The sequence below is a fragment of the Ruminococcus sp. genome (assembly GCF_017549005.1).
Taxonomy (GTDB): domain Bacteria; phylum Bacillota; class Clostridia; order Oscillospirales; family Ruminococcaceae; genus Ruminococcus.
Window position 1 is genome coordinate 1 of the sequence record NZ_JAFYYT010000021.1, and the last position, 44,837, is coordinate 44,837.

Sequence of the window (44,837 nt, forward strand, 5' to 3'; positions counted from 1 at the left end):
CATGACAGCAAATCGCTCATCGGAAATTTTCCCTGATACATTGTCCTCATAAAGCCTTGTAAACAGCCTGTCAAGCTCAATGATACGCTTTTCAGCCTGTTTCAGGGCTTTCTTTGCTTTTGTAAGTTCCGAGGACTGCTTCTGAACGGAATTGTCCATAGCCGCCTGCACAAACTCGTCCTCATGCTCTTTAACCCTGGCAAGCAGTTTGTTCAGCTCGTTCAGCACGATCTCATTCAATACAACAGTTCTGATGAAGTGCGCGGAACAAGCGTCCTTGTCTGAGGAATATGTGGAACACTTCAAATGCTCCTGATCGGCGGTCAGACTTGTCGCTCGGCACAGATACATTTTGTTTCCGCAGTCCGCACAGTAGACCATACCCGAAAATGGATTGACTTCCTCATGTTTAGTGGGACGGCGCTTGTTCTTGCGAAGCTCCTGCACCAATTCAAACTCCTGCTGAGTTACGATCGGCTCATGAGTGTTCTCAAAGATGAGCCATTCTTCCTGCGGATTTCTCACGGTTTTCTTGTTCTTGTAGGACTTCTTGTGTGTTTTGAAATTGACTGTATGCCCGATGTATTCGGGTCGATCAAGAATGTGGCTGATAGTTTTTCCGCTCCAGCGGTGCAGCTTAGCGTTCTTGTGACCGTTATCCCTACCCTGTGACAGAGCGTAGGCTGTAGGAGTCGGAATACCTTCCTGCGTGAGAATGCGGGCAATCTTGGAAGGACCGTACCCTTCAATACAAAGGCGGAAGATTTTCCGAACTACCTCTGCGGCATCTTCGTCGATCACCCACAGGTTCTTATCCGTTTCCGAGTGCTTATAGCCATAGATGGGATTGGAAAGATGCTTTCACGACTGTCCCTTAGCCTTGAAAACGGCTCTGATTTTCTTCGACGTATCCCTGGCGTACCAGTCATTAAAAATGTTCTTGAAAGCCATCAGCTCGTTCTCAGATTTAGCGGTATCCACATTATCGTTGATAGCAATATATCGCACATCATAGTCTGGAAACACCATCTCGATCAGCTCACCTGTTTTCAGGTAGTCACGACCTAAACGGCTCAAATCCTTAGTAATTACCACGGCGACCTTGCCTGCCTCCACATCTGCCATCATAGCCTTGAAGCCGTCACGCTCAAATGTCGTTCCCGAAACTCCGTCATCTACATAAAACACGGGATTGCTGAAACCGTTATCCTCCGCATACTTCTTGAGGATAGCCTTCTGGTTAGTGATGCTGTTGCTCTCACCCTGTAACATATCGTCCTGGCTCAGACGACAATATAATGCTGTTATCTTGTCTGTCATATTATACCTTCCTTTCCGACAGATACAGCAAGCTATGTTATCATTATAGCGCGCATTGGAAAATGATTCAATGCGCTGAAATTCCAAAGTTACACAGCCTGCTTCTCAGGTTCTTGTCCGGATTCACCGAGGAGTTTTTCGCTCTCCCGAATGATAAGCCTTTTCAAAATATCCGAAAGGCTTTCCTTTGAAGCAGGATTGAACACGGTAGTCACCGTGTAAAGGGTATGCCCGATCTTATACTCGGACATTGCACTGAAAGTAGTGTTTGTATTCATAGCGAACTTTCTCCTTTGCTTGTCTATCTCTACGCATATAGAGTGAGGGCTTCGCTTTCTCTTTCTTACCCTCGTTTTGTTGTTGCCTTATACTTTTATGATAGCTGTGCGGAACGGCAAGTGCCGTCCCATTGCATAGCTATTTTTATCGGATAGTATTAATCCTCATGGGGATTCGCTTTATCCGTAAAGCTCATTTGCTGTCCGAAGTCAGCGGCGAGAGCGGAGGTATTGCTTTTCTCATTCTCAGCATTTCCACTCCCGACCAGTTTCAGCAGCTCCTCATCGGACAGACCGCTGGCTCTCAGTTTCTCCAGAATCTGATGCTCCGAGGTGATGATCTCGTCAAGCTCTCTGGGCTTGCAGTTGTATTCCTCCGCCATAGCCAGACGTGAGACATCCTTCAGCTTGTCTTCCAGCGTTTTCTTCTTTGCCGTATCGCTTGCGATACGCTTTTCCAAACCTTTAATCTTCTCAATGAGATGATCTCTCTTTTCTGTATAGATGCCCATAGAAAAATCACAACCTTTCATATTTGTTCTCAGCAGGCAGAGCCGAGTGGCCATGGCTCACCTGCCATGATCCAATTATAGCGCGCTCTACATTTGAAATACAAGCCGCATTGCGCATAAACTTTTGTTCATACTTTGTCAACAAATGTCCGGGGAATTTTGAGACTCAAAAATCTGAAATTACGCTGTTACGCCATTTTTGCTATCCGGTCATTTTGACGAAGCCATTTTGAACAATCATAAGAAATCTGAAAATTCATATTGACGGGATTGGGAAAGTGCGCTATATTGATTATGGGGAGCTACGAAAAAGAGAAAGTCGCACAGCTCCAATTCTCGGAATCGAGAAAAAAGACTGAGCCGAAAGGCTCGGAAATGACATTCGCCCCACAGGGGCGATTCAAGAGTAGCAAGCACGGTATCATGTGGGCGCGCCGAGAGCGAACCCACATGATACAAAGCTTGGCAGAGGGACACCCCTACAACCCCGAATTGATAAAAACAAAAAAGGAGAACAAGAGAAATGAAAGACGAAAAGAAGCGTACACTGTACCTGAAAGTCCGTGTCAGCCCCGAAGAAATGACGGCTATCAAGAAGAAGTTTGAGAATAGCGGTATGAGCAATCTCAGCGAATTTGTGAGAGCTATGATCTTTGAGGGATATATCGTTCACATAGACGAAAACGAGCTGAAACGGCTCAACGTACTGGCAAATAATATTGCCAACAATATCAACCAAATCGCTCATCGTGCAAACGTCACGAACAAGGTTTACAAGGAAGACATCGAGGAGATCAAGGAACTTGGAGATAAGCTCTGGCGTCCATTGTTATTCCTGCAAACGAAGGTTGCACATTTGAAGCATTAAGCGGAATATGAAAATCGCCGTCAGGGGAATTCCCGACAGCGATGAAATAGTATATGTGCGCTATGAACTGGATAGGCTTTTGAAATTGCTGCGCCCTGCACAAGAATTATTACAATTATTCCGATATGCTGGACACCGAAATCATTGTCGGCTATAATATGGTTACTATGAAATTGGAGGTATCAGCTATGTTGAAAACACCTGAATTGGCAATGCCGAGAACAAACAAGGTCACTACCGTCTGCAATGGCAGGCGTGAGGTCTGGAACGACTATGAAGAAGCAAAAGCTTATTTCCTTGATCTTATGATATCCACGGACGGTGAGGAGCATGAACGAGCAGAGTGTATTTACATTCAGCTCACGCACGGACTTGACGAGTGCAGCGACGAGGAAGAATAATCACTACAAAGCAAGTTATCAGTGACGGTAACTTGCTTTTTTAATTTAACCTGAACTTTACATACTGATACTGTTCAAGTTTACATTGGTATGATATACTGGATACTTGAGGAGTGTGAAAAAATGCTGATATATATAGTTGAAGACGAAGAACGCATAAGGGAGCTTGAAAGCTATGCCCTCGAGAAGAATGATTTTGAAGTGAAGAGTTTTGAAAATTCAGTGGAGTTCTACAAGGCTCTGGAAATCAGACTACCCGACCTGATACTGTTGGATATCATGCTGCCCGGTGATGACGGGCTTACGATACTGAAAAAGCTTCGTAATAATACGGCGTATGACAATATCCCTGTTATCATCATTTCCGCAAAGGACACCGAACTTGACCGGGTAAAGGGTCTTGACCTCGGGGCTGACGATTATATGTGCAAGCCTTTCGGGGTAATGGAAATGGTCAGCCGTGTAAAGGCAAGACTTCGTGGATCATCAAAAAACACAGACGGTCAGATAACATTTGAAAAGCTGACGATCTCTGAAAAGACAAGAGATGTTACCTCAGACGGCAGGACGATAGAGCTTACCTACAAGGAATTTGAACTACTGAAAATGTTTATGGAAAATCCGAGGATCGTTCTCCGACGTGATGATATACTTGACAGGATATGGGGACGTGACAGCACGGGGCGCACCCTTGATGTGCATATCCGTACACTCAGAGCAAAGCTGGGCGAATACGGAAGATATATCGTTACTGTGCGGAATGTAGGCTACAAGCTGGACAAGGACGAGTGATATGGAAAGAAAAATAGAATTCAGTCTGTTCTATATGGGGATAGTCACAGCTATCACAGGTATCGTGATAACCACTTTCGTATGCTACGGATTTTTCCATAAGGAAGTCAAAGAAAACCTTGCACATGAATGTAACATCGTGGCTCAGTGCTATGATAAGATAAGCTCTCCCGACGAGCTTGAACGCTTCACACAGGAGGATTTCCGTATCACACTTATAAAAAAAGACGGTACTGTTTTATACGAAAGTGATGCTGATGCGGAAAACATGAAGAACCACCTTGACCGTCCTGAGATCATTGAAGCGATAGAAAACGGAACAGGCAGCGATACACGTTATTCGGACACGATCGGTACAGAGGATTACTACTACGCCGTAAAGCTCGATGACGGCAATATCTTGCGTGTGTCTATCCGTTCGGGTTCGATATTCAGGCTGTTTGAACGCTCTATACTTATCATACTCATCGTAACGGTCTGCATCATAGTGGTATCTATGTTCGTTTCTGTGAAGCTGACGGACAAGCTCATCGCACCGCTGAAACGCATACCTGAAATGCTCGAAAAGAACAAGTCGCCCGAAGAAATGGGGATATACAGCGAAATTATCCCTCTGGCAGAGGAGATAAAAACCGTGCGAAGCTCGCAGGAGCTTATGCGGCAGGAATTCACGGCAAATGTATCTCACGAACTGAAAACACCATTGACCTCCATTTCGGGCTATGCAGAACTGATCGAAACAGGTTTGGCTCAGGGAGAGGATTGCAAGAAGTTTGCAGGAAATATCAGAACAGAAACTGCAAGACTGCAAACACTGATCGGTGATATACTGCGCTTGTCAGAGCTCGATACGATTGCTTCGGCTTCCCTTGATGATGTTGTGGATATAGCCGCTGTTGCAAAGGAATGCAAAGAAAGGCTCACAGGGCAGGCTGAAAAGAAAGACGTTCGTATCTCTATACACGGGACTTCCAAACCAATAAAGGGCAATCACACAGAGCTGACCGAGCTGATATACAATCTCATTGACAATGCGATCAAGTACAATCGTGAAAACGGCAATATCGACATTACGATAGAAGACAATAGGTTTATCATAGTCGATACTGGAATCGGTATGCCGAAAGAAAGTATTCCCCGTATTTTCGAGCGTTTCTACCGTGTTGACAAGAGCCGCAGTCGAGCAAAAGGGGGGACAGGGCTCGGACTGTCGATCGTAAAGCACATCGCAGACCGACACGGAGCGCAGATAGATGTTGAAAGCACGATGGGTGTCGGAACAACAATAAGTGTATATTTCAGATAGGAGATCATTATGGATATTTTTTCAATATGTACTCTATGTGGAGGATTGGCATTCTTTCTCTTCGGAATGCACGTTATGTCGAAAAGTCTTGAAAAAGTCGCAGGCGGAAAATTGGAAAGCACACTGAAAAAGATGACTTCAAATCCTGTAAAGAGTCTGGCACTCGGTGCAGGTATAACGATCGCCGTACAGTCATCATCTGCTCTGACGGTAATGCTTGTCGGACTTGTCAATTCAGGCATTATGCAGCTTGAACAAACTGTCGGCGTTATCATGGGCTCCAATATCGGCACAACACTTACAGCATGGCTGCTCAGTACCGCAGGCATTAAAAGTGACAACATAGCCGTTTCAATGCTGAAGCCCGAAAACTTTGCGCCCATCATCGCTTTGATCGGTATCGCAATGCTGATGATGAGCAAGAAAAAGAAACGACAGGACATAGGCACGATCATGGTCGGATTTGCAGTGCTGATGTACGGAATGCAGCTTATGAAAGAAGCGGTTTCTCCGCTTGCAGAGACCGAAGGCTTCTCCGATATGCTGATCGCATTCAAAAACCCGATACTCAGTGTCCTGTTCGGAGCATTGTTCACAGGTATCATCCAGTCATCTGCGGCATCAGTCGGTATTTTACAGGCGCTCGCTATGACGGGGACGATATCCTACCGTATGGCTATCCCGATCATTATGGGACAGAACATCGGAACCTGTGTGACCGCACTGCTTTCCTCGATCGGAGTAAATAAGAGCGCCAAAAGAGTAACCGCAGTGCATATGTCCTTCAATATTATCGGTACCATCGTTTGCCTGTCATTATTTTATGGGGCGAATGGACTGTTCCATTTCAGCTTTGTGGATAAGCCCATAGGCGCTGTGGAGATCGCAGCGGTACACTCCATATTCAATATACTGACGACCGTGATGCTCCTGCCGTTCTCAAATCAGCTTGTAAAGCTCGCCCAAAAGCTGATACCCGACTCCAAAGAAAAAGAAGCAGAAGTGCTTCTCGACAAACGTCTGCTTGCCAACCCGCCGCTTGCGGCTTCACAGTGCAGAGAACGAACCAAGGAAATGGCAGTTATCGCAAAGGAAGCACTGCATGAAGCATTGTCAGCGATGTTCACTTATACGCAGAAGGGCGTTCTGAGCGTAGAGGAGAAGGAGCAGAAACTCGATATCATGGAAGATCAGCTTTCCGACTTTCTGCTGGAACTTTCTTCGCACAGCCTGACTGATGAAGACAGCCGGACTGTTACCGAACTGCTTCATAGCATCAGCGATTTTGAGCGTATCAGCGACCATGCTATCAATATGATAGAGATCGGTGCTGAGATGAATCAGAACGATCAGAGCTTCTCAGACAGCGCGAGAGCCGATTTCGCTACGCTCTTTGCAGCTCTTACAGAAATATCCGAGATCACCGTCAAGGCTTTTTCCGAGCAGGATACCGGTATCGCTATGACCGTTGAACCGTTGGAGGAAGTCATCGACGACCTGACAGCCACGATACGTGACAAGCATATCTCCAGACTTCGTACAGGCGAATGCAGTCCGGAACTTGGTGTATACCTTTCCGATCTGCTCATCAACTGCGAGAGAGTGTCGGATCACTGCTCCAATGTTGCTGTATCCATTATTGAGATCGGACAGGCAAAGCTGCTTAGTCATGAGTATATGACAGCGCTGAAAGCCGAGAGAACACCACAGTTTATTGAAAGCTATACGGCTTATGGGCAGAAGTACAGGCTGGCTGAAAATTGAACATTTATTCAAACAACAAGGAAAGACAGATACCTCTTGCGAAGTATCTGTCTTTCCTTGTTATAGCCTGCTGTAAAGGACTTTCGTATAGTTTTTGTAATAAAACTTCTATATGAGCGCAGTCCTTTTGGAGCGGTTATTGCTTTTTACTGTCTTTTCTTCCTTCCCGGCTTTGCCATTTTCTGCTCATACATACTTGCGTCGCTTATCTTGAGGAAGTCCTCGATACTTCCGTCCTTATCGGTCTCGCAGAGGTATGAACCGTAGCTCATTTCTATCCTGTATGGCTTGTCATGGTTTTCGTTGTATTCCTCACATAAACGCACAAGTTCGCAATTGAACTCATCAAGCTTCTGCTGCGAATAGTCAGAGGCATAGATATAGAACTCATCGCCGCCGGCACGGCCTGCTATTTCGCCTGATCTGCAGCATTCCGTGATGATATGGGCAGCTGTTTTTATTGCAAAATCGCCCTCATTATGGCCGTAAATATCATTGATATGCTTGAGTCCGTCCATATCTATAACCATTGTGCATATCTTGCTTTTTCCCTCAAGGCTCCTGATAGCTTTCTGTGAGAACTCATTGAAGCCTCTGCGGTTGAATATGCCTGTCAGCTCGTCATGTATACTGAGCTCCATCTGCTTTTCGTACAGTGCTTTCTGCTGCCTGTAGAGCTTCTTGATATTGTCGTTCTTCCAAAGGCGTTCAAGAGTCACGGAAAGATTAAGGAGAAAAATATTATAGAAATCGCTGAAAATATCGTCCTCTTTCATCTCAATAAGCGCATATCCGAACATCTTTTCAGCACAGTAGGAACTCATTATGTAATAAAAATGCGGGATCTCGGAATTGACCGTATGTGGGATAATACATGAGAAACCAGCAGAATCATCAGGCTTTACGTACTCATTTTTCTCGTCTATCCATATAACAGGTCTGAAATTGTCCGTAGGCTTGTCAAATTCGCTGGAACACGATAATCTGCCCTCCTGATCCGTCTGCAAAAACAGGAAAAAAGCTGAATAATCGCCGAAATTTGTTGCACACTTTCTGAATGAGTCCTCAAGTTTGTCGAGCTGCTCGACCTTATTGAGCTTTAGCATGGCAGCTTCAGCGTCGTTGAGACAATAGCCGAAAAGTCTCACATCATTGTAGACATCATCGAGATTTTTCGCTTCCTTCTCATAATCAACAGTCTTGCAGCCGCAGGACTGGTCAAATATAGTCCTCGGAGAGACAAAAAGCTCGGCAGTGGGTTCTTCACCGTTTTGCAGGCTCACAAGCAGCGACATGGCTTTCTCGGCGATGTCCTCCCTTTCACGGGTCGCGGTAGTGATGTGAGGTATGAACTGCTTTCCCTCGGTCGTACCGTCAAAGCCCGACACTGCTATCTCATCGGGAACTCTGATGCCTCTCTGTTTCAGCGCAGAAATGAGAGCTATTGCCATATAGTCATTGGCGCAGACTATGGACTGCGGCCTTTCGGGGCGTGAAAGGAAGAAATCTGCGGCTTCTTCGCCCTTATGGAACCAGAAATCCCCCTCAAAAACGCCTGCACCGTCCTCGGGAAGTCCCTTTTCACGCATGACAGACCTGAACACCTTGAGTCTCAGCTGTGCGTCGGGATGAGTAAGGAATCCCGACATAAAGCCGATCCTTGTGTGCCTGTGAACGTCCGTGAAGTGCTCGACCAGCCTCCGCATACCCGAAGCGTCCTCGAAATCTATATTGTAAAAGCCGTCAACGTGACCGCTGATAGATATTACAGGGCATTTTGCGCCGCGGAGCTTGTTTATGACCTTTTCAGCCATGATATTCTCGTTGTAGCCCTCGCCGTCAAAAATTATGCCGTCAAATTCGTCGAGATCGACATGATCTATGATATCGAGCTCGCATTCGCCGAATTCTGTATTCTTTTCTCCTATCCTGCCGAGAGAATTGAAATAAACTATGTTCATTTCCCTTTTCTTTGCAGCTATATTGAAGCACTTGCAAAGTCCCTCTCTGTATCTGCTTGTTAACGAACAGCCGAAAAATGCGATCGTTTTAAGAGAATTTATCATAATTCTCCCCACCTCCCATTTGTCTGATCATGTATAGTCATAGATGATAGGTCTTTCAATTTCTTCACCGTTAATCATTATCCTTCTTCTGCCGTTTATGATGCGTATCTTTTCATCGGGAGCAAGGGTATCCTTCCCTATGGCGGAATGGACTACCGCCTGAGTGTCGGAGTTAAGCAGCTCCACCTCTGTATCGGGACCGTTTCCGCCGAAAAGAAGCGCCTGTTTTCCAGTACTCTCCAGCTTCAAAGCAGAATCCGATATATTCAGCACGGAAGCTCCGTCAAGAGTTCCGAAAAGCGTGGAATCATCTGACGTAACATTGAATACCGCACCTATCATGTTGGTGTCTATTTCCGCTTTTTTTCCTTTTATGGAACCAATTACGGAAATACTCCTGCCAAATCCGTAAAAGTATATGGAAGTTTTCTTCATTTTTACAGATACATCATTATAAAGCGAGCCTATCAGAACTCCTGATGTAACGATGAAATCCGCTTCTATCTGGCACAGGCTCACGGACAGATCAACCTTTCCCGTCAGAGCGCCTATCCCCACGCACTCCTCGTTATTCGACCTGATATTGTATTCTCCGCGGTTAATGCATACAGCTCCGCCGAGTCCCGAGCCTATGGCTATTCCCCTCTGACCGTGGCAGTTGATGTTAACAGAGCCGTCCTGATCGAATATGAGCTCGCCGTGACGCGAATAATGATCGTTTCCGATTCCGTAGAACTCCGCAGCATTCAGCTCTATTTCAAGGTCTCCTCTGCCCTCCAGGGTGAGTCTCGACGACTCGGGCACCTTTATTCCCGAACCGAACATGGTATTGGTTCCGAGGAGGACAACTGCTGTATCCGTATTCTCTCCAAGCTCGATACAAGGGCGCTTCTTGATATTGGTGAAATACACCTCCTCAAGAGTTATACGGCCGCTGTAACCCGATTCCACGCGGAGGTGGATATTAGTCTTCATGTGGGGTATTCCGATTATTAATATATCCTTGTATACCATTTCGTCAGCGCCCACTACTATCTCGCTGTAACCGTCCCTGACGAGCTGAGCAAGAGGCACACGGCTGGTCTTGCCGGCGTAGTAGACCTTTTTCATCTCGCCGTCAATGCGCTCCTGATAATACCGCTGTATCTCGCTTCGGCGCTTGTCGTCGATACCATGTATTATCTCAGGCGATGGAACTGCCATGTAGAAGCCCTGTATCAGGTCTGCTCCGAGATTTATGGCGATACGCATTTCTTCTGTGGTCTCAACGCCCTCCGCAAGAGCCTTAATGTTGTTGTCGTGGCAGAAATCGATTATCTCACGGACAAAATGCTGCTTTCTCGGCTGATTGTTTATATCGCTTATGAGAGAATGGTCTATTTTCACATAATTCGGCATATACCTCAGCAGATTGCTGACGTTTGAATAGCCTGTTCCGTAATCGTCTACCGCGATGTCGATATTGAGCTTCTCGTAGAACTGCTTGAGCTTCATAAGATCATCATCGTTGAGTTCCGCTTCTTCTGTCAGTTCGATAACTATCCTGTCCGCTATCTTTTCAAGGTGAGAGCTTATGTCGGAAAGGTCTCCGTCCCCCACCATTACTCCGGGGATACTGTTTATGAATACCTTTGCGCTGCCTAAAGCCTCCTTGTTTTCGCTGACGATACGCAGCACGTTCAGGAACGTGGAGCGCTCAACATCGAAGAGTCTTTCCTGCATTGTGGCATATTTTATAATGGAAAGCGGAGATACGTTCGTTTCCGTCCTTGCCCGCATAAGGGCTTCATATGCGTAAATATCGCCGCTTTTTGCGTCGATAATGGGCTGGAAGTGATAATCGAAAAGGTTTTCGTCGAGTATCTTCGCAACGAGGCTGTAATCCTCCTTTTCCTTTTCGTCAAGGCTGTCATACGCATAGGAATATATGGTAAACTTGCTGTTTCTTATCCTTTCGAGACGTTTCTGTGCGTTTTTAAGGCAGATATTCCGTTTCAGCACCTCAAAGCCCCTGTTTACGGAATCTATCCAGCGTCTGTAGACCTCGTCATAGGAATTCATCTCGTTCTTGTAGCGCACCGCCGCATATCCGAAGCAGTCCTCGCCGAAAAATAAGGGAGTGAATATATATACGGCAGGCGAATCCCGTTCGCCCCCGAGATCGGGAAGCATATCCGCTGAAAGGAACCTGCTTTCAATTCCCGTCATATTGTTTTTATGGTCGCTGTAATACCTTACAGCATGGATCATGCTCTCATTGTAGCCGTTGTTTTTCACACTGACATTATTCCCGATATTTTCCCATTTGCTGTCGAGACACAGGTGAAATTCCCTTATATCCCCCAGCTGATAGATATAGGAATAGACTGAATTAAGGTACTCGGTCAGTGAAACCTGGGATATAAGCTCCGACTCCATTGTATTGAAAACGGAATTAAATCCCTCCTCCGAGATCTCGGTCTCCCATTTTCTGCGCTTTATCTGATACGTTGGCATATTTTCGTTATGACAGCCGCAGCTTTCGCCCAGTACCACTTCGGGACTCAGCGCAAAATCGTCGGGTATCTCGCCTTTCATTCTCTTCATAAGGAAATCATAGGCGTATTCTCCGAAATCCTTTGCGGGGATAAGTGCGGAAGTCACCGTACACGGGCTCGTCTGTCCCTCATAGGTGGAGTCATAGCCAACAACGGCGATATCCTCGGGTATACGTATACCACGGGCAGTAAGAGCCTTGCACAGACCTATAGCCATCTGGTCGTTGGCACAGGCTACTGCGTCCGGCAGAGAGCCGCCCTGAGAAAGGAGCTGCTCCGCATAGACCTCGCCGCTCTGATACCAGTAATCGCCGTAGATTATGCGCTTTTCCGATACGGGCAGTCCCGCCTTCTCCATTGCGTCAAGGTATGCCTGCAAACGCTCCTTTGAATGCTTATGGTTCTTTTTACCCGAAACAAAGGCTATATCACGGCAGCCGTGTACCTCTATCAGGTGGGTTATTATATCAAATACAGCCGAATAGCCGTCTATGTAAATGCTCGGGAACAGGTCGCTTTCCTTTTCTATTACAACTATCGGCTTGTCAAAGGTCTCCTTCAGTCTTTTTTCGAGCTCTGATCCTGCATTTTCGGTCTGAATGCTGTCCTTTAGTATAACAGCGCCGTCAAAACTGTCAGGATTCATCAGCGAGAAAATATTTGACTCGCCCTTTTCGTTTTCGGGCGTATCCTGGTATTTACGGTACATTGAAAAAATACATACGTCATTATCGTCAGCAAGTGCCTTTTTATTGAAACCGCTGATAAAACGGCTCTGATAAGCTTCATCAGCCTGTCCGACAAACAATGCAAGTCTGTTTCTTGATCTTACCATAAGACCATTCCTTTCCTCAGCAAATTATACTGCGAAACTGTATTGACATCATTTTTGTATTGCTGAAACAGTGATTTCACCATCTGTAAAAGCAAGCCCATTGAACTTTTACTATATTCCGTTCATATTCACTCATATTATATCTTATATATTTTTATAAAGCAATAGACAAAATGTTAAATATCCTGTTTTTACGAGAAACCGTCAATAAATAAAAAAGTCCGCGACAGTACGTTGCTGTCTGCGGACTTTCCGATACGTATTTTTATGCTTTTACGGCTCATTCGTTAACACTGATGACCTCGTTGGTCTCAAGCCAGTTCAGGAGCTCGTACCTCGCCTCGTCCCTGTATTCGGGCTTTGCCATGTAGTAAAGATAATGCTCGATAAGGCTGAAAACGTCTTTCGTTCTGCCCTCTATCTTGAACTGCTCAAAGCCCATAGGGATATAGGTGTTCCATATCTCGTCGGGACTTATATGATTTTTGAGCTTCTTTATCTCAAACAGCGACCTTCCTATGCACGGACATTCGTCAAAGCGCATGATACCGGGATTTTCACGCTCGATCTTCTCCATATTCAGCGGAGCATCGCGGTACTTTCTCACATGATTGGCATAGATTATCTGCTGCTGACCGATAGCCCGGTAATGTTCGGAACGGTTCGGGCAGCCCGGATTGCAGCAAGCATTCACAAGGAGCTCGCACTTTTTCTTGTCTGGTATCTTTTCGAGGGTCTCCATATCGTGATTCAGGTCATAGTCGATAACGACGATGTGATAATCCTTTTCCACCTCGCTGTAAAGCTGCTCCGCGTCCGTGATACGCTTGCAGGTAGAGCTCGTCAGCTTGTAATTCGGATAGTATTTACGGATATATTCCTCGAGCAGAGGCGAAAAAACTATTGCCTCATTCAGCCCGTTATCCGCAAGGTGCATGACCATATTGCAGAATTCATCGCTTAAATGCTTCTTTTCAAGCATCGGGTTCGTAAATGTAAAGCGAAGCGGTATACCGCGCTCATTGAACGCATTTATCACGCCTTTCACGAAGCTTTTGTCGCAGTATCCGCTCTGAGTACGTCCGCCGTTCCATAATGACGGAGGGAAAACTCCGTAAAACGAGGCTATTTCAACACCTTCACGAAAGAATTCAGGTCTTTGGGCAAGCAATTCGCAGAATACAAGATTGAATTTAAAATGTCCTGCGAAATCAGGAAGATGAAAACGAGCTTTCATTCAGATATACGTCCTTTCTCATGTTTTCCCGACCTGCTGCGGCAGTTTCGGGAAGATACATTAATAGTATAGCATACCCCTGCCTTTCAAGATGTTAACAAACTGTAAACAAAGACTTGTGCAGTTTTCCACCGAAAAGATGCATAAAATACCTTTTATATTGAAAAATCACCTCAAAAGTGCTAAAATAAAAAAGTGCCCAAGATCCCGTCGGCTGTGTAACACTTGTCGGAGCAGCTCCGATTGTTGTTTATGAAAGGCCGGCCTTATTAAATAAATCGCAGGGAGGAATGAAAATGACAAGCAGAGAACTGGCAGCTATGATGAAAAAATCACCTACCGCCTGTCATAAAGCACTTGTCAAGGAATACGGCAGATATGTTTATGCCATAGTCTACAATAAGCTGAGAGGCTGCGGCACGAACGAGGACATAGAAGAATGTGTCAGTGATGTTTTTGCCGATATTTTTATGAAATGCGAGTTTGATCTGTCATCGGACAACGATATAAAATACCTTATCGCAACTGTCGCAAAGAGAAAAGCGATAGACAGTTTCCGCAGCCTGACAGCCAAAGCAAATCATATTACCGATACTGATGAGGACGATATGAGAGAGCTTGTCTCGGACTTCAGTGTTGACGAACACGTTGACCGTTCTGAACTCCGCCGCGTGCTCCTCGACAAGATAGACGAGCTCGGCGAGCCCGATTCGACTATTCTTATCCAGAAATTCTATTATAACCGAAATTCCAAGGAAATAGCCCAGAGCGTCTCAATGACGGCTGTTGCCGTAAGACAGAGATGTGCGCGAGCTATGGACAAGCTTCGCGCAAAGCTTTTGGAAATCGGTATGACTGTGTAAAGGGGGAGCAGCTATGAAGAATAAAAACATCTTCGATATACTTGAAAATGCGGAGTATGATTCAATGGAAAGACTAATAGATAAATGCCCCGAAATATCGGATGAACAGCTCGACAGGATATTTGTCATGAGCGAAAAGAAATTCAAGAAGAACAAGAAAAATGCAGAAAGGACAAAGAAAGATAACAATATAAAAATGACCGAAAACGACACTGTTGAGGGCGTTGAGCGCAGCAGAAGGCCCGTATGGCTCACGACTCTGAGCACAGCCGCTTCAATAGTTCTCATTGCAGGCGTTGCCATCGGAAGCACCCTTATGATCAGAGGCAACAAACATAACATCACCCCTGACAATCCGCTTCCGCCCGCCGTTACAGCTTCTACCATGAATGCTTCGGGAACCACGGCTTCAGCCACTTACGGGAAAGGCTCAGGCATTTCCACCACATTTACAACTGCTTCGGGAGCTAAGACTTCAACAGACGCAAACGTTACGGAAACAGCTGTGGAAGTCGTTACAAAGGACGCTTCGGGCAGCGAGTTCATCAAGCCGTTCGTAGGGAAGTGGACTTATCAGATATCAGACATCAATAACCTTGATGTCGAAAGCTCGATTGAGAACAAGGCCATTGTGGATATCCGCGGCGACGCTTCCTACACATTTACCGACGCAAACGGAAATGTCTCATCAGGAACGATCAAGAGATCAAGCGAAGAGATCGGCGGCACGGAGATACTCATGCTGGTATTCTCTGGAGATACATTCGTATCATCAGACTCAAGCGTATTCCACAGCGCTTATTACACTGATACCAAGCCTGACGAGCTCCACTTCGGAAACGGCTATGCAGCACGTATAGTCCGCGGCGAACTCAGCCTGGGCGCTCAGAAGAGCTGGAAAAAAGCATACCGTGACTGGCTGACTGCAACAAAGAGCAGCTCAGACTCTCATTATATGTGGGATCTGCAGGATCTTGACAACGACGGCACGCCAGAGCTTCTGATATCCAACGGCGAAGCTCACGCATCATGGGTAACCTTTTACCATTATTATGAACCTGACGGCACCCCTATGTTTGGCTGCGATTCTGAGGGTACGACCACGTATTTCGGCGAATACGGCGAGTTCATGTCCTGTAGGGAAGAAGGTCTTATAGGCTGGTCAAATACCCACATGGGCTATTCTTACACTATCATGTATAAGTTTACGGACCAGGGACTTGTAAAGATACAGACAACAGGCAACAACTCGGGAAATGTACCGTATGAGGAAGTTGAATACAAGGTCAACGATGAAGTTGTCAGCAAAGAGGAGCATGACAGTGCTTTAGCACTTTTCAACTCAAAGAACTGGGTACACGTGGGCAGAAAGTACAGCTTTGATGATCTTTCGGCGCTGAATTGACGCCAAAACACAATATACCACATGAAAAAGCGAAGCTTCTGCTTCGCTTTTTCTGCATATACGGCTTGTTCAGACACAAACCACATACCTGAAGGAATGTATTGCTTGACCTTTATTTCCTAATGCAGTATAATGTACTTATAGCGGCTCCTGAAGAGCCGGTACATGAGGCGCAGACTTGCGGAACAAGCGAAAAACTATCAAAGGAGAATAAAACATGAGCGAATATAATTCAATTTACGAACTTCTGGCTGCAAATACGGTAAACGGCCGCCTGCCCGATGATTTTTCACTTCCAAAGCCCCCAAGCACCGACCCGACTCAGCTCAGATGGGCTGACGGAGCAATGGACGGCGTAAGTATGTACCATATGGGCTTCCCGAAAATAACGGACGAGCAAATGCAGATAATTGCCGACGCTTTCAAGCTCCTCGGGGATCCTGCAAAGGTGATGCAGAAAATGGCGGAGCTGTTCACCGATACCTCCCCTGTTGTATTTATTGACGCCATTCAGAAGTATATCATGGAAAACACCGACAAGCTCGAACTTGATAAAATGGTTGACCTTACTTTCAGATGCCTGTCAAGCAAGATCGTGGAAATGGTCAAGTTCGGACTTATAATACTGGAAATTCTCTCAGAACCCGACGACCAGATCAAGAATGTGGTCAGAACTCTCGGACTCAGCGATGAATTCACCCTGTTCTCCGTATTCAATATGATGACATGGTCAAACGGCAATGATGAGGTCTTTGCCCTTGCACAAAAGGTTCACGGCTGGGGCAGGATACACGCTGTTGCACGGCTTGAGCCCGAAACAAAGGAAATTAAGGACTGGCTCCTCCATGAGGGTATAATCAACAGCGTTCTTGCAGAGTATTCCGCTCTTGATGTGTATGAAAAGGTGGATATATCGTCGCTTCTGAAAGGGAATATAACCGACGGACAATTCAGCGATATCGCAAAGGTGCTGTCCTCACTGTTCACAGAGGGCCCTTTTGCAGGTATGAGAGCCTTTAAAAAGGAAGAAGCGGAAGAAATGCTCTCCGACTTCCTGAAACAGGCTGAAGTCCACAAGACTGGCGATATTTCCGCTCTTCTCGGCGATATCTCGGAAAGATACGAAGCTCTTTCTGATAAGTGCCGTGAGCTGTTATGATATTTTCATTATAAAAGCAAATAAGCTCTCCATTATCAGTATGGAGAGCTTATTCATTTGGTAAATGGAAGAAATTCACACCGAAGCGGACACGCTTACGGCAATAAGGCTTTCTACAGCGTCAAAGATCCTGTGTGCAACATAGGGATTATTCATGGTATAAAGGTGTATACCGTCAACTCCCTCAGCGATGAGGTCGGTTATCTGGTCTATTGCATAAGCTATGCCTGCGTCGCGCAGCGCTGACTCATTATGCTCATACTTTTCAAGAACGCGGACGAACTTTTTCGGGAGCTCCACGCCGCAGAGCTTCACCATGCGCTCTATCTGTCTCTTATTGGTAACCGGCATGATACCGGCCTCTATCGGCACTCCTATGCCTGCTATACGGGCTTTTTCGTAAAAGTCGTAAAAATATCTGTTATCGAGAAAAAGCTGGGTTATCAGGTGATCTGCGCCGCATTCAGCCTTGTATCTGAGCCATTTCAGGTCATTGACAGCGCTTCCGCTTTCCGGGTGTACCTCGGGATAACAGGCAGCAAGAACGTTGAAGTCATAGTTTTCCTTTATGAAGGAGATAAGGTCGCTTGCATGGCGGAAATCACCTGCCGGAGCGCTCCCCTCGCGCCTGTCTCCCCGAAGCGCAAGCACGTTTTCTATGCCGTGAGCTTGCAGGCTGTCAAGTATCTCCGCAGCCTGTTCCCTTTTCAGCTCAATACATGGCAGATGTGCAACGCTTTCAACTCCGTACCTGTGCTTTATGTCGGAGGCTATCTGTATGGTCTTGCAGCCGTTATTACCGCCTCCTGCGCCGTAGGTAACGCTTATAAAATCGGGAGAGATATCCGAAAGCTCCTCGAGAGTGTCATATATCACGCTTTCCTCTGCGTCAGGCTTCGGCGGAAAGACTTCGAGGGAAAAAACAGTCTTGTTTTCAAATAATTCAGCAGTTTTCATTTCTTGCCTCTTTCGCAGCGTTCACGAGGTTTTTAAGGCTCGGAACAGTTTCCTCGTTTCCTCTTGTTTTAAGTCCGCAGTCGGGATTTATCCACAGCTTTTCAGCAGGGATACGCTCCCTCATCTTGCTGACAGCAGCCTTTATCTCGTCCTTTGAGGGTACTCTCGGCGAGTGTATATCGTATACTCCGGGACCGACCTCGGTACGGAAATCATTCTCCCTGAGCACGTCGAGTATAGTCAGGTCAGACCTTGACGCCTCAAAGGTGATGACATCTGCGTCCATATCGTCTATATCCCTGATAATGTCAGCAAATTCGCTGTAGCACATATGGGTATGTATCTGTGTTTCGGGCTTTACGCCGCTGTGTACATATCTGAACGCAGGTATAGCCCAGTCGAGGTAGTCCTCTCTCCAGTCAGACCTGCGGAGCGGCAGCTTCTCACGCAGGGCAGCTTCGTCCACCTGTATGATACTGATACCGTTTGCCTCGAGGTCGAGGACCTCCTCGCGGATAGCAAGAGCTATCTGCAAAGCGCTCTCCCTGAGGGAAATATCCTCTCTCGGGAATGACCAGTTGAGTATGGTAACAGGTCCTGTGAGCATTCCCTTCATTGGCTTGTCGGTAAGGCTCTGAGCATAGACCGACCATTTCACGGTCATGGGCTTTGCACGGGAGATATCCCCCCATATAACAGGCGGTTTAACGCAGCGTGTGCCGTAGGACTGCACCCATGCCTTTTCCGTAAAGAGATAGCCGTCAAGGCACTCGCCGAAGTACTCCACCATGTCATTACGCTCAAATTCGCCATGAACAAGTACGTCAAGACCTATTTCTTCCTGCAATGCAATACATTCTGCTATCTTTTTCTCGATAAAGAACTCGTAATCGCTGTCGGATATCTCACCCTTGCGGTATGCGCTGCGCTTTGCCTTCACGTCTGCCGTCTGAGGGAACGAACCGATAGTCGTAGTCGGGAACAGGGGCAGTCTGAACCTTTCCTTCTGTATCCTTTCGCGCTCTGCAAATCCGGGAAGTCTTACAAAGTCCTTTTCCGTAAGAGCCGCCACCTTTTTCCTTACAGCCTCGTTGCCGCCGTCTCTCGGCTTGCTGTGGAGAGCTGCATTTCTGCGGTACTCCTCAGTTTCCGTCGGGCATGATGAAGCTGTTATCCTTTTGAGCTCCGCAAGCTCGGTAAGCTTCTCCTCTGCATATGCGAAATGCTTCTTGTAGAACTCCCCGAGTCTGGTTTCGTTCGCAAGAGTACACGGAACGTGCAGAAGCGAACAGGATGTATTTATAACTATATCATGTGCGAGCTTTTCAAGCTCTGAAAGCGTGACGAGAGCAGAAGCGTAATTGCAGCGCCAGATGTTCTTTCCGTTCACGACTCCTGCAAACAAAGTTTTTCCCTGAGGGAAACCGTTTTTCTTTACGAGCTCGAGAGACCTTTTTCCCTCGGTGAGATCAAGACCGATACCGTCAATGTCAAGTCCGCAGAGTTCATTATAGCAGTCGCGGACGTCGCCGAAATAGGTCTGCACAAGCACCTTAACGCCGCCCTTATCATGCAGTATCTTCTCATACAGTGCTGTGAAGAGCCGGATATCATCAGCTGTCATATCCATTACCAGTGACGGCTCGTCGAACTGCACCCACTCAGCGCCGAGGCTGCCGAACTTTTTCAGCAGCTCCGAATATGCATCAGCAGTACTTGCAATGAAATCGGACGCTTTCCTGCTGCCCTTGTATCTTGCAAGCTTCAGGAATGTGTAAGCTCCGACGATGACAGGCCTGGTCTTTACGCCGCTGCCGAGAGCCTCGCTGAAAAGCTCAAATGGCTTCGTGCCGACAAGTTTTATCTCTGTGCTGTCGTCTATCTCGGGAACCATATAATGATAGTTGGTATTGTACCACTTCTTCATGGCAAGAGCTTTGACATCGCCCTTTTCGCCCTGATAGCCCCTTGCGGCTGCGAAATATGTATCAAGCCCGGAAAGTCCGAGGGCTGTGTATCTCACGGGAACTGCGTTCAGCAGAAAAGCCGTGTCAAGTACTCCGTCATAGTAAGAAAAATCATTGGACGGTATAAAGTCAAGTCCGCTTTTTTTCTGTAATCCAAGATTATATAAACGGATATCCTTTGCTGTTTTTTCAAGCTCCGCAGCTGTTATCTCACCGCGGAAGTATTTCTCGCTTGCGAACTTCAGCTCGCGAAGATTTCCTATTCTCGGGTATCCGATGATCGATGTCTGCATTTCCTGTTCCTCCGATATGCTTTGTTGTGTTTCTATTATAGCATACCCGTCAGAAATGTGTTAATATCAAAAAGAAATGCAGTCCCATAGCTAAAAGCTATATCAGGAAGAGTAATTTGCGATGTACTCCTTGAGATGCTCGAGATACCGCTCCGTAAGCTCGTTCATAGGGCGGTCGGCGGTAGTTATGTAGCCTATCTCCATTTCTTCGCTGCTTTCAAGAGGGATCGACACTATATTGCTGCCGTTGAGGTCTGAACTGAGTATTCCCGAAGATATGGTATACCCGTCAAGTCCTATAAGGAAATTGAAAAGGGTAGCTCTGTCGGAAACTACTATATTTTTCGGACTTTCCGCCGTTATATGCAGCTCCTCGGCAAAGTAAAAGGAGTTTTTCACACCCTGATCGTAGGTAAGACGCGGAAAGGCTTTCAGATCACCGAGAGTTACGGAGCTCCTGCCCACAAGTGGATTGCTCCTGCTGACAAAAACATGGGGTTTAGCAGTAAAAAGCGGTTCAAAGCGTATCTCCTCATTCTGCAGGATATGCCTTATGACCTCGCGGTTGAAGCTGCTTAGGAAAAGGACTCCGATATCGCTTCTGTGAGTGCGGACGTCCTCGATTATCTCTGCGGTTTTAAGTTCGCGGAGAGAAAATTCGTACTTATCCCTACCGTATTCGCGTACAAGTTCAACAAAAGCATTTACGACGAATGCGTAATGCTGTGCCGAGACAGCAAAAGCTCTTCTCGGCGGAGCAGTGGACTTGTACTCGTTTTCAAGGAGCTCCGCCTGTTCCACGACCTGACGCGCATAGGAAAGGAACTTCATTCCGTCCTCGGACAGGTAAACTCCCCTGTTGCTTCGGTTGAAAATAGTTATGCCCATTTCCTTTTCAAGCTCTGCCACGGATTTTGAAAGGCTTGGCTGAGCAATGAAAAGGCGCTGCGCCGCAGTAGTGATAGAGCCGGTTTCTGCTATTGTGATCATGTATTTAAGCTGCTGTAAAGTCATATTATCCTCCTTTTCGGCTGTATTGCTTCTTATTATGTTATATCCATAGCGTTATGATATGATCGTCCAATTTCAGTAAACAGATTTCTTGTCTGCGTATCTGCAAGGACATTATACCATACATACCTGATAAATGCAAAGAAAAATGCATTGTACAGAAAAAACTGTCCATTTTTTATAAAGTTTATACGATTGACATCTTTAACTAATCATGTTATAATGATATGTGACAAAAACGCGGCTTTCAAAGCGCCTTTTTTATACAGTTTGCTTTGGATGTCACTGTTATTACTGCCAGGAATATTTTTTACTTTTTGTGTATCGGGGGGACATATTATGAGATCTGACTTTCATTTCTTTTCAGAACACATAAACGCTATGGCAAGCGTTTTTTCCGTTGAAAAATTTCCCGACGGGAGCTACGGCAACATTCTTCTTGTAACGGGTAATTCTATTTTTTTCAAGAAGTCCGAGGACGATCACGACAAAATAGGTGAAGAAGCCCTGTATAAGACAGATTTTTCGCCGAACGAGCCCTATGAAAACTATATGCCGAAGGACAAGAATTTCGAGGATTTCTGCTTCAGGAGCGCCATACTCGGGGAAACTCTCCACACATATATCCACCCGGAGAGAATGCCTTTATGGCTCCACCTGACTGCGATACCGCTTAAATCGGACAAGGAAAACATCGGCTACTGCGCTTTTGTGCAGAGTTTTTCGGAAGCTCCCGATTACTCGCTGATGACCAATACCACACCCGATATCGCAGCAAATGTACTTCAGATATGCATGAAGCTCCGCGGTGCAGACGATTTCATGCAGACGATCAATGAGGTTATCGCAGATATCCGCAAGCTCTGCAACGCCGAGTTCTGCTGTATCCTCACAACTGATTTCGCACAGCGTAAATGCTCAGTATTATGCGAGTCTCTCCGTGAAAATGTCTCTCATAATACCATGAAGGATTATATAGACGATGACTTTTTCAATGTTGTGGACACTTGGCACGGCACTATTGCAGGAAGCACCTGCGCTATCATCAAGGACAAGCAGGACTGGGACTACCTGAAAGAGACCAATCCCGTATGGTACAATACCATAAAGCCTGCGGGAGCCGAAAGTATAATCCTTTTCCCGCTAAGATACCGGAAGGAAACTATCGGCTTTATATGGGCGCTTAATTTTGATGTCAGCAACGCTATGAAAATCAAGGAAACTCTCGAGCTCACCACATATTTCATCTCATCAGAGCTTGCAAGCCACCAGCTTTTCAACCGTCTGGAAATGCTCAGCTCTCAGGACGTTCTCACGGGAGTTCTCAACAGAAACGCTATGAACAACCGTATCGACGTGCTCGTTGCAGATCAGGAACACTTCGGGGACGCTGTAGGGATAATCTTCGCCGATCTTAACGGCCTCAAGCAGATAAACGACAACGAGGGACACTTTGCAGGCGATCTCCTGTTAAAGGACGCAGCCCTCACATTGCAGAAGCACTTCCCCGACTATGAGATATACCGTGCAGGCGGCGACGAGTTCATGGTACTTGCCGTCGAGCCTGACGAGGCAGTATTCGCAGAAAAGACGAAGCGCTTCATGACAGCGACCGCCTCTCCCGAGGGAGTGTGCTTTGCCGTAGGTTCGAGCTACAAGACTATCGGTACAATAAGGAAGGCAATGCAGACTGCCGACGCGAATATGTACGCCAACAAGGAAGAATTCTACCTGAAATATCCCGAAAGGAGAAGATAAAAAGCCGCTTAAAGCGGCTTTTTTTCGGTCTGCCCAAAACAATATTAATTAAGGAGACGCCCTCACTCGCAGGGCGTCTCCTCTTGCGGAGCGCTTTGAGGCTATATGTGGGGATTTGCTACACTCCCCACCAGAGGCGCTGCCTCCGGACTCTGCCAAAGGGTTGTGGACCCTTTGGCATCCCTTTCATGGGTAAAGTGGATTTTTGCCAAAATACTAATTTTTTACGTCATCAGAACGACTTGATATCGCCCATTATGAACCTCTTGAGAAGCACAAGGTCAGCGCTGTTTATAGCGTCGTCATCGTTTATATCGGCTGCTCCGAAGTTATCGGCTTCACCTGTGAGAACTGCCTTTTTCATAGAGCAAAGATCGTAAATATCCACCTTTCCGTCCTCATTGAGGTCGCCGATAGCATATTTACTTACCGCCTTGTCTGTTCTCCACCAGTTTACATTGTAAAGGTAGCCCTCGCCGCCTGTAAATACGAAGTAAACATCGTGCTTGCCGTTGGTCTCACTGACAGAACAGGTCTGAGTGTTCCAGGTCTGCCAGCCGCTTGTGCTCTTGATATCCATTTTTCCTATGACCTGACCGTTCGGATCGTCAATATGTACCTCGAGGACAGCCTTTGCGCCGTTTGAACCGATACGGAAGTCGATATTGCGTACATTTGTGAGATCAACGTCCTTGAAGCCGATGTACTCGCCGTTTTCGATATACGCAACATCAAGTCCGCCCTCCGAGCAGTTTTCGGTATCTATTCCCGACTTGAAATCATAGGTCTCAGCCTGTACCACCTTGCTCAGCGACTTGAGTCCCTTGACAGGCACTGTTTTCTGTATAGCCGCTGTTGTAGTCGTTGCAGCCTTTGTTGTAGTAGTTGTAGCTTTTGTTGTAGTCTTTGTTGTGGTAGTTGTCACAGGCTGAACATTTTCACCGTCCGAGTAAACTGCCTCAACTGTAGCGTCAGACTCCAGCTTTACCTTTATAGAAGCTGTTGCGGCGTCGCCGTTGGTTATCCTGGCACCGTTTATGTTCCAGTGCGAGAAAGTGCGTCCCTCCACAGGCATAGCCTTGATATAGATATCGTAATCTGTGTGGTAATTACCGCTCCATCTGCTGATATTGCCGAGCTCAAGGGTATTGAGCTTTATGCTGCCGTTATCGGGAGAGTTGACCACTGTAAGTCTGCGCGGCTCGGAAGAAAGCCCTGCAGCCGAACGTGTAGTGCGCTCTGCATAGGGATAACGCTGTGCATAGAAGTCAAGAACAGTGGAAATATCGCCCTCAAATCGCCTGATCGCATTATCGCCCGAAAGGCTTCCCGAATGGAAACGCGCATATGTATCTGCTACCTGCTGTCTGTAGCTGTTCTTGTAGCCTTCTATGACTGCCCTTGTTCTGTCGGTATTGAAATTGTGATTTGCAAGGTCCATCATAGTCCTTGCGAATTTCAGTCTGAACTGCTCGATATTCATAAGGGAGTTGAACACTCTTGCCAGCTGGCTGCCGCTTTCACGGATACGTCTGAAACCGTCAGCGGAATAGGACTTGTCCTCTGTGCCGTAAAGTCCCTGTCCCGACTCGGTATCGAAGAGTATCATTCTCCACTTGCCGTCAGCGTAAGGATTTGTTTCGTCGATAGCATTTGAACGCCATGCGCTGAAATTGTTCTGCGGCCAGTCCGCATTCGACCAGTATATCTGAGCTGCAAAATAGTCCATGAAGCCCTGTATGTCTACCTTGCTGCAAAACTCGTCATAGGACATATTCCCGTTTGCCATACCGTCGCAGACGCTGCGCCAGTCTCTGAGGTCCTGTTCCGAGCCCTCCTCGAGAGCGCCGTTCTCTATCATGGCGATATCGCTCTTCTTAACGCCGTAATGGTCGCTGAGGAAGCTTGTATTTATCTTTTCCATCATCTGATAGATACCCCAGAACTCGCCGTCGAGAAATACTATGCACTCTGTTACAGCCTGATGTGCAAATGCTCTGTCCGCAACAAGGCTCTGGTTGATGCTGTCACGGAAGAAAGCTCCTGTGTTGTCGTTTCCGCCGTTTCTGAGGACCACACCGTCGAATTTCTTTATAGCCTTGCCGTTTTTAGCCTTAACAGCTTTTCCTGAGAAGAAATCATAGTCAAACTCGGTAAGACCGTAATCCTTGCGTGTGTAAACGTTGAAGCTCTTCTGTGCGAGACATCTTGAGAAAGCTCCCTTGATACGTATGCCGACGCTCTGGTCTATCACCTTTTTACCGTTTTCAAACATGGTGAATTGTGCAGGGCGCTCCCAGTCCCTGCCTCTCTGAGTGTAGTTTGCAGGTATCTCCCACGGCCACTTGTCGCCGCTGCTGTGCCTGTTTTCCTCGTATATCCTTCCGAGGCAGTAGATTCCCTTATTGTTGTCAAAAAGGTTTGCAGGGTCGGTAACGAGTGAAACTACCTTCATCTGCTTGTAGTAACCCGAATTTGTCCTGCCGATGAAGTATGTCTTTGTGATGTATTCGCTTGCCCGGTTCTCCTTGTCGACTGCAACAGCTCTTATGACTACTGCTTTGTCAACGTTTCCGCGGGGAGCTTCCGCACCGTCGGGAACTATGTCTGTACGTGCGCTCAGACGGTTCTCGGTATCAGTCATATCATTTATCGTGAGCGGCTCCGTATACTTTTTTGAACCGTACACAGGGTCGCTGCCGTCTGTGGTATAGTAGATATCACACCCTTCGTCGGCTGTGAGCGTAAGTGTGAAGCTGCTGTCATAGAAGCCGCTTTCCTGCGAAAAAACAGGCGGATGCACAGCTGCGTTTCCCTCAGGAGCTGCATTCGCCTTGTCGGGAGTACCTTTAAGCGTGTAGAACTCGCCGCTTCCATCGGGGTACTGTCCGTATGAGGCGTCAGCCGCAAGCGCTCCGACCGTCACAGTCTGGACTCTGCTGCCATTCTTGTCGCTGAGCACGAGAGTTTCGCCCGAAGCTGCAAGTCCAAAAGGAGCTATCGTTCTGTCGTTTGCTGCTGCGTCGCTGTCACAGAAGACAATGAGTCTTCCCTCTGCCGGTACACGTGTTCCCTCAGGGAATACATATTTACGTGGCTCGCCTTCCGTATCGGAAAGTCCCCAGCCCGAAATATCGGCTTCTGTCTTTGCGCTGTTGTACAGCTCTATCCAGTCGTGGCACTTCCCGTCTGCCGCAGGATATGAGCTGTTTTTTGTGCAGATCTCATTCATTGACACTTGTACGTTAGTATCTGCGTGTGCAGGAAGATATGAGGCGGTCTGCAAAAGCATCCCAAGGCATAATATCCCTGCAATGGTGTGTCTTTTTGAAGTGTTTTTCATTTTTCCCTCCAACGATTGTTTCTTACCCTCTGAATAACGATCCTTTCGGATCATGCTCTGACACTTCTGCTTGTCAGAAAAAAGTTTAAAATGGATCACAACTTAAATATTATAGCATATACACAAGGCTATTTCAAGCGGTTTTTGGAATTTTTTTACCATTTACACAGAAAAAAATTTAAGCCTGAAAGCTTATATCTTAACAAATGTTACAAGAAGACTATCTTTTTCATTCCCGCATATAAAATATGTCGCCTTCGGCTTCTTTAAAAAGTGACAAATGTCACTCAGAAAGTGACAATCGTAACTTGAGAAATGAGGAGCAAATAAATATAATATAATCAACGACAACACTTTGGAGGTGCTTTTATGAAAAACAAAAATATTTTTCAGAGCATAAGATGTGCAGCACACGGCATTGCCGAATGCTACAGAAGCGAAAGGAACTTCATGGAATACACGGCTATCGCGCTTTTCATGCTGATATTCAATATCCTGCTGCACTGTGCGGTATGGGAGTACATCGTATTCGTCGCCCTTGTGACCGCCGCTTTTTCCGCAGAGTTCCTGAATACTGCCATTGAGCGCGTCATCGACACCTACGACAACAATATCAACGAGAAGAACCGCTTCATCAAGGACGCGGCGGCAGGCGGAGTTCTTGCCATTTCCTCAGCATTCTTCGTAACCGAAGCTATAATCCTCGTTCCAAAGGCTTTAGCGCTGCTAAAATGAATATTCTCACTGAGATAACGCAGATATATGCAACTCTTGCGTCAGTGATAATCGCAGGAGTACTGAACATGATATTTGTAAAGCTGCCCATATGCGAAGAGCTGAAAAAGCCTATGGACTGCGGAAAATGTCTCCGCGACGGCAAGCGTCTCTTCGGGGACAACAAGACCTGGAAGGGCTTCCTCGGAATGATTTTTCTCGGCGGAGCGTCTCAGGTCATATGGGGAGCTGTATGCTCCGCAGTTCCGCCTCTTGAAGCAAAAAATCAGCTGATCGCCGTTCACGGCAACAGCTTCGCGCCGAACCTCGGGGCAGGACTGCTTTTCGGGCTCGCCTATGCGGTATTCGAGCTGCCGAACAGCTTTATAAAGCGCAGGGCAGGCATAATGGCAGGCAAGACCGATAAGGGGCTGAAGGGCATGATATTCTATGTGATAGACCAGATAGATTCGCTTCTGGGAGTCGTCCTGTGCCTCAGTCTGCTCTGTCCGGTAAGCTTCGGACAATACTGGCTTTACATTCTTGTGGGATTTTTTACACATTCGGCTGTGAACCTGATTCTTTACGCACTCAGGATACGCCGCAACATTTAAGGGGGAAACGACCATGTTAAAACGACTTGATATCTATTTCAGGGAAATGTATCCGCTTTTACCTCGTCTGATACTTGGATTCATAGTTTTCGGCGAGATATACTTCATTGTACTGCTCAATAACGGAGTTACCGATTTCAGCATATCTTTAGCCGAATTTATCGGCGGCTTCACAGTATTCAGCTTCCTTTGCTGGCTCAGGATAGCCGATGATTTCAAGGACTACGAGCTGGACTGCCGCCTTTTTTCACACCGCCCTCTTCCCTCGGGAAGAGTCACAAAAAAGGACCTTGCCATATTCATAACCTCGCTTATCGCGGTAACGGTGATCCTCAACTTTGTATTCCTCAATAATTTCCTGTTCTTCCTTTTCCTTTACATCTACGGAACACTCATGTCGCTGTGGTTCTTCCAGAAAAAGAAGATACAGAAAAGTCTGCCGCTGGCGCTGGTAACGCACAATCCCGTGCAGATGATACTCAATATCTACATAATCTCCTTCACCTGCATAAAATACGGACTTTCCGCATTTACTCTCACCAATTTCCTCGCAATGATGACCCTTTACTTCCCTGCACTCATATGGGAGATATCAAGAAAGATAAGAGCTCCTAAGGACGAGACCGAATACGTTACCTATTCAAAGCTTTTCGGCTATAAAAAGCCCGTAAAGTTCGTGCTTGTACTCACTCTTGTCGACATTCTCACAAATATCCTCCTGGTTTACAGGCTCAGCTGGATATCCGTAGCAGCCCTGCTCATAAACGTTGCATGGATGACATGGAAATTTGTGGAGTTCATAGGCGACCCGACTAAGTTCAGGCTGGTCGATAAGGTGGAAAAATACACATACATACAGGAAAGCATAATGCTCATAACAGTTGCAGGATATATAATCTCACAGAGAATGGGGGTAACACTGATATGATGATAACTGAGGACAATTACAGAAAATACAGGATAGGCTCAAAGGCTCAGCGCCTTTTCATCATGCGTGAGAACGGTCTCAACGTTCCCGAACTGGTATGCGTTCAGAGCGCAGACAGTCTTTCGGACTTTCCCTTTGACAAGGACGGGCTGTACTCGGTACGCTCCTCTGCGGACTGTGAGGACGGAGCTTCAATGTCCTTTGCAGGGCAGTTCAGCACCTGTCTGAACGTCAGGGGCACAGAGCTGAAAAAGTATGTGGAAAGATGCCTTTCCGCTGGCAATGCAGCCGAGGACTACATTAAAAGCATGGGCAAAGACCCCGAAGAAGCTCATATCTCTGTCATAATACAGAAAATGGTGGAGTCCGAGCTCTCAGGCGTCATATTCACCTCAAATCCGCAGGGGATACTAAACGAAACGGTCATAGTTGTCGGAAAAGGTCTCGGAAACGGCGTAGTCGAGGACAAGACCGACGTTACCCACTACTATTACAATACTACCGATGACCTGTACTGCTTCGAGAGACAGAACGACTCTCCCCTGCTGACCGACGAGCTGCTCCGTGAGCTCATTGCGGTATCCAAAAAGATATGCGGCATTTTCGGCAAGCGTCAGGACATTGAATTTGCCATAAAGGACGGAGAAGTTTTCATTTTGCAGGCAAGACCCGTTACTTCTCTGAGGAAATGTTCCGTGACCGTCCTCGACAGCAGCAATATCTCGGAAAGTTACCCCGGGATATCCCTTCCTATGACAGTCAGCTTCGTAAGCGAGGTCTACTATCAGGTATTCAGAAGCTGCGTGAAAAGAGCTACCAGAAACGACGGCACAGCCGAGCGCATCGACACTTCTCTCCGCAATATGACAGCCAGCGTCAACGGAAGGATCTACTACCGCATAAGCAACTGGTACGACATAATAGCTATGCTGCCTTTCAGCAAAAAAATAATCCCTGTATGGCAGGAAATGCTGAGCGTTCACGAAAAGGAAGTGACCCGCTCCGGCGAGAAGGCAGGCTTTATGACAAAGCTCCGCGTGACGGCTTCGTTCTTTCAGCTTCTCTCTAAAAACCGCAGGAATATGAAGAAACTTGACGAATATTTCGATAAAGTCTACGAAAAATACTCTTCCGCCATAGATGAGACGCACAGTCCCGAGGCTCTTCTTGAACTGTACTGCGGACTCCGCAGCGAGCTTGCCTGCCACTGGGACCTCACACTTGTCAACGACCTGTATACCTTTATTTTCACTGGGCTTCTCAAAAAAAGCCTTACAAGGAAATACGGCGCAGAGGGGCAGGAGCTTACGAATCTTTTCATTGCAGGCAACCGCGATATCGAAAGCATGAAGCCCGTCAGAATGCTTGCGGAAATAAAGAAATGCTTCACGGAAAGCGGTGTTCTTGATGAGCTGCGCGGCGTAAACGACCAAAAAAGCTTTGAAAACGCAATGGATAAGTGCAGGAGCGGAGCAAAGCTCATATCGCAGTATATCGGGCTCTACGGTGACAGATGTCCCGAGGAGCTGAAGCTCGAAACGGATACCTACCGCACAAAGCCATATCTGCTTGCGGAAAACATAGTAAACGCCGCAGACTGCGGCAGAACAGACGCGGAAAAGCTCCCGAAGCTGGGAATATTCGCCGAAGCCTTTGCAAAAAGGGCAGCAAACGGCATAAAGCTCCGCGAAAGCTCGCGTATGTCAAGAGGAAAGATATTCGGACTTGTCCGCAGGATAATTCTAAAAACTGCCGATGAGCTCTGCAAAAACGGGCGTATCGACGCTCCCGCAGACGTTTTCTGCCTGCAATTCGACGAATTGTTTGAAGCAGTGAAGCAAAAGGACATGGAGCTCAGAGAGCTCATAGAAACGCGCCGCGCAGCCTTCAGGAGCTTTGAGAAGCTGCCTCTGTATTCGAGACTTGTGTTTGCAGGAGAACCCTTTGACAAGCAGTTCTCAGCCGCTTCGGCAGGAAGCCTTGCAAATACCGACACTCTCAGGGGTATCCCATGCTCGTCAGGCGACGCAGAGGGTGAAGTCTTGGTTGTGGACAAGCTCACTCCCGACCTTGACAGCGAGGGAAAGATAATAGCCGCAAAAATGACCGACCCGGGCTGGGTATTTCTGCTCAGCAGGTCGGCAGGCATAGTATCCGAGCGCGGCTCTCTCCTGTCGCATACCGCCATAATCTCCCGTGAGCTGAAAAAGCCTGCTGTCGTAGGTGTAAAGGAGCTCTTTTCAACCGTAAGGAACGGCGACAGGATACACATAAACGGTTCCACGGGAACCATCACCATTATTGAAAAGAAGATAAAAATGAACGAGGCGATATAACATGAAATATACCGCAAAACTCATTTCGGCAGACAACAAGAAGGAGCTTTCCGACTTTCTGTCACTGCCGGGAAAACTATACAAAAAAAGCGAGCTCATGCAGGACAGAGCCGAGGAAAAGGCTCTGCTGCGCGGCTCGCATATACTCAGAAGATACTTCCGCGTATTTCCAGTAATTGCAAGGGACGAAAGCGGAAAAGTCGCCGCAAGGTGCGCCGTTACCATATATCCCGACCGCTCCTCCGCTTATTTCGGCTTTTTCGAGTGCATAAACGATATAAAAGCGGCTCAGGCGCTTATGAAATGTGCCGAAAGCATTGCAAAAAAGGAGGGAAAGACCTCCCTCACAGGACCTGTAGACTGTTCCTTCTGGATACGCTACAGGCTCAAGACCGATAATTTCGGCTCGCCCTATACAGGCGAGCCGTACAACCTTGATTATTACGAAAAGCTCCTGTGCGGCTGCGGTCTCGAAAGCTGCGGCGAATACATATCCAACCGATATGGCAGGATACCTGCGGAGTACAGCGACGGCAGATTCAGCCGACGTCTGCCTCAGTTCACAGAAAAGGGCTATGAGCTGAAAAGCCCCGACAACAGCACCTTTGAGCGCTCTCTGCGCGAGATATACCGTCTTATCATGGAGCTTTACAGCGATTTTCAGACATTCAGCCCCATAACCGAGGACGAATTTGCCGCAATTTATTCTCCGCTGAAAAAAATTGTGGACTATTCAATGGTAAAGGTCGCCTATTTCCACGGAGAAGCCGTGGGCTTCTTCGTATCTGTCCCTGATTTCGGCAATGCTGTCCGCGGCAGCATAACTCCCGCGAAGCTGCTGAAAATACTGAGCACAAAGAAGAAGTGCAGACAGTATATCCTCCTGTATCTCGGCATAAAGCCCGAGCATAAAGGCCTCGGCAAGGCTCTTTCCGAGGCGCTCTGTCAGAACCTTGCCGACAACGGCGCTGACTCCGTGGGAGCTCTCATACGTGCAGGCAAGGTCAATGGCAGCTATTTCAGCCAGCTGATAAAAGAGACATACAGCTACAGGCTCTACAGCAAGGACATAGCTTAAAGCTGATCTTCGCATATACAAAAAGGCTTCCCGACGGGAAGCCTTTTCTAACTGATTTTTTACATTTCACCCATTACAAGCCTTTCGGCTTCATTCATAGGAAGCGGACGTCCCCAGATAAAGCCCTGTATATAGTCACAGCCGATATCCTTCAGCGAAACGAGCTGCTCCTCTTCCTCAACGCCCTCTGCAATAACGTCAAGTCCCATGATATGACCTATGGAAATAATCGCAGCAACGTACTGCTTTGAAGAGTCGTCCTTATTCATGTCGTCAATAAACGACTTGTCTATTTTCAGCAGGTTTGCAGGGAATTTGTTCAGATAGCTCAGTGACGAATAGCCGGTTCCGAAGTCGTCGATAGCGATCTTTATGCCCATTTTCTTTATCTCCTCGATACATTGCAGGGCTTTTTCCGCAGAATCTATCATTACCGACTCCGTTATCTCAATTTCCAGCTGATTTGCAGGAAATTCTCCCGTATTGATTATCTCCCTGAGCTCGTCAAGGAAATCGTTCTTCATCATGTGCTTTACCGATACGTTAACGCTCAGCGTTATATCGGCTCCCGATCTTTTAAGGAGCTCCCCGAAGAATGCGGCGGACTTCTTCATTACCATGCCGTCCACCTTGTCGATGATACCCACCTTTTCCGCAACGGGTATGAACTCGCCTGGACTTATAACGTTTCCGTCCGAGTCCTTCATACGTGCAAGGGCCTCAAATCCGCGGAGCTTATGGTCAATACTGTACTGCGGCTGGAGGTTGAAGTATATAGTCTCGTTTTCGAGAGCCTCTCTGAGCTTTCTTTCGATCTCGAGGGTACGCTCTTTTTTGAGGAGGTCGGGCGAAAAGCGCAGGATATGGTTTCCGCTGCCGGCTCGCTTGACCTCTGTCATAGCCGCGTCCGCATAGGAGAAGAGACTGTCGGAGGTTTTCGCGTCTGTCGGGAACTTGGCATAGCCGAAGCTTGCTGATATGTAAAGGTCCACGTTGTCAATGGTAAGCCGTCTGCCGAGAGCGGATTCATACTGCTTTATCGTATTCATGATATCGTCGTCGGAATGATAATTCCTGATTATCAGTGAAAACTCATCGCCTGCGATACGTGTGATGAAGTCGAGAGTTCCCGATACGCCCGTATCAGCAATGCTCTTCCAGCGCGAAGCTATCTCGATAAGGACTTTATTTCCGATATTGAAGCCCATTGTATCGTTTATGCCCTTGAAATTGTTAAGGTCTATGGAGACCATGGCAAATTCATCGCCGCGTCTGATAAGACTGCTCACAAGCTCCGAACAGGCAAATCTGTTCGGTATCTCCGTCAGTCTGTCGGTAACAGCCTGATCTCGTATCCTCTCCTGGTACTTTTGATTTTTATAGTTATTGTCATATATGAGCATAATAGCTATTATGGTCAGAAAATCAGTGAAGATTCCGGGAATCATAGCAAGGCTGTGATGTCTCAGCATACTTATCGTCAGCATTGGTAACTGTATTATCAACGCCGTAAGAGCAGTATAGAATCCCAGCTTTTTATAATACACCACCATAAGTATTACGCATATATTAGACAGCGCCGAAAGAATACCCGCAAAAGCATTTATAGGTATGTTTAAGTCTGCGATACTTATATAAGTGTTGGAACCCTTGCAGGCTGTCGCGACTATCAAAGCGATATAGACCACGACCAACGCCACATATCCCACTATAGGTGCTTGTTTATTCTCTGAAAAACTTTCGATCGTTTTTTGGAGAATATTATTCTCAGCAACCTCAGATCTGTTTTTTTTCATAGTTTTCCCTCATTATTAATATTTCAAAACAGTTTTTATCTTTACCTGTCCAAGCCGTATTTTCTCCTGAAGCGTTTCTTGTCCTCGTACATCGCCTCATCGGCGCGTTTGAAAACAGGGTCGGCAGTTGTATCATACGAAGCGTTCTCCGCCATCCCAACTGCGGCAGAGTACCTGAACCAGGGTTTCAGCTCCGTCTGATTGTATTTTTTGTCGAATTTTTCCCTGAGCTCATCGACAAGAGCCTGTCGCTCCTTGTAATCATGCCCCTGCAATACGACAATGAACTCGTCGCCGCCTATCCTGTAGACGGGAGAATGCTTGAATACCTCGCAGACCAAGCGGCAGCAGCCTCTTATGTACTGATCGCCTGCCTTATGTCCGCAGCTGTCATTTATGTCCTTGAGTTTGTTCATATCCACCATTACAAGTGCAAACTCAATGTCCCCCTCGGACATTTCCATATTCAGCAGGTTGACCCTGTTTGAATATGCAGCCTTGCTTCCCACGCCTGTCAGCATATCCTTCTTGGCTTCCTTGCTGAGCCTTCCTATCTGGAGTTCCTTATCCCTTATATCCTGTTCTGCTTTGAGCTTATCCTGCTGCAATTCCGAAAGATCGTTGAGGCGGTCTGTTATATTCATCTGCATTGAGCGGATACCATGATAAAGGTCGCCGATCTCATCGTGATTTTTTATGTTAAGCTCCATGACCCCTGCCTCCTTGTAGGTCAGCCCCTCGGCAGGGTTGAATTTCTTCATTTCCGTGGTCATTGCTCTGAGAGGGTTGCTGATGAGCCTGTTTATCAGGATCATCGATATTGTCTGAACAACAACGGTAAATACCAGCGCTCCCATTATAAGGTAGATGAGGAAGCGGTTGCGCTCGTTCATCACGTCCTCCATGTCGAAGTCGCAGCCGACTATGCACACACATTCGCCCTCAGAGTTATAAACAGGGCAGAATGAGGAGCAAAGCCAGCCCCAGTCGCCGTTGGAGATAGTGGGTTCGATATTAGCTGTCAGATCAAGACCTAAAAGCTCCTCCTCGCGGTCTTCATAGTAGCCCGTCTGAAAGACAGGCTCGTCGGGGGCATCAATGAGGTACATATCCTTCACGGCGTCCTTATCGCCATTGGCAACGACATAGATGTACTTTATATCTGTCATGTTCTGCAGATAGCGCTCTATCGCGCCCTGTACCCTTACATATTCGTCCCAGAGGCCGTGTTCCCTGAGATAATCCTTGATGATCTCCTCGTCGCCGTCCTTCATTGCTTCTCCGCGCAGAGCCTGAAACTCCGCAGATTCTGCTGTTTCGCGGAGCTTCCCGAGATAATCGCCGTCCAACATCGTCGAAAAGTACCTTGCGTTACTGGCCGTGCAGCGTTTATAGTAATCGTTTATCTGGTTAACGCTGGCAAAAAAGGCAACTGCCGTCGTACCTGCCGCCATTGCAAGAACGATAAGGAATACAAAAATGTATATCTTGACTTTTACCGAAAAAAAGCCTTTCTTTTCATCCACCCCATTCCCCCCTTTCCCGAAATATAATGAACGCTCTATTTATTTTTTTGAGGCAGTAAACCTTTCAAAGCCTACTATCTCATTATAATCCTATTTTATTATACATGATTTTTTGACAAATATCAATGGACAAAATGTTAAATTAGATTAACTTACTGCATTTTTAATTGATTTATTGCCGCAAAGCTGCTGCACAAAACGTTATAGCCGATACAAAATGTAACAAAAGAAAGCCGGGGGCTTTATGCCCTCGGCTTTTAAAAATATCATGGATTTACTATTTTTTACTGTCCTTCGTGGAAGAAGTAGGGAAGTCCATCATATACATAATGTCTTACATTGCCCCACCAGTGATCCTTACCGTTAACTACCATGAAGTAAAGGTTGCCCTTTGAGAAGTCAGATGTGTAAACGAACTGGCTCATCTTCTTCATTTCGTCGATCTGAGGACTTACGTTAGGATAAGCTATATCAGTTGAACCTGTAGCGCAGAATATGAAGTACTCATTCTTCTGGAGACCTGACTTGTCAACTGCATTAGCAATACCCTTAGCCTTGTCGTATGCTGAGTTACCGTTCCAGCTGTCGCCGCTGAGAGGCATGAAGTAGCCTACGATGTCGAGGCAGTTCTCGAATACAGCCCATGTTGAAACGCCGCCCATTGAGAAGCCGCCGTATGCTCTGTGCATTCTTGAAGCCTTGAGTGAGCTCTCAGATGTATCCTTGTTAGCATAAGTTGAGTACTTGCCCTCAACGAAAGGAACTAAGCTCTGACGGAACTCGCTGTAGAAGCGTCCTGCTTCTGTCTTGTTGAATGTCGGGAATACAACGATAAGTGGCTCAAGCTCGCCGTTCTTGATCATATTGTCCAGCATATTCTGGATCATAGTATCGTTCTGGGAGATCAGAGTGTTCTCATTCTCTCCGCCGCCGTGCATGAGATAGAATATGTTGTACTTCTTGCTCGGGTCATAGTTATAAGGAGTATAAACATTGCAGCTGTTATAGCCGTTTATGCCGTTATAGCTCTCCTTTGTGACCTTACCCTGCTGCTGGCAGCCGTTGAAGTAATAATCAGGAGCTGCCTTATACTGTAAGTTAGCATTGTAGTTGAAGTTTGACTTAGGCTGAGTTGTTGTTGTAGTTGTAGTTGCCTTTGTTGTAGTTGTTGTCTGTCTTGTAGTAGTTGTTGTTGTCGGCTGTGTAGCAACAGTCTGCTGCTCATTTCCGCCATTGCTGCCCTGTGAAGATACAGTGAGTATCTTGTCAGCATAGCTGTCAGGAAGTGACTTTATGAGACCGAGGAGATACTTCTGGATAGTATAAGCGTCGATAGTTGTGATACCAGCGCCTGCCTCGTAAACGTCTGCGTTGAACTTGCCCTGATCTGTAAGTGAATACTTGTTCGGGTTAGCAAGTGACTGCATGATGATTACTGCGTCAGCCATATCTATGCCGCCGTCGCAGTTACCGTCGCCCCACTTTGAAACCTTTTCGTTGAGGAGCTCCTTGAGATCCTTTGCCGGAACTGTGGTTGTAGTAGTTGTAACAACGGGAGCTGTAGTAGTTGTAGTTGTTGTAACTACCTCCTCCTCATAGCTCGGAGGATCGATCTTCTTTGTGAGTGCGATGATGTCGTTGTAGAACGACTTAGGCTGATAGTTGCTGAACGGAAGCGGTGAACCGCCGTTTTCACGGTATCTCCAGCTTCTCTCATCTGTTGTACCCCAGAGAGTTACAGTTGAGATGTTCTTAGCGTGCTTCATAGCAACCTCAAAGATCTGAGGATAAAGCTGTCCGTTAGAACCTGTGCTGTTTGTGATATCGAGCTCAGTGATCTGAACGTCAAGTCCGAGTGACTCGAACTGCTTGATAGCTGTCTCGAACTCGCTTGCTGAAGGATACTTGGAATCAAGGTGAGCCTGCATACCGATACCATCGATATAGTCGCCCTCCTTCATGACTGTCTTGGCCATGTTTACAAGGTCCTTGGTCTTTGCGCTCATGTACTCGTTATAGTCGTTGAGGTAAAGCTTACAATCCTTAGGAGCATACTGTCTTGCATACTTGAATGCGTTTACAACGAATTCTGAGCTGCCGTTGTATACTCTTGACCAGTTGGAATTGTTTGCAGGTCTCATTCCGCCGCCGTCGTTAACGAAGAGCTCGTTACAAACGTCGTAGGAGTGGAGATTAAGGTTCGGGAACTGAGACTTGATAGCACTGAAAGTATTCTTGATCATGCTCTCAAGACGCTTGTTCATTCTGTCCTTTGATACAGTGCCGCCGTTGTCCTGGAACAGAGACTGAGGAGTCTGGCTGTACCATACGAACGTATGACCACGAACGCCGATGCCGTTCTGCTCAGCGAACTTGAGTATGCTGCTTGCAGAATTAAGGCTGATGTTTACATTATCGCCGTTTACGCCTGCAACGATGGAATCAGGCTTCATTTCGTTCTCGCAGGTGATGGAGTTGTAGTTCTTCTTGATGAACTGCTGAGCCTGTGAGTTGCCTATCTCGTTGCCGCTTACGGAAGTACCGAGACGGAAGTACGGTCCCATGTAATCCTTGAAGCCGTCGCCGCCCTTTTCGTACTTGTAGTTGAGGTTCTGATGTGCGCGAACGCCTGTATAGCTTGCGCCGCCGCCTGAGCCGCCTTCACCGCCGCCTGAGCCGCTGCCGCCGCCTGCGGATGTGTCGCCAACTGTGCCCTGGCCTGTTACTACAGATGATTCCTTGCCTGCCTTGGAAACCTGAACTGCGTCTACGAAGAAGTCGCAGAGGTCGCCTGAGCTCTCGGGAGTCTCAATGTAGAGTATAAGGTCGCCTGAGTTGGAAGGTATCTCGAACTTTGTATTCTCGAGCTTTGTCCACTCACCGCTCTTAGCCGAGCAGTCAGCGATCTGTGTATAGGAAGCGCCGTTGCCGTCGCCCTGCTGGAGGGACATCTGGAGAGTTACAGTGCTGCCTGAGTTCTGGAGAACTGCTGCGCTGAAGCTGTATGTCTCGCCGGGTACGAATGCACTTGAATCAAGCGGGATAGCACAGCCGTTCCACTCGTTCTCTCTTCCTGAAACGTAGAGTGACTTTGAACCGTCGTAGAAGTTCTTGCTGTTTGTATCAACAGAAGCGCTTCCTCTTCCTACCCAGTCGCCTTCGCCGCTTTCAAAATCATTTGTGAAGTAGTCGCCGTTCTTATCGGGCTCTACTGTCTTAGCGGGTGTAACGGTCTCTCCGCCGCCGCCACCGCCGCCGCCGTTATAACCGTTCTCGTATACGGCGAGGCTCTTAACGTTAGCAGAACCGTTTGATCTGTAGCCCTCGATGTTAAGGGATACTTCATAAAGAGTACCCGACATATCGAGACCTGCCTTTGACCATGCGTCAAAGTGCTTGCCTACGTGGATAGTACCCTTCATGTAGTTTGTTGTATTGTTTCTTGAGCCGCTTGTCTGGCGGATGCTCCAGTACTGCGGGAAAGTAGCTGTACCGTCAAGAGAAGGCTGATTGTAACGCATTGTCTTTGCAATGTCGTATGTGTTTCCGTCAAGAGTTACAGTACCCTTTCTCTCAGCGCCGTCTCCGGGTGGACGCCAGTCGCCCCAGCCCTCTACGATGTAGTATTCCATGAGAGGATTTCTTGTCCAGCCGTATACACACATATAGGAGTTTCCTCTTGGTGTGTACTCAACATCATAAGTCAGAGTGATATCAGAGCCTATCTGATTGTACCTCTGCTTTTTGCTGTCGTAGTTCTTGCCCATACGAGCCAGGAAGTTTTCAATTCCGCTCCAGGAACAGGAGAAAGAGCCTGCACCGGGGTTCATTGAAGCCTGACCTGTATAGTTCTGGTTCCACATCTCATAGTCAAATCCGCCGATATTGCCTCTTACCTGCTGGTCAGCTCCATGAACAACCGCAGGAACAGAAGGAATACTTGCAGCGATCATCACAGCAGTAGTACCTGCGCCGACGATCTTCTTCAAGATGCCTTTTCTCATTTTGATCATTCCTCACTTTCTGAAAAATATTAGTGATTTTTTCCCTTTTCTCGACCAAGAAAAAGCACAAAAGTGCAATAAACTTTTGAGTCCCATCTTTTTCTCAGTTCCTACTCTTATTTTATTACGTCTTTGTGAACATGGCAAGTCAATTCTTGCTATCAGCAACCATTTTTAGCCGCTTTTTGCTGTTTTTTACATTTTTGGTTCAACTTTATCTCCGATTTTTATATACTCTCTGTCATTTTGAGCTTTTTTATAACATTTCACGCAGAGGAATAATTCCGCCGTTTAGCACGATAGTACTATAAATTAATTACTTTATGCTGTTTTGAATAAAACAAAGGTGCTGTCTGAAAATATCATTTAATACATATCGGATGAATATTTACAGCAAAGGCTGCTTTCACAAAACAAAAAGGAGCTTTTTCAAGCTCCTTTGACAATGTTAATCATTCAAATGTTTCGTTCGTGATGAGCCAGTTGTCTCCGTCCCTGACAAAATTCAACTTTCCGTCGCCGCTAAGTTGATTTTTGCAAACGGTTTCGGCAGTGAAAGAATTCTCGGTAACATTGCTTAATTTAACGCCGCCTTCTGTAATGTAAATATTAAACCCATGAGCTGTATAATAATAATAAAGCTTTCCGTCTCTTTCAGCAAATAAATTATTAACGCTCTTGAGAAGACCTTCTTTTAATTTGCCTGTGCAGGTATCGTTTATAATAGCCTCGATATCTGCAATAGAATTTATACCGGGTTCGTTGACCCTGATGAGGTCTGCACCGTATTTGTCAGCGATAATGTCATTCTCATCGCTGCCGATCTTACCTGATACATAGCCGTTGATCTTTGTAAGCGCATTCATTTTCCTGATCGCTATCTGCTCCAGCTCTGCATTCTCCGAAGTTCCGTCCGTTGCGTCTTCAGCCTCAGAAGCTTCGGCAGTATCAGCCTCTGTTGCAGCCTCGGTTGTTTCCGCGGCAGTTGTTGTCTCCGCTTCTGTTGTCACCTCAGCAGTGGTCTCAACCGTTGTTGTTACGGCAGTTGTTGTTTTGTTGTCCTGTGCAGCGCTGTCTTCCGTTGAGCCGCAGCCTGTCAGGCATATGCTCAGCACAACGGCTGTGACTGCAATGATCTTTCTGTTCATTTTCATTCTTCTTTCATTATAATATTGTCAGCTTTCTCGACAAAGGTATTATACCACACCGTTCTGGAAAAAGCTACATAATATCAGAATTGTAACAATTATTTATAAAAATGTAAAATTCCATCTCCGTCTGTTGACTTATAAAAGCAAATAATATATAATAAGAATACTTTTCCGTAAAACCAAACCATTTTGCCAAAGAAAGGAGCCGCTATGGAACTCAGACTATCATTTGACACTATCCCCGAGCAGTTTGACAAATGGAGGCCTCACTACAGCCCACAGCTATTCTCTCAACTTATTGAAAAAGCAGCAATAAACATCAGCTCAAAGGTACTTGAGATAGGTCCCGGTACAGGACAGGCTACCGACCCGATACTTGAAACGGGCTGCGGCTACACGGCGATAGAGCTCGGCAGCAATCTCTCGGAGTTTCTGCGTAACAAGTACAAAAACGCAGAAAACTACAGCCTCATCAACGACGATTTCATCACTCACGACTTCGGCGGCGAGAAATACGATATGATATATTCCGCTGCTGCTATACAGTGGCTCCCCGAAGATACCGCATTCAGCAAGACATTCAGGCTTCTGAAAAACGGCGGAATGCTGGCGATGATGTTCCTGCACATGGATCTGAGATCTCCCCAGCCGCAGATGTACGCGGATATGCAGAAGGTCTACGACAAATACTTCAAAACCGGAAACAGCGGCAGCAAAGCTCCATTTGTGTACGACAATGCACTCAATTACGGCTATACCGACCTTGAGACCAGCATTTTCCGCGGCACAAGGGAGTTCACAGCCGCAGAATACGTGCAGTACATCGGTACCCACAGCGACCACATAGCCCTTGAAGAGCCCTACAGGACTCCATTCTTCAAGGGTATAAAAGAAGCCATAACCGAACACGGAAACAAGCTCGTCATCAACGACGAATACATACTGAAAACAGTAAAGAAACCATAAAAAAGCAGGGATAAACCCTGCTTTTCATCTTATTCGCACCAGTATACGTAATTCTCTTTTCTCGGAGCTGCGGCAGGCTCTTCGCAGTCTGCATAACCGAGAATACAATGCCCGATACCCTCGTAATTGCCCTCGATACCCAGCTTTTTCAGGAGTTCCCTGCCCTCTTCGGACTCAAACTCTTCCTTCGCGCGGTGTATCCAGCAGCTCGCAAGACCGTATGCATGAGCAGCGTTCATGAGATTTCCCATAACGAGAGTTCCGTCATAGAGATAAGTGAACATATCCTTATCTGCAAGCACGATGAGCACGACGGGAGCGTTATAGAACGGGTCGTTGTTCATACCCATTACCTGAGCGTTCATTACCGAAAGCCTGTCCCGTATTTCCTTGTTCGTCACAGCAACGATTATCGGAGACTGACGGTTCATGCCCGTTGCAGCGTATGTGCCTGCCTCGATTATCTTCCCGATGATATCCTTGGGCGGCATATCAGATTTGAATTTTCTGATGCTTCTTCGTGTTAAAAGGTTTTCGATTGCGTCCATAATATTTCCTCCCTTGATCAGTTTTGTTATGTAAATAATATTATGTTCCTATAAAAAAGCAGTTGTAAATTTGCGCCGCAAATAATACGTCAAAAATATTATACTATATTTTTCAGGCTTAGTCAACTATTTTGTTGGATTTTTCGGCAAGTCTGACAACTGGTCATACCATTTTTCAGTGTAAAAATTGACTTTTTGCCCTTTGCGATGTATAATTATTAAAATCAACAATGACCGAGGTGAATAAAAATGTTCAGCTTTTTCAAGCGCAAAAAGACTGAAGCCGCTCAGGGAGCGCAGCTTGTCGTCCCGAATAAAACAGCATATGAGCCAAAGCTCCCCACTGTCAGCGACGAGCGCATAACAGCTTCCATAAACGAACTTATGGACGGAAAGTACACCTATGTACAGCTTTTGCTGGAAAACTTCTTCTTTGTAAACGAAAAGCAGCAGAAGGACATTGCTCAGGCTCTTCTTCAAACTCTCGGCAGCCTTTCCGCAAAGAAATGGTACACTTTTTCCGACATCTGCCGCGGCTCGGACTATTGCTCCCACTCGCAGTATCTTATGTTCAGAGGCACACAGCAGGCAGACCTGACCCGTGAAAAGTACCCTCATCTTTCCGACGAGGAATACATCGCCCTGCTCTGTATCGGAACCTTCAACCGAAACGGCTATTTCCGCGAGGACTGCCTGCGAAAGCTTGCCAAATACGACGGATTACTCAGGTATTTCTACATCCGCGTCAACGACTGGGTTCAGGAAATAAGGAACTGCTCCGCGGAGCTGCTGAAGCAGATACTTCCGAAATGTCCGCTGTACGATATCATCAGGGATACGATCATATATGAAAAGCTCGCCATGACTCACAGGCGCTCGGAAAAGCATATAGGTGAACTCTATGAAACAATCTGCGCAAGGATAAAAAACGAGCTCGGTACCTCACATCTTGCAAGGCTTTACCGCGAAGAACCTATGATAAGGAACGCTTTCTACAGATTCGGCTGTCAGAACGGACTTTTCAGCAAGGAAATACTGGAAAATATCATCGAATACGAGCCCTTCGGCAGCAGCAAGGAGCTCATTCTAATGCACAAGATCGGCAATTTCGGCTGCTCCGACAGCGAATATGAAAAATATATCAGCCATAAATGCCCCAACATCAGATATACCGCCCTTCTGAAAAAATACGAGGAACTGAACAGTGCATGGGACGGACTTGACCGCCTTCTCACGGATAAGTCCTCAAAGGTACGGGCTCTTGCAGTCTTTATTCTGAAAAAATACTGGGGATTCAAACCACGGGAATACTTTCTCGAACTTCTCGGCACCGAAAATACTGCCATAGCCGTTGCAGAGCTCGGCACATACGGTACAAAAGCAGACGCAGAAGCCCTTAAAAGCTTCATATGCCCGGATAATACCGCCACAGCCCGGAAAGCTCTCCGCTCCTACGGCAAACTCATGGGCGCGGATGGAGCTCCTGTCTACTGGGAGCAGCTATGCTCCTACAACAGCCTAATGGCCACCGAAGCCTACCGAACCATCACCGCGAACCGCATAAATTACAGCTGCAGTGATATATGGAACGAATATAAGCATCACACTGCTCCCACTATTAAAAAGCACTTCATTCATCTGTTATGCAGACAGACCGACTGGGACAGAATGAAGTATCTTGTGGAACTCTATGCCGACGACTCCCTTGACGAAACACTGAAAAGCTGCGTTATCGGCTCTCTGAGCAGACGGAATATGTACAAAAAGCTCACGGGCGATACAGCAGACGAACTTGTTTCCGCCATAAACGAGCACAGGGACAAGCTCGGCAAGCTTGCGGACGGACTGCTTTTTGACATCTCGAAAGCTAAAAGCTGATAAAAAAGACGGCAGATCACTCTGCCGTCTTTTTTATCAATATTCAACTATCACTTTTTTATCGGAAGCAATGATATGATTTTCAGAAGGAGCTTCTGAATTGCCAAAGCGTCGCTCAGTGTAACACCGCTTGTGCTCTGATCGCAGTCGGAATTAGCGATTCCCTCCTGTGTGATGTGCTGTTTTTCAGTTCCCTCAAGTCCGTACTTATTCGGATTAGCAAGGAACTGCATTACGATAACCACGTCGGACATATCAATATTTCCGTCACAGTTTGCATCGCCGAATCTGATAACTCTCTGCGGTGCAGGCGGTTTTTCCGTAGTTGTTGCAGGCTTTGATGTTGTAGTTGTAGGCTTCGCTGTTGTTGTGGTAGCCTTTGTAGTTGTCTTTGTTGTCGTAGTTGTAGGCTTCGCTGTTGTTGTGGTAGCCTTTGTAGTTGTCTTTGTTGTCGTGGTTGTAGGCTTTGCCGTTGTTGTGGTAGCCTTTGTAGTTGTCTTTGTTGTCGTAGTTGTAGGCTTCGCTGTTGTTGTGGTAGCCTTTGTAGTTGTCTTTGTTGTCGTGGTTGTAGGCTTCGCTGTTGTTGTGGTAGCCTTTGTAGTTGTCTTTGTTGTCGTAGTTGTAGG

The 44,837-nt window shown here is 46.7% G+C and carries 30 protein-coding genes and 2 pseudogenes; 16 read left to right on the forward strand and 16 right to left on the reverse strand.

The annotated features are described in order from the left end of the window. The 3 genes and pseudogenes from IKW96_RS05950 to IKW96_RS05960 all read right to left on the reverse strand — a co-directional run. Positions 1-1,320, reverse strand: a pseudogene (locus IKW96_RS05950) (recombinase family protein); the annotation flags it as partial. Positions 1,321-1,409: 89 nt separating this feature from the next. Next, positions 1,410-1,598 carry a transposon-encoded TnpW family protein gene (locus IKW96_RS05955; RefSeq protein ID WP_296571657.1) on the reverse strand — a complete coding sequence of 63 codons (189 nt, stop codon included), beginning with the start codon at positions 1,596-1,598 and terminating at the stop codon, positions 1,410-1,412. Between the two features lie 158 nt (positions 1,599-1,756). Then, positions 1,757-2,110 carry a hypothetical protein gene (locus tag IKW96_RS05960; protein ID WP_296571659.1) on the reverse strand — a complete coding sequence of 118 codons (354 nt, stop codon included), beginning with the start codon at positions 2,108-2,110 and terminating at the stop codon, positions 1,757-1,759. A gap of 523 nt (positions 2,111-2,633) precedes the next feature. Between IKW96_RS05960 and mobC the strand changes: the two genes are divergently transcribed. The 5 genes from mobC to IKW96_RS05985 all read left to right on the forward strand — a co-directional run bounded on the left by mobC (position 2,634) and on the right by IKW96_RS05985 (position 7,241). Continuing rightward, the gene (gene mobC / locus IKW96_RS05965; protein WP_296571662.1) at positions 2,634-2,978 is read left to right on the forward strand and encodes a plasmid mobilization relaxosome protein MobC; all 345 of its coding nucleotides are present in this window, start codon (positions 2,634-2,636) and stop codon (positions 2,976-2,978) included. Between the two features lie 188 nt (positions 2,979-3,166). After that, positions 3,167-3,379 (forward strand): hypothetical protein, encoded by a 213-nt coding sequence (locus tag IKW96_RS05970; protein ID WP_296571666.1) that lies wholly within the window; start codon positions 3,167-3,169, stop codon positions 3,377-3,379. A gap of 123 nt (positions 3,380-3,502) precedes the next feature. Further along, positions 3,503-4,171: a response regulator transcription factor gene (locus tag IKW96_RS05975; protein WP_296571669.1), complete on the forward strand. Its 669-nt coding sequence runs from the start codon at positions 3,503-3,505 to the stop codon at positions 4,169-4,171. A 1-nt stretch (position 4,172) separates the two neighbouring features. Beyond that, a complete protein-coding gene (locus IKW96_RS05980) occupies positions 4,173-5,477 on the forward strand; it encodes an ATP-binding protein (RefSeq protein ID WP_296571671.1) in 1,305 nt (434 codons plus the stop codon). Positions 5,478-5,486: 9 nt separating this feature from the next. Beyond that, the gene (locus tag IKW96_RS05985) at positions 5,487-7,241 is read left to right on the forward strand and encodes a Na/Pi cotransporter family protein (RefSeq protein WP_296571675.1); all 1,755 of its coding nucleotides are present in this window, start codon (positions 5,487-5,489) and stop codon (positions 7,239-7,241) included. A gap of 146 nt (positions 7,242-7,387) precedes the next feature. Here the strand turns inward: IKW96_RS05985 and IKW96_RS05990 are convergent, their stop codons facing one another. The 3 genes from IKW96_RS05990 to IKW96_RS06000 all read right to left on the reverse strand — a co-directional run bounded on the left by IKW96_RS05990 (position 7,388) and on the right by IKW96_RS06000 (position 13,916). Continuing rightward, entirely contained in the window at positions 7,388-9,307 is a 1,920-nt protein-coding gene (locus tag IKW96_RS05990; RefSeq protein ID WP_296571678.1) for a GGDEF domain-containing protein, read from the reverse strand. 27 nt (positions 9,308-9,334) lie between these two features. Next, the gene (locus IKW96_RS05995) at positions 9,335-12,679 is read right to left on the reverse strand and encodes an EAL domain-containing protein (RefSeq protein WP_296571681.1); all 3,345 of its coding nucleotides are present in this window, start codon (positions 12,677-12,679) and stop codon (positions 9,335-9,337) included. 280 nt (positions 12,680-12,959) lie between these two features. Further along, positions 12,960-13,916: a hypothetical protein gene (locus IKW96_RS06000; RefSeq protein WP_296571683.1), complete on the reverse strand. Its 957-nt coding sequence runs from the start codon at positions 13,914-13,916 to the stop codon at positions 12,960-12,962. 296 nt (positions 13,917-14,212) lie between these two features. Here IKW96_RS06000 and IKW96_RS06005 point away from each other — a divergent pair, with 296 nt between their 5' ends. The 3 genes from IKW96_RS06005 (at position 14,213) to IKW96_RS06015 (ending at position 17,343) form a co-directional block, all read left to right on the forward strand. Continuing rightward, positions 14,213-14,779 carry a sigma-70 family RNA polymerase sigma factor gene (locus tag IKW96_RS06005; RefSeq protein ID WP_296571686.1) on the forward strand — a complete coding sequence of 189 codons (567 nt, stop codon included), beginning with the start codon at positions 14,213-14,215 and terminating at the stop codon, positions 14,777-14,779. Between the two features lie 13 nt (positions 14,780-14,792). After that, on the forward strand, positions 14,793-16,184 hold the full coding sequence (locus IKW96_RS06010) for a hypothetical protein (protein ID WP_296571689.1): 1,392 nt from the start codon (positions 14,793-14,795) through the stop codon (positions 16,182-16,184). A 217-nt stretch (positions 16,185-16,401) separates the two neighbouring features. After that, positions 16,402-17,343, forward strand: a complete 942-nt coding sequence (locus IKW96_RS06015) for a hypothetical protein (protein WP_296571692.1) — start codon at positions 16,402-16,404, stop codon at positions 17,341-17,343. A 75-nt stretch (positions 17,344-17,418) separates the two neighbouring features. On the opposite strand, the gene metF is transcribed toward IKW96_RS06015, so the two are convergent. The 3 genes from metF to IKW96_RS06030 form a co-directional block, all read right to left on the reverse strand. Continuing rightward, positions 17,419-18,300, reverse strand: a complete 882-nt coding sequence (gene metF / locus IKW96_RS06020) for a methylenetetrahydrofolate reductase [NAD(P)H] (RefSeq protein WP_296571694.1) — start codon at positions 18,298-18,300, stop codon at positions 17,419-17,421. Further along, on the reverse strand, positions 18,287-20,560 hold the full coding sequence (metE, locus tag IKW96_RS06025) for a 5-methyltetrahydropteroyltriglutamate--homocysteine S-methyltransferase (RefSeq protein WP_296571697.1): 2,274 nt from the start codon (positions 20,558-20,560) through the stop codon (positions 18,287-18,289). The genes metF and metE overlap by 14 nt, the downstream gene beginning before the upstream one ends. A 102-nt stretch (positions 20,561-20,662) precedes the next feature. Continuing rightward, complete coding sequence (locus tag IKW96_RS06030; protein WP_296571700.1) at positions 20,663-21,574, reverse strand: LysR family transcriptional regulator; 912 nt, start codon at positions 21,572-21,574, stop codon at positions 20,663-20,665. Between the two features lie 336 nt (positions 21,575-21,910). Here IKW96_RS06030 and IKW96_RS06035 point away from each other — a divergent pair, with 336 nt between their 5' ends. Beyond that, positions 21,911-23,329 (forward strand): GGDEF domain-containing protein, encoded by a 1,419-nt coding sequence (locus IKW96_RS06035; protein ID WP_296571702.1) that lies wholly within the window; start codon positions 21,911-21,913, stop codon positions 23,327-23,329. Positions 23,330-23,561: 232 nt separating this feature from the next. Here the strand turns inward: IKW96_RS06035 and IKW96_RS06040 are convergent, their stop codons facing one another. Further along, positions 23,562-26,672 (reverse strand): carbohydrate-binding protein, encoded by a 3,111-nt coding sequence (locus IKW96_RS06040; protein ID WP_296571706.1) that lies wholly within the window; start codon positions 26,670-26,672, stop codon positions 23,562-23,564. A gap of 369 nt (positions 26,673-27,041) precedes the next feature. On the opposite strand from IKW96_RS06040, the gene IKW96_RS06045 reads away from it, so the two are divergent. From IKW96_RS06045 to IKW96_RS06065, 5 genes are read left to right on the forward strand one after another with little or no spacing between them, the layout of a single operon-like run. Next, complete coding sequence (locus IKW96_RS06045; RefSeq protein ID WP_296571709.1) at positions 27,042-27,407, forward strand: diacylglycerol kinase; 366 nt, start codon at positions 27,042-27,044, stop codon at positions 27,405-27,407. Then, entirely contained in the window at positions 27,404-28,000 is a 597-nt protein-coding gene (locus tag IKW96_RS06050; protein WP_296571712.1) for a CDP-archaeol synthase, read from the forward strand. The genes IKW96_RS06045 and IKW96_RS06050 overlap by 4 nt, the downstream gene beginning before the upstream one ends. Before the next feature lie 13 nt (positions 28,001-28,013). Next, entirely contained in the window at positions 28,014-28,928 is a 915-nt protein-coding gene (locus tag IKW96_RS06055; RefSeq protein WP_296571715.1) for a UbiA family prenyltransferase, read from the forward strand. Then, the gene (locus IKW96_RS06060) at positions 28,925-31,264 is read left to right on the forward strand and encodes a PEP/pyruvate-binding domain-containing protein (protein WP_296571719.1); all 2,340 of its coding nucleotides are present in this window, start codon (positions 28,925-28,927) and stop codon (positions 31,262-31,264) included. Before IKW96_RS06055 ends, IKW96_RS06060 begins: the two co-directional genes overlap by 4 nt. A gap of 1 nt (position 31,265) precedes the next feature. After that, on the forward strand, positions 31,266-32,342 hold the full coding sequence (locus tag IKW96_RS06065) for a hypothetical protein (protein ID WP_296571722.1): 1,077 nt from the start codon (positions 31,266-31,268) through the stop codon (positions 32,340-32,342). Between the two features lie 59 nt (positions 32,343-32,401). On the opposite strand, the gene IKW96_RS06070 is transcribed toward IKW96_RS06065, so the two are convergent. The 4 genes from IKW96_RS06070 to IKW96_RS06085 form a co-directional block, all read right to left on the reverse strand. Continuing rightward, on the reverse strand, positions 32,402-34,138 hold the full coding sequence (locus IKW96_RS06070; protein WP_296571725.1) for a bifunctional diguanylate cyclase/phosphodiesterase: 1,737 nt from the start codon (positions 34,136-34,138) through the stop codon (positions 32,402-32,404). Positions 34,139-34,179: 41 nt separating this feature from the next. After that, positions 34,180-35,664 carry a diguanylate cyclase gene (locus IKW96_RS06075; RefSeq protein ID WP_296571728.1) on the reverse strand — a complete coding sequence of 495 codons (1,485 nt, stop codon included), beginning with the start codon at positions 35,662-35,664 and terminating at the stop codon, positions 34,180-34,182. A gap of 284 nt (positions 35,665-35,948) precedes the next feature. Continuing rightward, positions 35,949-39,668 carry an endo-1,4-beta-xylanase gene (locus tag IKW96_RS06080; RefSeq protein ID WP_296571731.1) on the reverse strand — a complete coding sequence of 1,240 codons (3,720 nt, stop codon included), beginning with the start codon at positions 39,666-39,668 and terminating at the stop codon, positions 35,949-35,951. 452 nt (positions 39,669-40,120) lie between these two features. Continuing rightward, positions 40,121-40,816 (reverse strand): hypothetical protein, encoded by a 696-nt coding sequence (locus tag IKW96_RS06085; protein ID WP_296571733.1) that lies wholly within the window; start codon positions 40,814-40,816, stop codon positions 40,121-40,123. A gap of 213 nt (positions 40,817-41,029) precedes the next feature. Here IKW96_RS06085 and IKW96_RS06090 point away from each other — a divergent pair, with 213 nt between their 5' ends. Next, the gene (locus IKW96_RS06090) at positions 41,030-41,785 is read left to right on the forward strand and encodes a class I SAM-dependent methyltransferase (RefSeq protein WP_296571736.1); all 756 of its coding nucleotides are present in this window, start codon (positions 41,030-41,032) and stop codon (positions 41,783-41,785) included. 29 nt (positions 41,786-41,814) lie between these two features. On the opposite strand, the gene IKW96_RS06095 is transcribed toward IKW96_RS06090, so the two are convergent. Continuing rightward, on the reverse strand, positions 41,815-42,333 hold the full coding sequence (locus IKW96_RS06095; RefSeq protein ID WP_367112944.1) for a nitroreductase: 519 nt from the start codon (positions 42,331-42,333) through the stop codon (positions 41,815-41,817). A gap of 249 nt (positions 42,334-42,582) precedes the next feature. On the opposite strand from IKW96_RS06095, the gene IKW96_RS06100 reads away from it, so the two are divergent. After that, the gene (locus IKW96_RS06100) at positions 42,583-44,211 is read left to right on the forward strand and encodes a HEAT repeat domain-containing protein (protein ID WP_296571739.1); all 1,629 of its coding nucleotides are present in this window, start codon (positions 42,583-42,585) and stop codon (positions 44,209-44,211) included. Positions 44,212-44,261: 50 nt separating this feature from the next. Here the strand turns inward: IKW96_RS06100 and IKW96_RS06105 are convergent. Beyond that, a pseudogene (locus IKW96_RS06105) lies at positions 44,262-44,837 on the reverse strand (hypothetical protein); the annotation flags it as partial.

What these genes read in the sequence shown, in the direction of transcription:
- IKW96_RS06050 (WP_296571712.1), top strand. Translation starts at nt 27,404, where the DNA reads ATGAATATTCTCACTGAGATAACGCAGATATATGCAACTCTTGCGTCA.
- IKW96_RS06070 (WP_296571725.1), bottom strand. Translation starts at nt 34,138, where the DNA reads ATGAAAAAAAACAGATCTGAGGTTGCTGAGAATAATATTCTCCAAAAA.
- IKW96_RS06005 (WP_296571686.1), top strand. Translation starts at nt 14,213, where the DNA reads ATGACAAGCAGAGAACTGGCAGCTATGATGAAAAAATCACCTACCGCC.
- IKW96_RS06085 (WP_296571733.1), bottom strand. Translation starts at nt 40,816, where the DNA reads ATGAACAGAAAGATCATTGCAGTCACAGCCGTTGTGCTGAGCATATGC.
- IKW96_RS06015 (WP_296571692.1), top strand. Translation starts at nt 16,402, where the DNA reads ATGAGCGAATATAATTCAATTTACGAACTTCTGGCTGCAAATACGGTA.
- IKW96_RS05995 (WP_296571681.1), bottom strand. Translation starts at nt 12,679, where the DNA reads ATGGTAAGATCAAGAAACAGACTTGCATTGTTTGTCGGACAGGCTGAT.
- metE (WP_296571697.1), bottom strand. Translation starts at nt 20,560, where the DNA reads ATGCAGACATCGATCATCGGATACCCGAGAATAGGAAATCTTCGCGAG.
- IKW96_RS06045 (WP_296571709.1), top strand. Translation starts at nt 27,042, where the DNA reads ATGAAAAACAAAAATATTTTTCAGAGCATAAGATGTGCAGCACACGGC.
- IKW96_RS06080 (WP_296571731.1), bottom strand. Translation starts at nt 39,668, where the DNA reads ATGAGAAAAGGCATCTTGAAGAAGATCGTCGGCGCAGGTACTACTGCT.
- IKW96_RS06090 (WP_296571736.1), top strand. Translation starts at nt 41,030, where the DNA reads ATGGAACTCAGACTATCATTTGACACTATCCCCGAGCAGTTTGACAAA.
- IKW96_RS06060 (WP_296571719.1), top strand. Translation starts at nt 28,925, where the DNA reads ATGATGATAACTGAGGACAATTACAGAAAATACAGGATAGGCTCAAAG.
- IKW96_RS06035 (WP_296571702.1), top strand. Translation starts at nt 21,911, where the DNA reads ATGAGATCTGACTTTCATTTCTTTTCAGAACACATAAACGCTATGGCA.
- metF (WP_296571694.1), bottom strand. Translation starts at nt 18,300, where the DNA reads ATGAAAACTGCTGAATTATTTGAAAACAAGACTGTTTTTTCCCTCGAA.
- IKW96_RS05960 (WP_296571659.1), bottom strand. Translation starts at nt 2,110, where the DNA reads ATGGGCATCTATACAGAAAAGAGAGATCATCTCATTGAGAAGATTAAA.
- IKW96_RS05990 (WP_296571678.1), bottom strand. Translation starts at nt 9,307, where the DNA reads ATGATAAATTCTCTTAAAACGATCGCATTTTTCGGCTGTTCGTTAACA.
- IKW96_RS06010 (WP_296571689.1), top strand. Translation starts at nt 14,793, where the DNA reads ATGAAGAATAAAAACATCTTCGATATACTTGAAAATGCGGAGTATGAT.
- IKW96_RS06055 (WP_296571715.1), top strand. Translation starts at nt 28,014, where the DNA reads ATGTTAAAACGACTTGATATCTATTTCAGGGAAATGTATCCGCTTTTA.
- IKW96_RS05955 (WP_296571657.1), bottom strand. Translation starts at nt 1,598, where the DNA reads ATGAATACAAACACTACTTTCAGTGCAATGTCCGAGTATAAGATCGGG.
- IKW96_RS06000 (WP_296571683.1), bottom strand. Translation starts at nt 13,916, where the DNA reads ATGAAAGCTCGTTTTCATCTTCCTGATTTCGCAGGACATTTTAAATTC.
- IKW96_RS06100 (WP_296571739.1), top strand. Translation starts at nt 42,583, where the DNA reads ATGTTCAGCTTTTTCAAGCGCAAAAAGACTGAAGCCGCTCAGGGAGCG.
- mobC (WP_296571662.1), top strand. Translation starts at nt 2,634, where the DNA reads ATGAAAGACGAAAAGAAGCGTACACTGTACCTGAAAGTCCGTGTCAGC.
- IKW96_RS05985 (WP_296571675.1), top strand. Translation starts at nt 5,487, where the DNA reads ATGGATATTTTTTCAATATGTACTCTATGTGGAGGATTGGCATTCTTT.
- IKW96_RS05980 (WP_296571671.1), top strand. Translation starts at nt 4,173, where the DNA reads ATGGAAAGAAAAATAGAATTCAGTCTGTTCTATATGGGGATAGTCACA.
- IKW96_RS06095 (WP_367112944.1), bottom strand. Translation starts at nt 42,333, where the DNA reads ATGGACGCAATCGAAAACCTTTTAACACGAAGAAGCATCAGAAAATTC.
- IKW96_RS06040 (WP_296571706.1), bottom strand. Translation starts at nt 26,672, where the DNA reads ATGAAAAACACTTCAAAAAGACACACCATTGCAGGGATATTATGCCTT.
- IKW96_RS06065 (WP_296571722.1), top strand. Translation starts at nt 31,266, where the DNA reads ATGAAATATACCGCAAAACTCATTTCGGCAGACAACAAGAAGGAGCTT.
- IKW96_RS05970 (WP_296571666.1), top strand. Translation starts at nt 3,167, where the DNA reads ATGTTGAAAACACCTGAATTGGCAATGCCGAGAACAAACAAGGTCACT.
- IKW96_RS06030 (WP_296571700.1), bottom strand. Translation starts at nt 21,574, where the DNA reads ATGACTTTACAGCAGCTTAAATACATGATCACAATAGCAGAAACCGGC.
- IKW96_RS05975 (WP_296571669.1), top strand. Translation starts at nt 3,503, where the DNA reads ATGCTGATATATATAGTTGAAGACGAAGAACGCATAAGGGAGCTTGAA.